This window comes from Paenibacillus eucommiae, from assembly GCF_017874215.1.
GTDB classification, from domain to species: Bacteria; Bacillota; Bacilli; order Paenibacillales; family NBRC-103111; genus Paenibacillus_AI; species Paenibacillus_AI eucommiae.
Window position 1 is genome coordinate 1 of the sequence record NZ_JAGGLB010000002.1, and the last position, 56,960, is coordinate 56,960.

Sequence of the window (56,960 nt, forward strand, 5' to 3'; positions counted from 1 at the left end):
TTCTTAATATGCTTGGGATTAGCCAGGGTTAATTTGCAGCTAGTCTCCAGCACATTCCAGACCGGCTTCCAGAAAACACCTGTACTTTCCATGGCCACTTCTTTACATTCGTTTTCCGTGAGCCAGTCCTGCACCTGCAACAGTTCTTTTGTTGTGGTACCGAACGTTCGAATTTGTGGGCGTGGTTTTATATCCAGAGGACCTCTCAAGATACAAACGACAACCGTTTCCTGATGGATATCCATGCCCGCACAACATGCGCGTACAGCGTCCATTTCCGTTCCTTCTTTCCTAGAATATAACAAATCATGCGCCCGGGAGGTGAAAGTTTATACACGTTCTTAGGTTACAATTGGCGGTGCTCGAGGGTCGCAATAGGACGGGTTTTTCAACAGGATCAGTCCCAGTACATCGTCCGTCCTTTGATTTGTTATCTTTTATTCTTGACGGTTCTTTCTTTTAAAAAACCTTTGCTAGAACCCCTATTTTCATTCTTGGTGGTGACGTCGGCTACGAACGTCATGGATGGTTTTTCATCGCTAAAAGCACTAGGTCCTCTCCGCAAACTTGATTTAGCGATGTTTTTCATCGTTAAATCCCTGTTATCCACCCTGAGGGGGCCATCCGACCTCTTTTTGCGATGAAAATCATCGTTAACGCGACGGATTGATCTGGATTCACTTGTTTAACGATGAAAAACATCGTTAAGTAAAGCAACTCGCTCCATATGAGTGAGGGGGGGCTACTACTGAGGTGCTACAGGGGTGCTTCATCGGTGCTTCATCGGTGCTTCATCGGTGCTTCATCGGTGCTACTGGGGTGCTACAGTAATACTACAGTGGTACTTGAATTTAGGCTAGATAAAACAAAAACCCCTTTCGCAGCTCCAGAGCGTGCAAAGGGGTTTTGTCTATTATTCAGCTTGAGGAAGTGGCTGATCCGCACTCCATGTATAAGCAAATGATCTAGCTGGTACAAAGAAAGAATTCGTTACCAGCAGCTCCCGCAAATCCTGATCAGGTTTCAGGGAATTCTGCAGCGATTGAGCTTCTATCAGCTTGGCGATATCAAGTCCATAATCAAGAGCTACGACTCCAGTGGATTCTTGAATGATATAGTTAAAATTGGTTTGACGGTTGAAAGTTGATTTTACATTAGGATCCTTCATACCGGTCTTGCTAAAATCCACATAATAGAAATCAGGTGCAATCTGGATGCTCACAGGAAGCTCGCCAGCATGCTTTTTCTGGAAATCAACAACCTGCTTATGAACCTCTTCGCTAGCTTGGTAAGCTGATAAATCCAGCAGCTTAACCTCCGGCTTGGTTTCCACATTGACAAGCACATACCTGAACACCCCGCCGTTTTCAAAGGCGTTAGCAGGGATGCTGCTCAAATAGTTGCTTTGCTGAAGCTGGCCGAAATTGATTGGATATTTCTCGTATAAGGGAGTAAGAATATCACTGTTTTTAATCGGCAGCACTCCAGTTTTCGTATGAAACTGATCGACGGCCTGCTGCACAACAGTAATAAATTCGGCTGGATTCACTTGGTTTTCCTTACGTTGATCCCCTGGATACGCGCAGCCGCTAAGCCACACAAGCATCAGGGCAGCAACCCCCAGCTTCCAGCCTGCTCGCCGGAGCATGCGTGGAATAAACACCTTCATCTGAAACCCCCTCTGTAAATGTAAATTAAGTATAGATTCTAGATCCCGTCTTCCGCTTGTCTCGCCAGTTGGGCGCGCACAGCAGCCTTCAGGGGATCTTCCGGGATAATAACCGTAACATCGCCACGGACACGAGCCTGGCAGGCCAGCCTGTAACCTTCAGCCCCCTGCTCACCAAGCTTCAGCTGTTCAGGCTGATTCATCGGTGTCAGACCGCTTTGCTCCTCCACCTTGACCTTGCACATCAGACACGCTGCTTTACCGCCGCAGCGCGTACGAATCGTTACCCTTGCATGTCTGCCCGCATCAAGCAGTGTTGTTCCCGGGCGGACGCGAATTTTTTTGCCGTCAGGTAAAAATGTCACTTCTGGTAACGTCATGTATATCCCCTACTTTAATGAATCATGTAATACGACTCCTGTTCATACCAATATGCTTATCTAATAATTGATTCAAGTGGTCCAGGAACCCTGGGCTCCAATGATTCCTCGCCAGCAGCGCCCTGAGCACCGGCATATGAAGCTCTTCCTTCTGGGCCATCGCAAGCGCGATAGCATCATACCGATCAGGCCGTTCCCGCAGCAAATTAAAGAGCAGCTCATGGGCAAGCGGCATCAGTGCAATCACTATTCCATTTACCTGAACGTTGGCTGCATGATACCGCTGTAGATATGACACCTCTACCTTATAACTGGATGCCATAGCCTGAACACTAAAAGCTCCAACCGCTTCCACTTGGATGCCAATTATTTCGTAATGGCTGAGAAACGAGCGATAAATCTCAGTTTGGCTTAACTGCATTTGATCGGTCGCATAAGAAAGAAGAGCATCATGGGTCGTCTGTACATCCTCTTCATCCATGTATACATCAACATCCCGCGGGCTTTCACTAAGCTCTACTCCTTGCAGCAAAAGTCCGCAGCTTCCTCCTACCAGCCATTTTACTTCGGTCCCCAATAGGGATCTATGAAGTGTTCCTATCACATCAAGTTGCGCGGCGGGTAGTAACAACAGCATTTACACCTTCCCCCAAATATGTTAAAAATACGGTCTATGTGTCACAGAAATCGCACCTGCTTGTTTAATTACGCATTGGCAGGCCAAGCGGTAGCCGCTCTCCAGCTCATCAGGCTCCAATCGTGCGTCCTCAGCTTCCGTCGGTTCTTCCAGAAACTCCTGCCCTTCCAGGATCAAGCAACGGCATCTGGCGCAAGTTCCCCGCGTACAGGAAAAGCCCCATTCCACTTTTGACTTCAAAGCCAAATCCAGAATTGTAAATCCTGGTTCAGGCTCTACTACTGACTGTTTGTTTCGTGCCTTAAGCTGCAGCATCGCCTAACCTCCTAGAACATGGATAACAGCATATAGATAAGAATCGGAACAAATAAAATAAAAGCAATAAAGGATAAGATTACTCTGACAACGCCCTTAGTACGGGTTCTGGCATAAGAAATTAATAAAGAAGCAACAACCATAAGTCCAATAGCTACAAATGAAGCCCACATTTTATCCATACTTGACATAATAACAATTACTCCCATTCCTGAATGTCACTAGCTTATGCCTGATTATATCATATGGGCAAAGAAAAAACATAAGCGCTGCACCCCCGCTTATGCCTAAAAAGTTAATATTTTGTGTCATTCAGCTTACTTCTTACCGAGCATAGCGCCCATCAGCTGCTGCAGATTGCCTGAATCGAGTTTACTGCTTTTAACAGCTTGAATGATTTCATTTACTGTATGTTCAGGCACCTTAACATTAACAAGATCGGATACTCTCTTGATCAGTTGTCTGAGCTCCGCTTCACTTTTCATCGTAGAAGGCTTTACTCCGCTGGCCAGCTTTTGAATATCCTTCTCAGAAACGGCTTTCCCCGTTTTCTTCTTCACAACGTTCAGAACGTCTTTGGAAACGTCTTTATTCGCCACTTTCCCGCCTCCTAATCCCTAGGTGAAATGATCCAACTAGAGTATAGTATGAAGGCCAGTAAAGAGTGGTGTAGGCTAATAGGCCCGCATTGTTAAAGAGATATTCAAATTTCCTCCATTTCGTGCTTTCTCAGGCGCCCCATTAAATCTTCCACTGCTATCTTGGGTGACTTCCCTTCAAACAGTACACTATAGAGCTCATCTGTTATAGGCATACTAACCTTAAAAAAACGAGAGAGCTCATAAGCTGCCTTCGTAGTTTTAACGCCCTCTACAACCATTCCCATCTCTTTGAGCACTTGCTCCAGAGGTTCTCCCTGAGCGAGCATGTAACCAGCCCGCCAATTACGGCTATGCTTGCTAGTGCAGGTTACGATCAAGTCACCCAAGCCTGCCAAGCCTGCAAAGGTTTGCGCGTTGGCCCCCATAGCTTGACCCAGTCTGGCGATTTCAGCCAGGCCGCGGGTCAGCAATGCTGCTTTGGCATTATCTCCAAAGCCAAGGCCGTCGGTGAGCCCTGCTCCAAGTGCAATAATATTTTTGAGCGACCCGCCAATTTCTACGCCTGCAATATCAGGGTTCGTATACACACGGAAATATGGATTGATGAACAAGTCCTGCGCTGCTTCCGCAGCATCCAGGTCATGAGCGGCAACCACAACAGTGGTTGGGCATTGCCGGATAACCTCTTCAGCATGACTAGGCCCGGACAGCACCACAATCCGTTCTGCCGCGATCTCTGGGAGCTCGTCGCTGATAACGGCTGACATCCGCTTAAGCGTACCCGTCTCAAACCCCTTCGTCGCATGAATAAGCAGCATTTCTTTCGTCAAGAAGGGGCGAATTTGTGCAGCAACCTCACGCATGCCAGACGATGGAACAACCAGCACGGCTGCCTGGGCATTGAACAGAGCCTCTTGTAAAGAGCTTGTTGCCTTAATCTGTGGTGAAAGCTCCGTCTCTCCAAGAAACCTGCTGTTTCGATGTTTATCGTTTATTTCTTTTACCTGCTCTTCGTTCCTGGACCACAGCCATACTTCCTTGCCATTGTCCGCCAAAACCGCAGCAAGAGCCGTCCCCCAGCTTCCTGCTACCAGCACTGCAACCTTGTTTGACAAAGTAGTTCCTCCTAAGAGTTTTGCTAGAGCAAAACTTACTTCGTAATCAATGGCTTCCTAGCCTTTTATCAACAGGCCAAGTCCTTCAAGCTTTCTTTGTGCCTATCTTGTTTTCTTTACCCTGCAGCAGTTTGGCAATATTAGCCCGGTGTCTGGCAAATGCAAATATGGCTACGATGACGCTGAACCACAGGATCTCAACCGGACGGCCCATTCCCCAAAGAAAAAAAGGTAAGATTGCAGTTAGCAGAAGGGAACCGAGCGACACATAGCGGGTGAGTGCAATAATAGCTATAGCAAGCAGTCCGGCAAAAAGTGTTGGAAGAAAAGCTAGAGTAGCCATGACCCCGATGGTCGTGGCAATACCTTTCCCCCCTCTGAAGCCAAAATACACAGGCCAGTTATGACCGATAATTGCGGCCAAACCACATAATACAGGTATCCAAAGGTTATCGCCACCAGCCCATTGTCCAAGCAGCACAGCAATGATTCCTTTTAGACCATCTAGTAAAAGTACAGTAATTGCCGGTCCTTTACCCAGCACACGAAGTGTATTGGTGGCCCCTGCATTCCCGCTTCCATGCTTGCGGATATCAATTCCCTTGAACCACTTACCGAATAAATAACTAAAACTGATTGAACCTAATAAATAGCCGACTGCTATAGCTACAATTGAGAGCAATCGCTTCTCCCCCTAATCATCTGATGATTTCCTCCGGGTAAACAGCCGGATAGGTGTGCCCTCGAAACCAAAAGCAGCCCGTATTTTATTTTCCAGATATCGCTCGTAAGAGAAATGCATCAGCTCAGGCTCATTGACAAATAGCACGATGCTTGGAGGCTTCACCGCAACCTGGGTCACATAATTAAGGCGAAGACGCTTCCCTTTGTCCGTAGGAGGCGGATTATAAGCAACTGCGTCCGAGACAACATCATTGAGCATATGGGTTTGCACTCTGAGTGAGTGCTGCTCAGCTACCTGCATAACTACGGGAAGCAGCTTCTGCAGTCTTTGCTTAGTCTTGGCAGATACAAAGACGACTGGCGCATAAGACATAAATAAGAAGTGATCGCGGATTTTTTGTGTGAACTGCTGCATCGTCTTATCATCTTTGTCTACAATATCCCATTTATTCACAACGAAAATAGCGGCTTTCCCCGCATCATGGGCATACCCGGCAATATGCTTATCCTGCTCGATGATGCCTTCATCCCCGTCAATTACAATAAGGGCAACGTCTGCTCTCTCAATCGCCTTCATCGCACGCATGACGCTGTACTTCTCTGTGTTCTCATATACACGGCCGCGCTTACGCATACCTGCCGTGTCAATAATGACAAATTTCTGCCCATCACGTTCAAACGGGGTATCGATAGCATCTCTTGTAGTTCCGGCTTCCGAACTTACAATAACCCGCTCTTCACCAAGAATCGCATTAGTCAGCGAGGATTTACCGACATTGGGTCGTCCTATCAGAGCGAAGCGGATTACTTCTTCACCGTACTGCTCGTCTTGATCATCGGGAAAATGCGAAGAGGCTGCTTCCAATAAATCACCGATACCAATGCCGTGTGAACCGGAAATACCGATAGGCTCACCAATGCCCAAGCTGTAAAACTCATAGATTTCGTCCTGACGCTGTAGATTATCCACCTTATTGACAGCTAAAACAATCGGTTTTTTCGAGCGAAACAGCAATTGAGCCACTTCCTCGTCCGATGCGGTAACACCTGCTTTGGCATCAACCATAAAGATAATGACATCCGCTTCTTCAATCGCAAGCTCAGCTTGCGCCCGCACGGATTTAAGCAGTGTGTCATCCCCGTCAATTTCTATTCCGCCGGTATCAATAACGCTGAACTCCCTGTTCAGCCATTCACCGCTTCCATAAAGGCGATCACGGGTTACTCCCGGTTTATCCTCCACAATCGCAAGCCGATCACCGACGATTCGATTAAAAATGGTCGATTTGCCGACATTAGGTCGGCCTACTATAGCAATAATGGGTCTGGCCAATTTCCTTTCAACTCCTTAGAATTCCATTCTTAAATGGAAAAATTCGCAATCTTCATCATAACAAAAAAGCATCTGCTTGGCTATCCCAGAAATGCATCCTTCCCATATTTCTTCAGGCATGCTTCACGATTACCATCGTTCCATTCTTCAAATCATGCACATTAGCATCAAGTATCTTCTCCAAAATCAAAGCTGTAAGCTGCTGCTCTTCCTCATCCTTCGTAATAAAAATCGGTGCCCCGCCACCGACTTTATCCACATCCATGGTTACGATAGCCATAATTTTCGACATCTTCTTCATGCCTTTCTCTTTTGGTTTACTTTGGCTTCCGAGGGCATTCGGACTGCACTTTCCAGCACCGGAATTCGTTCTAGAGCCACTTTAGCTTTATGAGCATCCCGATCTTGTGGCAATATAAACAAAGCCAAAGCGCCTGTCTTCAAATTCAGCTTAGCCATAGGCATCAAGGCCGGTTCTCCTTCATCCCTGTACACGCCAAGAATTGTTGAAATATCATGCAAAATAGCCTGCCTTTGACCCAGGTTGGAGAGCGTAACCCGGCTGTTCATATTTTTCGGAGTTACCAGAAAGCCAAGCGAATGCTCACGAATAAGCTGCCTGTTTTGCTCTAGGCCTACATTCATGATGTAGACTTCGCCCACATACAAATCGGGTCCTTCTATACGAACTTCTACGGGCACAATGTCGGCGATTTTTTTAATATTTTTCCCTGTCTTGTAGTAATTTGCCAACAAAATCGATAACAGACCCGCAGCTATCCCCCAATACCAAGCAAACACAATACTGAAAAGTGTCGCCACAAAAGAAGAGAAAATAACCAAATAATTTCTCCCTTCAAACACCATGGCAATCCCCTCTATGTAAGCAGCGCCTCTGGGAACCAGCTCCAGGTTGTCAATTTGGGTAAGGCTTTGGCGTTCCATATTGCGCACTTCTCTGAACTGCTGAGCGGCAAGAGCTAAGAAAGTTATTGCCGTATAATCCTTATCCAGCAATGCAGGAACAACTACCGCACCCAGACCGGCAGCAATGACGCTCAGCGAAAGATGGACAATTTTACCGTGAGGGTATGTTGGATACTGTCTATAATCCGTCCGCAGCATATTCAGTCTGGATAAAATACCAAAAACCACGCCTACGATAATTCCGAGTGTATAGCGATGCGTTAACCAATCCATTACTTGCGCCAGCCTCCCTTCCATGCTATCAAAGCTTTACATACAGCCTTAAATCCTTTGACTAACGATTCCAACAATAGTGTAAAGGTCCTTGCAGCGAAAACAGAAAGCCACCAGCCATCCTGGAAGGAAGCACCGCCGAAATAAAGGGGTTGATGCATAGAATGAGCAAGCACGGAATATATTTCGCCTATAATTATCCCTAAGGAAAGACTGGCGATTTGCTCCCACAATCTACGCTCCAGAAGAAGTACAACACATACAAGAAATAACACTGCATCCAACTGGGGGCTAACTACAGCCATCATCGGATCCATAGCGAGAATTTCCATCGCCAGAACATGAAAAGAACCCAACAACAACCCGATTGAAAGCAGATGAAGCTTGCGAAATAAGCCTTTGGTTTGAATAATAATACCTAAACTTAAGACGGAAATACCTGCAAATACCCAATTAATTTGAACTGCGGGAAGTTTAATTTCAAACGAAAACAAGAGTATCCAGCCAATAAAAAAAAGAAGTATTCTGTTTTGCGATATACTCCTTACGTAGATCTCCTTCCAGCCGCTAGCAAATAAAATCAGCGTAATGCTCAGGAGAACAAGTGAGAGATAACCTGGATTCATAACTTTTTATCACCTAGGATCTTTAGGCTTACGCACGCAATCCGTACATAAGCTCTTTGTATCCTTAGTATGGCAAAAAATAAATTATTTACTCCAGCTGCCTCTACCTGCATATTCAGTTATGTCAATTCCGCGGGTTGTACACCATGCTGCCGTTTCACCTGAAATTACAACAGGGCGCTGCCAAAGCTGGTCCACACTCCGGACTCCCAAAGCTGTCATAATGAGGATTAGTCCTTCATGAAGCTCATCAATGAAACCCATTAAAGCATCAATGCCCTCTGATTGAATGACTTTCAAGAACGCACCTGCCATTCCTACGCCAGAAGCTCCAAGAGTAAGTGCTTTGATGGCTTCGAGCGCATTGGTTATCCCTCCGGAAGCTATAATTGAGCCTCTTGGATAAATGCTTAGCGCCTCCAGCAAAGCAACACTGGTTGTACATCCCCAATCGTTTAACCAATCCAAGGGGGCCTGCCGTCTTGCGTTTTCTATAGCAGCAAAATTCGTCCCACCCGTACCGCCAACATCCAATATATGTACGCCAATTTCTGACAGCTGTCTTGCATTTTCGCGCATAATCCCAAAGCCTACTTCTTTTACAATTACGGGTACTGACACTTGTTGAACAATGGTCTCTATACGCTTAAGCATTCCTGTAAAGCTGCGGTCACCTTCCGGCATAATGAGTTCCTGCATGACATTCAGATGAATCTGCAGAGCATTAGCTTCGATCATATCTACAGCGCGTTTTGCTTGATCCGGTAGAGCTTCACTGCCCAAATTGGCAATAATAATACCGTTCGGATTAACCTGGCGAACAACCTGGTAGCTGGAAACAACCTCTTTATTTTTAATGGCTGACATTTGCGAACCCACCGCCATGGCCAGCTTCTTCTCGCGGGCCACTGTGGCGAGCGACCTATTAATCGTCTCTGTCTCCTCAGCCCCGCCGGTCATTGCATTAATAAAAATCGGCGAACTCATGGTGAGATCGCCGATTCGGGTCGTTAAAGCAATGGTATCCGTTGAGGCTTCTGGAAGACAGTTGTGCACAAGCTTGATATCTGACAGCCCTTGCCGTCCAGATTGACCAAGCTTCAGCGCATGATGGACGTGCTCCATTTTGCGTGAAATGCGCATCCTGTGAACCTCCCTCTTGAATCACAAAACTTTATTCAATGCCTGTTTTTACTTTTTGAATTTGGACAATTTATCGCCAAAGCGCTCAGCAAGTGTGAAGGAAAGACCTTGGTTAGTGAGGGAAACATTCTCATTACCGGCAATTTCCTTCTGGTGGTTAGCACTGGAGCCGCCGCCGCCGCCGCTACCACGAGCTGGTCTTTCTCTTTCTTGCTTAACTGGAGCTTCAGGAGCCTCTTCAGTTTCCTTGATGCTCAAGCTTACGCGTTTCTCAGCAGTGTTAATTTCAAGAATTTTCGCTTGTACTTCCTGACCTTCTTGTAACGCCTCATGAGGAGTTGCAATATGACGGTGTGCAATTTGGGAAATATGCACAAGGCCTTCAACACCAGGGGCAATTTCAACGAAAGCTCCGAAAGCAGCAAGACGCTTAACGGTTCCAGTTACGATAGATCCTGCAGCAAACTCACGGTCCACTTTATCCCATGGGCCTTCCAAAGTTGCTTTGATGCTTAGGCTGATTTTATCATTAGCCGGATCTACTTTAAGTACTTGTACTTTCACTTGGTCGCCTTCTTTAACAACCTCAGACGGTTGTTCAACATGGTGCCAAGCCATTTCCGAAATATGGACCAAACCGTCAATACCGCCGATGTCTACGAAAGCCCCGAATTGTGTTAAGCGTTGAACGGTTCCGTCCAGCACTTGACCTACTTGAAGACCTTCGATAATTTTTTTCTTGCCTGCTTCAAATTCTTCGTCCAGTACATCTTTCTGGGAAAGAATCACTTTGTTCTTCTCGCGGTCAATTTCTTTCACACGCAGACGAAGCGTGCGGCCTTTGTAATCGCTGAAATCTTCAACGAAATGACGCTCTACCATTGAAGCAGGAACGAAACCACGTACCCCTACATCAACAACAAGTCCGCCTTTAACCACTTCAGCTACAACGGCTTCTAAGATTTCACTGCTTTCCAGTTGAGCTTGCAGGGAATCCCATGCCTTCTCGCTATCTACGATACGCTTGGAAAGTACCAGCTTTTCTTTTCCATCATCGATAGTAACAACCTTAAGCTCTACTTCTTGGCCCACTTCAACAGCCTGAGCCGCATTGTCAAGCTGAACGGATGAAAGCTCACGAACAGGAATGACGCCATCATATTTATAGCCAATATCAACGAAGACTTGATCCTCATCGACCTTCACAATTTTTCCCTTAACGGAATCACCCTTTTTCAGCTTAGCTACATTGGACATAGCTTGTTCTGCTTCGGATTGGGAAACTTCCACTTCTGGAGCCTCTTCGGCAGCAGGAGCTTCTGTAGCTTCAGATGCTTGAGTTTCATTAGCTTCGACTTCCGGAGTTTCACCGTTAGCTTTCACTTCTTCTTCATTATTCTGTACGTTAACTTCTTCTGACATTGCATTAGCCTCCTCAATTAACAAACCCATCAATATTATTTTATAAAGTCACAAAGTATAAGCACTAGGCAGTATACGATGCACAAAACAAACAACTGAACTATCATACTCTACTTGACTGCTACTTGCTATAATCAGCGTAAATACTGCGTATAACGACCATAATAGCATCAGTCGCTTTCTCCAGATCCTCAGAGGTTCCAGCTGCAAATTCGCTTAAATCTACAGGCTTGCCATACACAATGGTCATTCTCCGAAATAAAGAATAAGTACCTATGATTGCTACAGGAATTACAACAGCATCTGATTTCAAAGCAAGGCTAGCTGCGCCCTTCTTGCCCATTCCTCCGGCATTGCTTCGTGTACCTTCAGGAAAAATGCCCATCACGCTTCCTTCCTTTAATAAGGAAATAGCCAGACGGATCGATTCTTTGCTTACTCCTCCACGTTTGACCGGGAAAGCACCTACTCTGGAAATTAAAAATCCTAATACTGGCACCTGAAACAATTCAGCCTTGGCCATAAAATGCACCTTACGTTCTAAAGGCGTACCAAGAATCGGTGGATCCAATAAGCTTGTATGATTTCCACAAAGTATAACCGGCCCTTCTGCAGGAACGTTTTCTTTACCGATCACCTTAAGGCGAAATAGTGTATAGAAAAAAAGGCGAAATAAAAATCGGCCTAACCGGTAAAGCATGCCTACTCCCCTCCTCTGACTTTGTCTCTGCAAAGCCCGAGAATGGTGTCCACGACTTCCGGGACAGTCATTAACGTGCTATCAAGGAGCAGCGCATCATGAGCGCGGACAAGAGGAGAAATCTCTCTTTCTTGATCCATTTGGTCACGGCGCTTTATATCCTGCTGTAATTGTTCTAGCGTCACAGAGTCATCCCCGCTGCTTTGCATCTCTTTAAAGCGACGCTCGGCTCTTTGGCTGACGCTGGCTGTTAGGTATATCTTGACTTCCGCATCGGGTATCACTTTCGTCCCAATATCCCGGCCATCCATGACGACTCCTTTACCGGCAGCCATTTGCTTCTGTCTGGCAACAAGAATGCTTCTGACTTCACCCATAGCTGCTATTTCGGAAACATGATTCGTAATGGTGGTTGAGCGAATCAGCTTGGTAACATCAACTCCGTCAACCAGCACATGCTGACCTTCCGCGTGCGGTATGAGTTCAATATTCATACCCCTTGCGACGTCTGCAACTACAGATTCTTGAATCGGGAGCCGGTCTTCCTGCAGAACCTTCCAGGTTACCGCTCGATACATGGCCCCTGTATCTACGTAGATGAAGCCTAACGCTCGCGCCACCAAACGGGCAATCGTACTCTTCCCTGCTCCGGCGGGACCATCTATGGCAATGTTATACGTCTCCAAACAGCCGTTCCTCCTAACAATACCTTACGAACAAAAAAGCAGGCAGTGCCTGCTGACTCAAAAAATTATACCACAGCATAGCCTGAGATGCAAAACTTGTTCAGCTCTTAAGGGGTTGTCCCGTCTCATTAGACATCTTGTCCGGTACGAACTAACGCCGCCCCGGGAATGCCTGTTCCTTTTCCATATACGGTATGCCTTCTAAAGGCGCAACCTTGGTAAAATGCATGCTCACATAAGGAATTTGCAGCAAGGCTTGACAGCATAAAAGAAGGACAAATAAAACAAATAAAAACCGGAAAAGTACCCGCTCCACCTGCTTCGAAAACTGAATGAACAGTTCCTCGTAATCAGCCCTGTCTTCTTCTTTCATACCGCATTACCACCCGAAGTCCATATTTTGCTTCGTAGTATAACCAAAAGTTGGCAGCGGCATGCATTAATTTTTCCGAAGGTCCATTTGCCTTTCGAAACAGTAGCGAATCAGCTTCTGACGATCGCGATCCGTAATTTCAACAAACCTCACCATCGCTAATTGTCTTCCTGTTTCAAGTAATTTAACACGCACAATTTCACCCTTCAGAGGAACGTGCTCGATGGTGCCTGATTTAAATGGGACAAGAACCCAGCAGGAAATCACATAGTTAACATTTAGAGGTATGTATCCATCGCAAATGAAAGAAACTCCTCCACCCCCTACATCCTCAGTCACCGCAACGAATTGCAGCTGTTCCGAGAATTTAACGGCAATTTCAAGCTCAGCAGGCACCCGCAAAAAGCTGCGGCGTTGGATCTGAGTGATCGCCTCAGGCTCCGGTTTTTTGAGCATGATCAAACGTATTACATCTTCTCTGAAGCCGATTACGGATGTATTGAAATAATTCTTTATTCCACCTTGGCTAATATAATAAGCGCTCAGCTCATCGCCCAAATAAAGCTTCTTCAAACGCCCCGTATTTTCATTCAGCGGAATTTCCATCACGATCGCTTCGTCGGACATATCGGCAATCCTGGACTTATATTCAATCTTGGATTCTTCTTCATCAATCGAATTGATTTGCATATGCAATATTTGATTAATATTAGGAAGCAATCTTCCACCCCCATGCTCTATATCTCAGGCTAAAGTCTAAAGAACAACCTTTTAGATTATACCATGACAATTGATTTTAGAAAGCAAAAAAAAGAGAAGCTTTTTTTAATGTTGCATTAAGCTTCTCTTTCTATGATTTATTTAGCTGCTGCCTGTGTATCCTGAGGCCTTATCGTTTCAATTTTCTCCTCATTACCAGTCTCGCCATTTATATAAATCCGGTATAAATTGCTGTTCATTTTACCGGTGTATTCATGGCACAGCACCTCTTGCTCAAGATCATTTGTAATAACTGCGAGCTTCTGCTCCGATATTTCCATTTGCGGACTCAGCATTTTCCGTCCCTCTTCCGCGCTAATCTTCGGCGCTGCAAGCTTTCTTTCTTTTTGGGAGAAAACATATTCCGCTGCCTGAACACCTAGTATTTCCCCATCGTCCAAAGCGACCTTTACACTGACCTGCTGCGGGTAAATGAGGATATCCTTGTCACGTTTAACAAAAACAATATTAGCTGTGCTATCATCCTGATCGTAGCTTACCGCGCTCATTTCCTTGTAACCATGCTGATCAAGAAACTCATCTGCGGCATCCCTGGCCCTTCTGATATCCAGATTAGCTCCAGAAACCTCACGTGATTTCACGAAATAAATCAGCTGGCCGCCCTTTTTGGAATAGTCCATTTGAATGTCAGCTTCATTTTTTCCTCCTGAGGAAGCTGTCACACTGTAAGACTGATACTCCGTTCCCCCGTTGCCGTTCTCAGTTACCTGAAAATTAGCTACATCAGAGCGATTCAAAAATGCAGCGGCCTTTTGTTTGATCTCTTCAGTAGTCATCTCATTGCCTGATAACATCTGTACGTTATTTTTTTGAAAAACGGTTAAGTTTCCAGGGCCCCATTCGATTTCGGAATAACCCTCAACCTTTTTATCCACTGTTGTGAAGCCATCAATGATGACATTATCAACGGGCTCATCCTTCGAGGCTAGAGCAAGCTCTACATCCATCCACCTAAGATTGTTAGTAATAACCTTATTCTGAACGCCCCTAATTTCACCAGTAAGTTCCTTCGAATGTTCATAAAGCGTGCCTAATGTCTTTAATTCCTCTTGGCTTAATGGTGACTTATTTAAGTCACGAACTGATGTTCTGTAAGATAGATTTGCCAGGTTGGCCAAAAATTCTTCCGTTTTGTTGAAAGGCAGCATAGCAAGCGGAAGCTGGCTAATATCGCTTTGCGCCTGACTGGTTAGCCGCCATACGTTGACCAGACCTTTGCGGTAAGAATCATTGGAGGTCGAGTTCACTGCAAGTGTGTTTCCAAGCTCATTATGCAGTCTGTCCATCCGATACGAAAGATCATGAAATGCTCGCTGGTATTGATTTTCTGCCTTAATTAGAATTTTATTTTTATCCTGATGCTCCAAATAGCCCCATACAGAAGCTCCAATCAACGCCAGTGTTACAAGTGGAAACATGACAATGCTTAATCTTTTGTACATATTGTTTCTATTTCTCCTTTCATTTCCGCCTAGTTTACTGTTAGCTTCTGTTAGCGAATGAAGGTTTATACATCCAGCACAAAAAAAAGAAGCCCACTATATATTTAGCGGCTTCTTTATGCTTGTTTGCTTTCCATATCAAAATCATGCTCATTATTGCAAATACATCTGCGGAAACCAGTATCGATCTTGCCATTATACTGTCTCCCTTTAAGAATAAACCTTTCGCCGCATTGCCTGCAGCGGATCGTCACTTTGACTTTAAGCTCAGACATACTTCCTATCCTCCGTTATTTACTGCTATGAATGATGAAACGCTACACAGTTTCAACGCTTATTTGACTATACTGCCCATTTTTAGCTAATTTTAAACTTCTCATCCCGCTGGATCACACGTAAAGAAGAATGCGCATTTGCCTTTTCAACTTTCCACAGTGTGCGAGTCCACAAATATACCATAAAGGGAATCATAAACCAGAGCCAATAAGATTTAGCTTCAAGTAAAATATAATCAAACGAGCCATGCCAAAAGATGGGCAGCAGCAGCGCCAACCATTTATATTTTAAAGAATGGATGCTGGTGAACTTGGCTTTTCCTAAATAATATCCCATCATAACCCCGAATAAAGCATGTCCCGAAACTGGCAGAAGAGCACGCACCAACAGTGCACCGAAGGAAGAAGTACTCAAAAAGGCATAAAAAACGTTCTCCAATGTCGCATATCCCATACTTACAGCTACCCCATAAACAATACCGTCGTAGGGCTCATCAAAAGAAGGATGCCGATAAATTAATTGATAGAGCAGAAACCATTTCAGAAACTCCTCCAACCCTCCTGACAAAATGAAGGCAAGAAAAAAGCTTCCTTCTCCGAATTGCATTTTGAGCAGATGCTGCAAAACTATGGCAGGAAACACAATCAGGAGGCCAAACAGAAACATTTTCATAACCAGGTGGATAGGTTCCGTTTCGTACCGATCCTTTAAATAAAAATAAGCTAACAAAGAGAGACCGGGAGCGATGGCCGCCACCAGAACCGGCAATATATGCATAGTCGCCTCCCTTACAGGTTGAAATCAGGCACAAGCAGCCTTCTCGCTGTTAAGCCCGGTTTAAACTTTGGCAAAAAAAAGCATCTCACAAAAACAATCGTTTTTGAAGATGCCATGAAAATTTCCTATCTGCCACTATACTTACTTATGCATGAAAATGATGACATAGTACCTTAACCGCATCGTCTGCGATGATTACCTTGCCGTATTCCTCAAGCACTGCTCTTGTAACCGATGCCGCCTCGCCGTACTCCGAAAGAACAGCGATCAGAGCCTGGTACTTGCTATCCTCCAGGTCGATAGGCTCCAGCTGCAAATAATATTTCCCTTTATAGGAGAACAAAGTGCCGCCTTCCATTAACAACGGATTAATCACTCTTGCTCCCTGAATAAGATCCTCAAAGTCTTTGAATGCGTAAGAAACCAGGTCGCTTTGTTCAAGCGTAACCTCCATTTCATATACTTCTTCCGCTCCATGGTCATCGTAAGAATCCGAATTAGCATACAAATCAAGCTTGCCTCTAGTCACGATCACAACCATGCCTTGAGCAGGAAGAGCAAATACTTCCACAGCAAGCGGACCAGAAGGATCGAATCCAAGCTCTGAATAAGCTTGATCCATCATCTCGCTGAACAACTCATGTACTTTGGGGATTTCCCGCCACATGTCGTCTTTTTGAATCCCGCGCTCCGTTAAGTCGTCAAATGTAAGGAAAATCCGTATCTTATCCTGACTTAAACGCTCTATTTTCATGATAGGATCCTCCTTAGAGTTTTCCGCCAGGAAAACTTCTATCTTATGAAATGTGTGTTTTTCGTGCACGAAAGCTTGCCTGTTCCGCTTTCTTTTTGCTTTTTATAACAGATTATGAAGCAGGGCTTCAAAAGGTGTGCAGACAAAGCCTATCAGGATAAACGTCTGCATGATGCTTACTATAGTGATTTTCACCTATCATGTTATCATTATTTGCAAAGAAATGCACGCGTAAGTTCAGAGAAATAAAAAGCACAGCCACACCTGGGCAGGTTTGGCTGTGCTTTTTATTTCATCCTACTGGACTCTTGCTTGACTTTCCTGACTCTCAGCAAGGATTTCATTGACTACATGCTGCAAATCAGGTTCTTCCTTAACGCTTTTCTCCTTAGTCATGGACTGTTTATTTGCGGAGAAGCCGGGCGCAGACGAAGAAGAAGCAGCCTTGCCGGAAACCGATTCTTTATTGCTGTTCATCATTTTCCCCAAAGAATTGCTTGAAGAATTAAATTCGGAAAACATGAATGTTTTCATTTTGCGGTTCAAATAAAAGACAGCAGCCACTCCTGCGATTCCGCCAAGTAAAAAACTGCCTACACGCATAATAATCCCTCCAAGAAATTTTTTTATTTCCCGTATAGGGTTTACTACTTGCTGCTTCCTCATGCATCTAATTTAACAGGCGAACCGTGAAGATGAATTTACCAAGTACATTGTGTTAACATAATAGGCAAACCAACCTGGGCAACCAACCTAAGCTAAAAGGAGACTACGATATATGAAAAAAACAGGAATAACACTGCTTGCCCTAACCATGCTGCTGGCCGCATGCGAGTCGGGAAATTCCAAAGGAACCCAAGAAACACCTGACATCAGCCCGTCACCGACCGTATCCGCGGTCTCAACGCCTACTGCAGCTCCCACACCAACCATAGCGCCTACACCAGCGCCAACCCAGGAGCCCGATCCAACGCCGACCGCAGACACCAAGCAGTATCATATGAACAGCAATTATGATATTGTACCCAATCAGCCTGATGGAAATAAGAAAGTAGTCTTATTGACCTTCGATGACGGACCTAAAGAAAAAGAGATGAATGATGCCTTAATTGCAACCTTGAAAAAGCACAATGCTAAAGCAATCTTTTTCCTGAATGGTTATCGGATCAAGCAAAAGCCCGAGCTTGTAAACCTGCTGCATGACAACGGGATGTATATAGGGAATCATTCCTGGGATCATATTGTGCTTAAAAACGAATCGAACGCAAAAATCGACCAGCAGGTCGAGGACGTCCAACAAATAGTCAAAGAGCTTATCGGACAAGCCCCTCATTTTTTCAGACCGCCGAATGGCGCAGGCAATGATTACTTAAAGCAAAAGGTGAAAGCCGAAAACATGCTGTATATGACTTGGTCAAACGGTTCCTTGGATTGGGAGAAAAAGGAAACCCATAATGACCCCAAAAAGGTAATTGAAAAGGTTCTCGACCAGTTGCACAATGGCAGTAATATTCTAATGCATGAACTGCCTTGGACCGTAGAAGCACTTGATGACCTACTTACCCAATTAGAGGAAAAAGGCTTCTCTTTTGTTGATCCGGGTTCGATTGAGCTTGGCATTAAGGGAGAATGACTCCTCGCGGCGCAGTCGATCAAGATTTAAGCGGACCTGCTACTTTAGCGATGTTTTTCATCGTTAAAAGCACCAGGTCCGCTCCACAATCTTACTTTAACATTGAAAAACATCGTTAAAATCCTTTTTCTCCACACAAAGAGGCCATTTGTCCTCTTTTAACGATGAAAAACATCATTAACGTGACAGTTGGCCGGGAAACACTGCCTTTAACGATCAAAAAACATCGTTAACTCAAGCACATGCCCAATTCACAGGAGGGGTCTGCTACGAAGCTCTTACCAATGGTCTTTCCGAAGCTCCTATTGATGCCTTTACCTTAGCAAAGTTGCTGAAGCTGTTACGTCTGATCTTCCCCAAAACACTTAAACTTACTTATTTTCAAAGAAAAGAGTCGTTGAAATGAACATCATTTCAACGACTCTTTTCTTTGTCTGCAATCCCAGCTCAAGCTAATCGAGTTCCCCAGATCGTCAGACCAACAACTAACAAAATGAATAACCACAGCAAAGTCTGATAAAAAATTTTTGTCCATTTACTATTCTCAGAAGGGTGAATTACTTTTCTCGGAGGTAAATAATAACTGTCTTCATCTTCATCCTGCATATTAGGCATCATGTCGTCAGGAATTTCCCTGTGTTCTGTGGAACGCATTACTGCTCTTCTTCCCCTTTACTGTATCTTAGTATACACCCCATGGTGAAATCGATAATAAAATGTGCAACGATAGGAGTCCATAATGTTCCCGTCTGTTGATATATCCATCCAAGTCCATAGCTTATAGCGAAAACCATTCCTGTCATAAGCCAATGCTGCAAATAACGAATATGAATTGCGGCAAATAATATACTGGTCCAATAAGGTCCCCACGCATGCTGAATGGCTCCACGAAACAGCAGCTCCTCACAAATGGAGACGACAAGTGAAATGACTGCAATATGCCATAAGGCTCTTTTACCAAAAATCATTTCATTGATACCGCCGTCATCCGCTACCTCCTTAGGAACCCAGCGCGAAATCAGCAAATCCCCTGCCAGTACTGCCAACGCAAATAATCCTCCCCAGATCAAAATCGACCAGCCTGACTGTACATGAAAAAGCGGAATCAGAGGATTCTTCTGAAAAAAGATAATGATAAGCCCCACAATCAGCGTCAAAACCTGAGTGATATACAAATTTAGAAGCAGCGTTCTGTCGTCCAGGGTTTCTACATTCACTTTTCCAATGCGTATATTTTTAAAATCAAATTTTTTCATTGCAATTCCCTTTCCAAGCTACATATTCCCTTTTCCAATATTTTCACCTATACTAAAGATAGAAAAAGAGAGAGTAAGGAGTTAGATTATGGATAAGCGTTTAACCCGAACCGACTATTTATTTGCTCTGATGTTCATCTTTATGCTTGTGTGTATTCTTGGCGCCTTTTTCTATGGCTTACAAATCGGCCAGCAGAAATCGGAGCAGAAATACGAGAAGCTCTTACACGCTGGAAAAGAAGTCGCTGCAGAACCGGGTGCTTATGATCAGCAAATTCTGGTCTCCTACTACCATACCATTTATTTGCCCTTTAGGGAATTTCAGAGTAAATGGTTCGAACAAACAAGCCAAATTGAGTCGCAAAACTCAACTGTCGAGGCGTCTGCCGTTCTGAAGGAGCTCTCCAAGCTAGCTGATAAGCAGTACAAAGCATTGCAAGCAAAATCCATGCCTGCTTCATCGCCACTCCTTCAAGAAGCTCATCAAAGCTATGTCAAAAGCCTGAAACTGTTCACAGACGCGCTGAAAAGCTACGGATCGAAGGCGAATTCCTTACCGGGCAGCCAACTGCTTGCGGAAATGAATAAAAACGAATTCATAATTGAAGCCAAGCGCCAAGCCTTATTATCTCAGAAAAATTATTATGCCTCAGTCGTGAAATGGAATGAATCGATGGATTTTTCACTTAAGACCATTGATACTAACAAACAAGTGACATTAGAAGAATGGAAACAATTGAACCTTAATGTGAAAAATCTCTACATTACTGCCCAGTTATTGAATGGCAAAACGTTTACCCCTTATTACCCGCAGGATGTCACGATTAGAATTGATGATTTTATTGCATCTGGACAAGGTAGTAAATTAGGCACAACCAATGTGAGTCAAATGCTGGATTTGCTGCTTAGCACGGATGCCATCCGTTCTGGAGATTTTGCCAAGGGTAAAGCGAAATGGTACAGCAACGAGCTGCTGCCGCAGCTGCCTTTCTTTTTGGACGCTAATTAATTAAAAGCTAAGGGGATTGAACTGATGAGTAAGAGCGTATATGATTTCACGGCCACGACGATCCGTGGCTCACAAATAAATTTGGACCAATACCGTGGACAAGTACTCCTGATTGTCAATACAGCAAGTAAGTGCGGCCTCACGCCCCAATATTCTGACCTGCAGAAGCTTTATGAGAAATACAAAGAGCAAGGTCTGATTGTTCTTGGATTTCCGTGCAACCAGTTTGGAGAGCAGAAGCCAGCTGCGAATGAAGAAGTGAATACATTTTGTCAGATTAATTATGGAGTTACTTTCCCGCTTTTCGAGAAAATCGAGGTACTTGGTGCCAACCAGCATCCTTTGTATGCCCACTTAACAGCTCAAGCGCCTTTTGAGGGCTTTGATCAAAGCACATCATCTGGTAACATGCTGCATGCTTTTTTTGAAGAAAAAATGCCCGAAAAGCTGCTTGGCAATGATATTAAATGGAATTTCACCAAATTTTTAGTGGATCGTCAAGGAAATGTAGTCAATCGTATTGAGCCTCCTGTTGATCCTTTTGATATTGAACCTTCAATTGAGGCCCTGATTTAATACGTACAGCCATAACAAAAAAAGCAGCTGATGACTTGATCATCGGCTTTTTTTGTTATGGCTTTTTGTTTTGGCCAAGCATCTTACTGATCAATCATAGGCAAACCCGCGTAAGTAGGCAATTGCAGCCATGCCGCCATCAACATTGATTACTTTCTCAAATCCCCGATCTCTTAAGTAGCTGCATACTCTTTCACTTCTTACTCCATGTGCACAAATAATATATACATCCTGATCCATTGAAATTTCATCCAGTCGTTCCGGCACTGTGTTCATAGGCATTAGCAAAGAATCCTCCAAATGATAATAATCCCATTCCTGCTGCTCCCGAACATCAACGATAATCAATTCCTTGCTGGTGTCTTGAACCAACAAATCAGCGAACTGCTTAGGATCAATATTAGTCATTATGGCTCTCCCCCTTTTATTGAAACAATACTTAATTTAAACTGCAAGCGCAAGTAAAATCAATTATGACATTCGTGTGAAATTACGTCCCCTATCTTGACACCCGATTAAAGCCATGTTACATTTATGAAAATTCTATATGACAGTAAAGCATTGACGGAGCCAAGTAAAAGAATGAGCTTTCAGAGAGCCGATGACAGGTGCGAATCGGCAGCTAAGCTTTTGCGGAGCACTCCAGAGTTATTGCATTGAATTCAAGTAGATGCAATCGGTATAGGAACCCGTTATCGTTCTTGGTCGCAAGACCATGGAGGTTATCCGTGCGAATGGATAACGAATTAGGGTGGTACCACGATAGCAAGCTCTCGTCCCTTTGGTTACAGATAGTTATATCTGTACCAAGGGCGGGAGTTTTTTTGATTCAAGAAACCAACGTGCGGATTTCAGCTAACGCAAAACTAGGGAGGAAACAATTATGTACAAAGTATTAGTATCAGATCCAATTAGTGATATGGGGATTCAACTGCTCTATGATGCAGAAGATGTAGAAGTTGATAAAAAAACAGGACTCTCAGAAGATGAGCTTGTCGCCATTATCGGAGATTACGATGCGCTGCTGGTTCGCAGTCAGACAAGAGTTACCGAACGGATTATGGGTGCCGGAACTAAATTAAAAGTGATCGGCCGCGCAGGTGTTGGTGTCGATAATATCGATCTGGAAGCAGCAACAGGCCGGGGTATTGTGGTCATCAATGCACCAGATGGCAATACGATTGCTACTTGTGAGCATACGTTCGCCATGATGATGTCCGTTGCCCGCTCCATCCCGCAAGCCTACAAGAAAACGGTAAGCGGCGAATGGGACCGTAAAACGTTCGTCGGTGTTGAGCTTCGCAATAAGGTTCTGGGCATATTGGGCATGGGACGTATTGGCAGCGAGGTTGCCAAAAGAGCTAAAGTGTTTGGCATGGAAGTCATCGGCTACGATCCTTTCCTTACCGAAGAACGCGCTGAGAAAATCGGCGTAAAGCTCGGCAGTGTCAACGATATCGCGGCCAAAGCTGATTTCATTACCGTTCATACGCCGCTGACAAGCGAAACCCGCCATCTGATCGGCAAAGCACAATTTGATTTAATGCGTAAAGGCATCCGTATTATTAACTGTGCCCGCGGCGGCATTATTGATGAGCTTGCCTTGGTCGATGCAGTTAATCAAGGTATTGTGGCAGGCGCTGCATTCGATGTATTTGAAGTGGAGCCCCCTCAAGCGGATCATCCTTTCTTGAACAATCCGAACATTATCGTTACTCCGCATTTAGGTGCTTCTACCATTGAAGCTCAGGAGAACGTGGCCATTGACGTTTCAGAGGAAGTCTTGCATATTCTAAGAGATCAGCCGTTCAAGAATGCTGTAAACATGCCGCCAGTACCAGCAAACGTTTTGAGCAAGCTGCAGCCTTATTTTAACCTTGGTGAAAAAATTGGTGTTATTCTCGGCCAGATCGCTCAAGGCGCCGTACACGAGATCGTGGTCAGCTATGCGGGAGATCTTATTGATGTCGACACCAGCCCGCTTACCCGTCATATTGTAAAGGGCATCTTTACGAACCGGCTTGAGTCCATTAACATTGTCAATGCGATGCATCTGGCCAAAACGCGCGATGTTAATATCGTCGTTCAGAAATCAAGCACTTCCAGCAGCTTCACCAACCTGGTAACTGTAACCGTAAAAACCAAGCAGGAAGAAAAGACCTTGGCAGGAACCCTGCTGGCTGGTATCGGCGAGCGAATCGTCCTTATCGATCAATATCCTGTAGATTTCCCTCCGGCAGGCCATCTGCTGCTTGTTTCACATAATGATAAACCGGGAATTATCGGCAGAGTGGGTACCTTATTAGGCAACAATGATGTCAATATTGCAACAATGCAGGTAGGCCGGAAAGTTATTGGCGGATCCGCTATCATGGTTCTGACCATTGATAAGGAAGCTCCAAAAGAAGTCTTATCGGCTCTTGAAAGCCAATCGGAAATTGTCAACGTCCGCGGGCTCAAAATCTAGCATTGTTTCACGAGCAACAAGATTATGGTATAGCATTCACCAAAAAAAGGCATATGCTGCTTACTTCCGCAGCATATGCCTTTTTATTTTGTCGATTTAAGCCAATTATTTGGCATCATATGGCAGCAATATCGTAAAGGTTGTTCCTTGACCCAGAGCACTCTGGGCGCTGATAACCCCCTGATGGGATTCAACGATGTTCTTCACAATAGCGAGACCGAGTCCAGTCCCTCCGGATGGTCCTCGTGTGCGCGCCTTATCAGCCTTGTAGAAGCGTTCAAAAATAAAAGGCAGGTCAGCCGCAGGAATGCCTTGTCCTTCGTCCGTGACCTCTATACGCAGCGCTGACTGGTCTTTGTACACAGCCCGCTCTGCCTTCACTTCGATACGCGCACCGCTTGCCGTATGCCTGAAGGCATTGTCAAGCAGGTTCGTCAGCACCTGCTCCAATCGATCCTCATCTGCCCTTGGCAGGATGATGTCCTGCTCAGGCAGCTTGGCGCTAAGCACAATGCCGCGCTCCTTCGCCAGCACCGCGAATTTGCGGTGCACACGCTTGAGCAGGGAGACGACCTCCATCTCCCTGAAGTTCAGTTCGAGATGGCCTGCCTCCATTCTCGCCAGGTCGAGCAGGTCGCCAACGAGTCGTCCCATGCGAAGCGATTCGTCATAGATGACCTGCACAAGCTCTCCTTGCTCCTCTGGAGTAGCTGCAATGCCATCTAGCAAAGCTTCACTGTAGCCCTGAAGCATCGAGATCGGCGTCCGCAGCTCATGAGATACATTGGCTACAAAATCCTTGCGCAGCTTATCCAGGCGGAACTCCTCGGTTACATCCCTCAAAACCGCAACAGCGCCCCGTACCTGATCATGAGAATAAAGCGGGGTCATGGCGACTGACCAGACACCGTTAAGCACATGTACCTTGGCTGCAGCTTCCATCGACTCTGCTACAACGGACTCAAACAGCGGCTGTAGCGGCTCGGGGATCCGCTGCTGCGGGTATGCACCGCTTACCAGACCAGCCTGCTCAACCAGACTATCCGTCTGACGCGCACCTGTGGGATCATCCTTCCAGTGAATAATACTCCATTCCTGAATAATTCGCTGTCCTTGGGGATTCGTCAAAATGACCTCGCCCTCGGCATTCAGAGTAATTACAGCATCGGTCATGCTGCGCAGCACACTGGAGAGATGCTCCTTCTCCTGACTTAAGGCTTTGATGCTGTCCTGCAGTTCATCACCCATATGGTTGAAGGTTTTGGCCAGTTCACCGATCTCATCTTTGGAAAGAATCGGGACACGCGTTCCGTATTCGCCTTCTGTAATGTGATCAGCCGCCTTTTTAAGCTGTTGGAGTGGTCTAGTAATTCTCGAGAATAAGAAAAATGCGAAAAAGGTCGTCATCAAAAATCCCATAATAGAGACATAAATGAAAAGCCGCAGCACATTGGACTGAGTTGCTTCCAATGATTGCAGGGATTGATAAATCACTGTCGCTCCAACAATCTCTCCGGCATCGGTTCGGAGTGGAACGGCAACTGCCAAATACTCAGTTCCATCCTGATATCCGTTTTTCTGTTTCGTTATGACTTGATTCTTAATCGTTTGACCGCTGAAAACCTGCTTAAGCTGGCTTGGCGAAAAGAAGTCTTCGGCATGCAGCACAGCGATTTCTACGTTTGGTGTTACATCTGATGTAATTTCCTTCATATCCTGAGTCACAACAAGCATCCTGGCCTCCTGATTAGCCAGCAGCTCATTACTTAAGGAAAAAAAACGGTTATCATTAAAATGACGAGCAGCCTCTTCCGAGAAGCGGTTTGCCAGCTTCTCCAAAGAGGCCTTCTGATCTTCAGCTTGAGAGAAATAATTTCCCATGTAATTAACAAGAAAAAACCCCAGTATCAGAAGCACGACCGCTACCAAACCTATGATCGTGAGCCACAGCTTACCGACAACACTACGAAAAATAAACACCTTACTTTGGAACCTCTAATTTATAGCCTACACCCCATACAGTTGTAATCATGGCTGCAGCTTCTGGGGAAACCTTGTTCAATTTCTCACGGAGACGTTTAACATGCGTATCTACCGTACGCAAATCACCGAAAAATTCATAATTCCATACGTCCTTAAGCAGCTCTTCACGTGAAAATACCTTATCAGGAGAAACGGCCAAATAGTGCAGCAGTTCGTACTCCTTAGGTGTTAGAGCCACTTCCTGCCCACCAGCCGAAACCCGGTGCGCATCATGCTCAATAACCAAATTCGGAAATACGATATTATTACTTGAGCTTGCATCCTTGGATAAGAACGCTGTAGCGGACGAGCGGCGAAGAATCGCTTTAACCCGGTAAATAACCTCACGCGGACTGAATGGCTTCACCACATAATCATCAGCCCCGGCCTCAAAACCATGCACCCGGTTCGTCTCCTCACCTTTGGCGGTAAGCATAATGACTGGCGTTGACTTCACTTGACGCAATCTGGCGCACACTTCAATCCCGTCAATACCTGGAAGCATTACATCTAATAAAATCAGGTCATAATCCGTGTCACTGGCCATACGCAGAGCTGTCTCACCATCCTCTGCTTCCTCAATCAAATAACCTTCCTTCTCTAGATACATCCTTAATAGACGGCGAATCCGTTCTTCATCATCAACGATCAGAATACTTGATTTTATTTCCATACCCGCCACAGTCCTTTCCTGTCTATTCTAATAGAGACTAGCTGCATGCATAAGCACCTGCAATTGGTATGCGCCTAGTAACCAGGACTAGGTCCTGGACTAAGCGCCTTTGTACTAGACACCTGCATAAGAATGCAAACCTGAAATGATTAGATTTACACCTACTAAAGTAAACATAACAACTAAAAATCCAATAACAGCGAGCCAAGCCGACTTCTTGCCCTGCCAGCCTTTAGATAACCGTAAATGCAGGAATACTGCATAAAATAACCAAGTAATTAAAGCCCATACTTCCTTAGGATCCCAGCCCCAGAACCGGCCCCATGCCTCCTGAGCCCAAATCATCGCGAAGATCAGAGCACCCAGCGTAAATACCGGATAACCGATCGCAATAGCCCTGTAGCTGATTTCATCTAAATCCTCTGAATCCATATCTTTCAAAAGAGGGCTCATTGCCGCTCCAAGCGGTTTACGTGCAATTAACCGGATCAGACCGTAAAGGATAATCCCCAGCAATATGGACCATATCATCGTATTCAGTTGTCTGCCAGCATTGCCTCCCTTCATCCAGGAAGGAGCTTCGAACAACGGCTTGGTCATGCCAAGAAACGGCTGCAGCTTGACGATTTCAGTCCCGTGCGGCTTCACGATCGGAGGAAGCACATACATTTCTTCCTCTGTTTCAACCGTTTGAACACCATCCCGAACTATCGTTACTTCCTTGCTAAATGTAGATTCATAACCGAAGCCATGGAACGTGAATACCGAGCCTATAAAACAGACAAGAACCAGAACAACAAAAATTGTAAATTCAATGCCTCGTTGTTCCCTTTTATTTTGCTTTGTTGTTCCCTTAAAATCAATGGCCCGCAGCAGATACATCAGCCCGCCGGCGAATCCGATTGCAAAGAATGCTTCTCCTGCCGCTGCAGTGGTTACATGGATTTTCAGCCAATAGCTTTGCAGTGCCGGAATTAAGGGCTGAATTTCACTTGGAAATACAGAAGCGTAAGCAATAATGATAAATCCAACCGGAAGCGCGAATATACCTAGCGCAGGAGTTCGATATATCAGGTATACAATGATAAAAGCAAGCATAATCATCATACCGAGAAAAGTCATAAATTCATACATATTGGCCGTAGGAATACGGCCTCCGTCATACCAGCGGGTAAAGAAATAAGTGAGCTGGCAGAGAAAACCGATAACCGATACGATGAAAGCGAATTTCCCCCAGCTTTTGGTATGTTCCTCCGGATTGCGATTGCTCCATCTTCTTCCTATTATGGAGAGCACAAAAAACAGGAAAGCGGCAATGTATACAAAAAAAGCAATCAATAAAAATGTACTGCTTAGCGAGTTCAAATTCACTCTGGCTTTCCTCCTGTTTCCAAAGATTTCGGCGTTACGGTGATACCATTCTTCGTTAAGGCAACCGCTACTTCATTACGGATCCCAAACCAATTCTTATTCGTATGTGCGCCAAGCGTTAGCTTACGCCCGTCTATTCTCAGCCAAATTCTGCGGTGCTGCCAATAAAAGCCCATAATCAAGCCAAGCATAGAAATTGCCGCGCCTACCCAAATATAGGGCATAGCTTTATCAACACGTATATTCAAATAAGAAGTGTACTGGGCGAACTTCACGCCTTCCATGGAGCCAACGGATAGATCGAACTTCTTGCTGATTTCTCCATTAATATCATCCTGGCGGAACGTCTGCTTGTCAACCTGTCTCGGAAAGTACAGATAAGGTTCTCCGGCATCCGCAAGCCCTGGCCCTGTAATGCTGAAAATAAAGGCAGGCACCTTGGGTTCATTCGATTTCGTCATCGGTTGTCCATTCTCATCGAGCCCGAACTCCGGGAAAAAGCCCTTGAGCTTTAAGGTATAGTCCCCTGCTTGATAAGAATCCTTCGGATGGCTCATCGGAAGTTCGAAGCTCCCATACACTTCTCCAGTTTGCTTATTTGTTAAGCTCGGGGTTACAGAAATTAAGAGTGGTGTCACCTTGTAATCAAACTGAAAGGCCATCAATCCTTTATAGTTCAACGGCTTATTTACTATAATATCAGATTTATGAACCTCTTCAAGCACAGGTTCCTGGGCAGGATCATCACAATTAGCTGTGCAATGGTAAAGAACTGCTTTGGTCTCATAAATCTTTGGCACCATTTGCCCTTTTTGCTTGAATTCCTCAGACATCTCTTCCTCAGTGTAAAGGTCTAACGTAAACTCTTCATTTTTCAAATAATAAGAAGTGTGCGGAATTTGCTTCGTTTCGCCTTCCAGAAAGCCGATATACTGGTCCATATGCCAGCCTGGTATGCTGCGCATTAACACACCCAACAGAAAAATAATCAAGCCGATATGATTAATATACGGACCCCAGCGGCTAAAGCGATGTTTCTCCGCTAACAGGGCCGTTCCATCGCTCTCGACATGCACCTTATAGCTGCGCTTCTTCAAGGCAGCCCCCATCTCACTTGTCCAAGCGCGCGGATCGCTTTGCTCAGGCAACTCACCAGAATAAGCAACCTTCTGGCGCATCAGGAAGTTATGATGCTTGCGCAGCTGCTGCTTGGATAGTGCCCGGTAAAGCGGCAGTACCCGGTCGAGGCTGCAAACGACTAATGACGTTCCGATCATGAATAGCAGCGTAATGAACCACCAGGAGTTAAACGTGTGCGACAGACCAAGTAAATAATAGATATGGCCTGGCGTTCCGTAATTTTGCTGATAGAACTGGTCCGGAACCATGTCGAGAAAAGTGTTTTCCTGTGGATAAATCGTTCCTACGGCAGAAGCGACCAATGTGATAAAAATCAAATAAACGGCGATTTTAACCGAGGAGAAGAAATTCCACACACGATCAAGCCATGAAGGATTGGCTTTTTGCGAACGTCTGGCTATACCGTCATACCGCATTTCCAGCGGCAAATTCGGATCTTCATCCAGTTGGGGCTTTCCACATGACTCGCATAGTACCGTTCCCACCGGATTCTGATGGCCGCATTCACATTTTGTATTTTGAAACATGCTGCGCCCCCTTGCTTGGTAAGCTTATTTAGAGACTAAAGCCTGGATGGTCTCTTGAATATAAGTCTCTTTCATTTCACCGATTTTCTTAATCACGATCTTACCATCTTTCCCGATAAAAAAGGTCGAGGGGTAATCCATGACACCATAGTTTTTCCGGACCTGCTCCTTGCTGTCAAGCAGCACAGGCAAGTTTAGATTATATTGATCCATAAAGCTCTGCACTGTAATTTCGCTAGTATCCATATTCACGGCAAGGAAAACAACCCCCTGCTCATTCCATTTCTCATACTGGCGCTGGAGAGCGGGCATTTCATCCTTGCATGGTTTGCAAAAGGTGCCCCAGAAATTGATCAATATGTTCTTCCCTTTAAAATCAGACAGATTATGAGGTTGTCCATTCAAATCCAGCAGCGTAAAATCAGGAGCTTTGTCACCTACCTGCGGATACTTCTTATCACTTGTAGCCGACAAATTACTGATAATCGTGAGTACACCAATTACGAGCACTACTGAAAAAATGGCAAGCTGAATCCATTTTTTGTTTTTTTTCATTGCTCATCACCTTCAAGTTCAAGACTGTACTTCGTGAAGACGCTACCCTTTTATTATAACGCAAAAGAAGGTCAATACCTTATTGACCTTTTTGAATTTTATGTGTCTGGAGCGCGGCTTCCTTCAATTCTTTGACCTCGTTAACTGTGAGGTGTCTGTATTTGCCACGGGGGACACCAGTCAGGAAAATCGGGCCGAATTGGATACGCCGTAAACGTATTACCGGAAAGGAGACAGCTTCGAACATACGTCTTACTTGTCTGTTTCTACCCTCATAGATTGTAATTTGCACAATCGATTCTTTCTTATCCGGATTCACATCCGCATATTCAACTTCTGCCGGTGATGTCATTCCATCTTCAAGCTCTATCCCGTTTCTCAGCTTGTCCAGAATCGTTCCGTGTGGAACTCCCTTAACTGTAGCTTGATACGTCTTGGGCACATGATGCTTGGGATGTGTGAGCAAATGTGCAAACTCCCCATCATTAGTAAGCAGAAGCAGTCCTTCTGTGTCATAGTCAAGCCGGCCAACCGGATATATCCGTTCCTTGATTCCAGGAAGAAAGTCGGTAACTAATCTGCGTCCTTCCGGATCCGCGCTGCTCGTAATTACACCCTTAGGCTTATTCAGCAGTACATAAATTTTCTTTTGTTGATTAATCAAGCGCCCATCTACTTCAATTTCATCCAGTTCCGGATCTACCTTAACCCCGAGGGTCGTTACGACTTCGCCGTTCACTTGCACTCTTCCTGCCGTAATAATTTCCTCGCTTTTTCTGCGCGAAGCGATACCCGCTTCAGCCAATACTTTTTGCAATCGTTCCATTATTCTCTTTCACCTCAACCCTATGATACCTATCCTGAGAGGAAATCACAAGCGTCAAGATTAACCGAATACAAGAAAACAAATAATTATGGAAGCAATGAACCCAACAAGGTCAGAAATAAGACCTACTTTTAAAGCATAACTCGCCTTGCGGATCCCGATAGCTCCAAAATAAACAGTGATCACATACAGAGTTGTGTCCGTACTTCCTTGAACCGTAGAGGCAATTCGTCCGATCATTGAATCCGGTCCAAACTGCTCGATAAGATCAGCTGTAAAAGCCAGCGAGCCCGCTCCGGTGATTGGCCGGAGAATAGCTAATGGCAGCACCTCTACGGGTATGCCTAACCGGTCAAAGAGCGGCCTAATTCCCCCTACCAGTAAATCCATAGCTCCCGATGCCCGAAAAACACTGATTGCCACCATCATACCGACAAGTGGCGGAATAATACGAATTGCCGTATCGAAACCATCCTTGGCTCCGTCTACAAATGACTCATAAACTGGCACTTTGCGATAGGCGGCATATAAAGGGATGAATACGATCATGACCGGAATCGCCCAGGCTGATATCATCGAAACGAAGGCATACATGGAACACTCATCCTTTCAAGGGAGGAATTATCGAAGCCGATCTGCGGTACCACCTGTCCACAATGATCGCCGCGGCGGTAGAAATAATCGTAGCTATCAGCGTTGTTCCTACAATTTCTCCAGGATCAAGTGAATGAAAGTTCATCCGGATGGCTATTAATGTAGTAGGTATCAAAGTAATGCTCGAAGTATTCAAAGCAAGCAGCGTACACATAGCTGCACTAGCTTTCTCTTTGTCAGGATTCAGCTTCTGCAGCTCTTGCATTGCCTTAATCCCCATAGGAGTCGCAGCATTGCCCAGACCGAGAATGTTAGCGCTCATATTGGACATGATGTAGCCTAGAGCGGGATGATTTTTTGGAACACTAGGAAATAAAAAGCGAATGACGGGTCTTAGCAGAACAGCGATCTTATTAAGCAAACCAGCATCCTCCGCGATACGCATCATACCAAGCCAGAACACTAATATACTAATCAGCCCGAAGCATACGCTCACACCGCTTTTCGCTCCATCAAACGCTGCCTGCGTTACAACATCAATATTCCCATTTAAGGCTGCGACAACAAAACCCATTACTAAAAAGAACAGCCAAATTATGTTTACCATATGTCCTCCTCCTCAGGCTTCTTAGACTTCTTAGGCGCCTTAGGCTCCTTAGGCTTCTTAGCAAAAAACTGACTCGCTAGAATGTAAACAGGATTCGGGTAACCAGCTTGATCATCCGCCAGTAATGCTTTTGAAACGATTCCTTATACATCTCACCGGCCTGGAAGCTGAATGTCGACTTTTCTTTCACAGGCTGGTTTTGTTGCCCTCTACCCTCTGAATTCGCCAACTCAAGAGACACAGCTCCGATCTGTTTTCCATCCAGTAAGATTTGCAGGCTTCCTCTCTGTCCAAGCCGGTAATCCATCGTATCTTCTTGAATGGGAACAACACCGGTTTGAAGCAGCTTCTGCTCCTCCTCCAGGAGCGGATAGTAGAATGAGCGGGAAGCAGTTCCTGTACTGCCTTGAACCGCCTCACCTTTGCTGACAATTTGCTTAAGCGGATAGTTTGCAAATCCATACTGCAAAAGACGCGCGTGATCGGACCAGTCATTCGAATCGTTTAAGGTCACGACAGCAAGCTGCTGTCCCCCTCTGGTTGCAGAGGATACCAGGCAGCGCTTGGCGAGCTTTGTATAGCCGGTTTTTACACCATCCGCACCCTCAAACAATCCCAGCATTTTATTTTTATTTAACCAGTTGTAATCCCACTCTTCATTTGGGTTCGGTACTTTCTTCGCCTTGGTTTTCACTATTTCTTGAAAAACAGGATTATTAAGCGCATAAGCGGTAAGCTTGGCCATATCATTAGCGCTCGAATAGTGGCCCTCCCCATCATCAAGACCAGAGGGATTTATGAAATGGGAATTTTTCATGCCGAGTTCCTTGGCCTTTTCATTCATCAGATAGACGAACCCCTCCAAGCTTCCTCCTACATGCTCAGCAATTGCTGTTGCAGCATCATTGCCGGAACGAAGCATAAGACCGTAGAGCATATTATTCAAGCTCATTTCCTCGCCCAGCTTTAAATATAGCGATGAGCCTTCTTTGGCATAGGCGTTCTTGCTAACTTTTACGGTATCGGATAATTTCCCATACTCTATAGCTACAATAGCGGTCATTATTTTGGTTAAGCTGGCAATCCTCATAGGCTCATCGCCCTTCTCACTATACAGAATACGCCCTGACTCAACATCAATGAGTGCTGCTCCAACGGCATACGTATCGATTTGCGGCGGACCTGCACTAACACTGTTGACGAATGTGCTTGTGAACAGTAAGATTCCAGCTGCCATAATAACCAAACTTCTCCGAATGAATGTCTTGAACGTCCTGAACGCCCTGAATGCCCTGACCATGATTTACCCCCTAAGAAATCTGGATTGACTGGACTGCACCGTTGTCCACATAACACTTGTACATGTATATGCTTGTTCGAATTGGTTATGTCCGCTGTTTACAAAGTGCCCATCACTCTGTATAATGAGGAAGAATTTTCATGTGCAGCACAGCCCAGAGCCTATCACAAGGGCTTTTTTTGCTTATTTCCAGATTCAAACACTTGATTACGCGGGAGGAGAATACTTATATGCTTCAAACTTGGTTGGCTTTAATTATTTTTCTTGTCGTCTATGCCATTATTATTTCTGAAAAAATCAATCGCACACTAATCGCCCTGATCGGAGCTGCATTACTTATCATCCTGGGTATAACGGATCTGCAGCTGGCATTCACCCAATATATCGAATGGAGAACCATTACCTTACTGGCCGGCATGATGATACTTGGAGGCTTCATCCAACAAACTGGGCTATTTCAATATGCTGCCGTCCGCACAGCGAAAGCCGCAAAAGGACACCCTTTGCGTATTCTTATATTTTTGTCAATTCTTGCGGCAGTTGCTTCGACAGTTTTGGACAATATTACGACCATACTACTGGTGGTTCCTATTACGCTTTCCATAACTAGAATCATCCAAGTCAATCCGGTGCCTTTTCTACTTGCTGAAATCATAGCTTCCAATATTGGAGGAACAGCCAGCTTAATCGGAAACCCTCTCAATATGATGATAGGCACGGCGAATCCGCATTTGACCTTTAACGCATTTATCCTTAACCTGGCTCCCATTGTGGTCATTATTTTGGCAGCAGCACTTATTTTCTTATATTTGGTTTATAAAAAGCAGCTCAAGCCCGACCCTAAGATCCAAGCCAAATTATTAACTATAAAAGAACGGGAATTCATTCAGGACCCTTCTCTTATCAAAAAATCGGTGATTGTGCTTGCTTTGACCCTTCTTGCATTCATCTTTCATACCTTTATTCAAGTAGAGCCGGCAGCAATTGCAATTGCAGGGGCCATACTCCTTATGTTGATTGGCACAAAACGGCAGTCTGCACATAAAGCTTTTGAACACGTGGATTGGGCTGCCCTGCTTTTCTTTGTCGGATTGTTTGCCTTGGTAGGTGGTCTTCAAGAGGTCGGGATCATTCGGAACCTGGCTCAAAAAGCGCTGGAAATTACACAGGGGGATATGGAATACGCATCTATCTTGATGCTTTGGGGATCTGCATTTGCTTCGGCAACTGTGGACAATATTCCTTTTGTCGTTACGATGATTCCTTTTATTAAGGAAATGGCCGACGGACTCGGGCTTGCAGTTGACTCCTCACAAATTACTACTTTGTGGTGGTCACTCGCATTAGGATCCTGCCTTGGAGGCAATGCGACGATGATTGGCGCTTCGGCCAACTTAATAGCGGCAGGCATGGCAGCCAAAGAGGGAAAAAGCTTCAGTTACTGGGAGTTCCTTAAGGTAGGAGCACCTATTACGCTTATTTCATTAGTGATTGCTCAGGTGTATGTATACTTAAGATACTTCATTTGAATTGAAAAGGACGCCTTCGTGGCGTCCTTTGATGAGTGTGCTCGTAATGTTAGTGCTAGGGGGAGGGAAGGGCTGTGGGCTCCAGCCGCTGTTAAAGATTTGTTCCCTTGAATGATATGGATATAGGGGTAGGAACAAATCTTTAAAGGCGGACGCTAACGCTCTTCCACCCACAGCCCTTCCCTCTTTTTAGCTTCAATCGTACGAACACCCAGCTCAAACGGATAGCCAGCAAGGTTTTTTTCTCTTGGTTGGAGGAGATTTTCCCGCGGGCAATGGCGCTGGGAATGAAGAGGGCGCGCAGCCGAGAAGGATCTGCTACTTTACCAATGTTTAACGATGTTTTTCATCATTAAAAGCACCAAGCCGTCTCCACAACCTTACTTTAACAATGAAAAACATCGTTAAAACCCCTTTTATCCACCCAGAGAAGCCATCCGGCCTCTTTTAGCGATGAAAATGAAAAAGAACCAGGGGAGACATCCATAAAAGGACAGCACCCTTGGCTCCTTGCTAGCTTACAGATTATTCCCCCGATGATGCAGCACTGATTCCACTTTGAGAAGATGCTGCATCATCGTATCATATGCCTTGCCCTCATTTCGATCAAAGATAGCTTCGTAAATTTTCCGGTGTTCTTGGAGCAGTCTCTGCGAGCTTGCTTTTTCGGCATAAAACCACAGCCTTCGAGATTCCATCATGCTTTCCTGCAGTCTTTGTGACAATAGCTCCATCATATGTAGAATAAGACCATTATGTGTGGCTTTAGCAAGCTGCAGATGAAATTTGGCATCCGCTTCTTCGCCGCGAACTTCATCATCGATCGAATCTTCCATTTCTTCTAAAATGTCACGAAGCACCTGCAGGTCTTCATCGGTTCTATTCTGCGCAGCAAGCCGCACACCACCGGTTTCCATGATTTTTCTAATCTCCAAAATTTCCTTCAGTGACTCCGCTCTGTCAAACAGATCCGGCGTCTCTCCGTCCTTGGGCAGCTGCTCAGCGACATAAGTACCTCCGCCCTGCAAAATATCTACCCATCCCATAGCCTTAAGGGCGCTTAAAGCTTCTCTGATCGTCGATCTCCCTACCCCAAAGCTGGTCGCCAGATCAACTACGGAAGAAAGCTTGTCTCCTGGCTTAAGCTCTCCAGATTCTATGGAGTCACGTATCCGGTTCATAACCATTTCATAACCCTTTAACGGTTTAACCTGATTAAAATTCATTGCATCCACCTCATCTTTCATCTTTCCATGATAGAGGATTTTGCCCAAAAAGTCATACAAAAAAAGCTGCCCGCTAGAGCAGCCCAATTGAAAATCTTTTTAAACGATAAAATTTGGATTATCTTGGTTGTTTGGGGCAGCTTGAGCGGCGTTCAAAGGATCCATAGTATGCGCTGTGCTTGTACCCTGCATCCCTTTGATCATACTTTGAATTTTCTCTGCTACTTGAGGGGCTGAATCAATTAAGCGCTCCAGGATATGGGTTTGGTTATCCAATGGAACAACTTTGACTCCAGCCTTGCCTACCACCAGGAAAGCAATTGGTGTAATGGAAACCCCGCCGCCGCTACCTCCTCCAAAGGGAAGCTCAACCTTGGCTGCACTTGCGTCCTGTCTGCCAGCTATAGCACCATCGTGCTTCACATGGGTAACAAATTCACTTCCCCCGGCTGCAAAGCCGAAACCAACCTTGGATATCGGCATGATGACACTGCCATCCGGTGTTTCTACCGGGTCACCAACAATCGTATTGACATCGACCATTTCTTTTATATTTTCCATGGCGACTTTCATTAATCCTTCGATTGGATGCTGTGTTAATGACATTTTTTATTCTCCTCCATTCTCGGATACCTAGTTGATCAAGGTTTTTGTTCGTTTATTAGGATATCCCAAAGTTATATAGGGTATGTGTCAAGAAAATAATTTCACTTTGCGGTTCATCATGATCCGATACCAGGTACGAAGACCGCCTTTCACCTTCAATATTCGGTACAATAACTGCACAGCAGCCAACATTGCATAGAAAAATCTTACACGAACCGCACAGGAAAACACAGTTGTAAACTGCATGCGGTTATATTCTGGAACCACTTCGATAAGCGGCCTGCACTTTATTTGGACATAAGGCATGATGAACCCGAGCAGAGACGATTTCATTGCCCACACGGCTCCTGTTGTTATTGCTGTTTCAGGTGCGTCCTCAAGGCCTACATGGGTACTCCAGGTCAGCTTCATGCATTGTACATGCGAAAGCGAACGCTTTAACCATTCATAGAGGTGAACTGCATTTTGCAGCAAAATCTTGGCTGTATGATAAAAACGGATGATTTTGTCTTGGGTAATACGTTCCTTGGTCTCACTCAGCGGGGCTGAAGTATTCTCGTTTACTAACTTGGATTTAACTTGAATTCCTTCGGCGAAGCCTTTAAATTTGATCATCGGCACGACATACCGGTAATGCAGTAAGCCAAATAAAGCCTGGATTTCGACAACAATCTCATCGTTATCCTTTTCTCTGGAAAAAAAGATGTTACCACTAATATAGCTGAAGCATAAAATCACAATAACAGCGAACAATACGATACCAACCACCCATAACCAGATCACGTTCATTCCTCCCCAAAACTCCCTAACAGCAAAAATGGTTAAAGCAAAAGTAGATATGCAAAAGTCAATTCAACAAAAAAACTCCGTTACAAAGAGCAGCCTTGCTCCCTTATAACGAAGTTTAGTATGACCATGAAATGGAAAACCATGCATAGTTGGTATATAAAGTATAAAAATATGTAGTAGAGCCTTTGTAAAGCTTTGTAGAGCCATGTAACGCTTTATTCGACTTCATCCGTTTGTACTTCATCAAATGTAATTTGCTTCGTATCAAGCTTGTCAAAAAGCATTTTTGTTTCTTCTTCTAAATCAAATTCATTTTGAAAGGAGGTTGGTTCAGGTAATTCCTGCAATGAGCTTAAGCCAAAATAATCAAGAAATGATTTGGTGGTGCGATAAAGAATCGGTCTTCCCACAGCTTCGGCACGGCCTTGTTCTTCAATTAAATCTTTGGCCGACAGCGTATGGAGGGCTCTATCGCTTTTTACGCCGCGTATTTCCTCGATTTCCACCCGTGTAATGGGCTGCTTGTAGGCAACAATAGATAATGTCTCCAATGCCGCTTGAGATAAGGAGGAGCGCGACGGACTGTAAGCAAGCCGTTCAAAAAAAGGTGCGTGCTCCACTAAAGTCGTTAACTGAAAAGCTCCGGCAATTTCAACAATTTGGATGCCCCGTTTATCGCGCTTCATATCGCCTTTTAATTCCACGACCAGATCAGTAATAAGCTTCACATCCTGCTCCATGACCTCCGCAATCTGCTTCGCATCCAACCCTTCGTCACCCGCGGCGAAAAGAAGCCCTTCAATAACTGATTTCATCTGCCGGTAGTTCAACGTTAAGCTCCTCCCCTTTAGCTTGAATGACAATATCCTCAAATAAGCTGTGCTGATAGCAAACCAGCTTCTTCATCTTCATTAATTCCAGTAAGGCCAAAAAAGTAACAACGACTTCCTCACGCGTCATTTGATAATCGAACAGCTTGGAAAAAAGAAACTTCCCGCTTCTCACTTTAAGCAGTTGGAGAACTTCCTTCATGCGGTCCTTAACGGATATTTCATCCCTACGGATCTTGGAAATCGTGTTACGGCTGACCATCTTGCGCAATGTTCGCTGAAAGGCAATAAGAAGATCCATGGCAACCAGTCCGAGTACAGGATTCTCTTGCACAACAGGTAAGAAGGTAGACAAATCTTCCGGCTCACGGGTGTACACCAAGCTCCGCTCGACCTCTTTATCGCGCAGCAAATCAGCTATTGATTTATATTTGCGATATTCAATCAGCTTCTGAACCAGCTCCGCACGAGGGTCGAAGTCATCCTCCATATCAAACAGAGCATCATCGTACTCGATGACAGGCGGCTTGGGCAACAGCATCTTGCTCTTGATCGAAAGCAAAGTAGCCGCCATCACCAGAAATTCGCTCGTAACATCGAGCTCCAGCTCGTGCATAGCCTGCACATATTCCAAATACTGATCCGTTATCTCCTTGACTGGTATGTTGTAAATATCCAGCTCATTCTTGTCGATCAAATGCAGCAAGAGATCAAGGGGGCCTTCAAACGCTTCTAGTTTATATGTTACTTTCATCGGGTTGTTGTATCCCCCTTGCTGCCTTGTTTAAGATTAAAGATATATGAAATCCAAAATTAAGCTTGTAATTGTTTGGATAGATTAGCCATTTCAATAGCTGATGCAGCGGCTTCCCAGCCTTTGTTGCCAGCTTTTGTACCAGCCCGCTCTACAGCTTGTTCAATTGAATCCGTTGTAAGCACCCCGAATATCGTAGGGACTCCTGTTTTCAATGAAATCGCAGAAACGCCTTTGGCAACCTCGCTGCATACATAATCAAAATGCGGAGTAGAGCCGCGGATAACTGTACCCAGTGTAATAACAGCGTCATACTTGCCGCTTTCGGCCATCTTCTGAGCAATTAACGAAATTTCAAAAGCTCCAGGTACCCAAGCAATTTCAATCTCATCATCAAGTACCCCATGTCGCTTAAGACCATCCAGCGCACCTGATAATAACTTGGAAGTTATAAATTCATTGAAACGTCCAACGACGATTCCATATTTTAAATTTTGTGAAACTAAATGACCTTCGTATACTTTTGGCATGATAATTTCTCCTTTTCTCTATCTAAAATTTAATTTTTTAAGCCCAGCTATTCCATTAAATGCCGCTGCCAGAATCATGAAATTCCAGCATATGACCCAACTTTTCCTGTTTCGTATGCAAATAGGCCGAATTATCTTCGTTAGTTTCCATTTGAATAGGAACCCGTTCGACAATTTCGAGGCCGTAGCCTTCTAGTCCTTTAATTTTGCGGGGATTATTGGTCAGCAGGCGAATTTTTCGAACTCCGAGATCCTTCAGAATTTGTGCGCCAATCCCATAGTCTCGAAGATCAGGAGCGAACCCAAGCTTAATATTCGCCTCAACAGTGTCAAATCCCTGCTCCTGCAAGGCATAAGCTTTTAATTTATTGATTAAGCCAATCCCTCTGCCCTCTTGCCGCATATACAGAAGCACGCCTGAGCCTGCAAGCTCGATTTGTTTCAAAGCTGCATCAAGCTGCGGTCCGCAGTCACAACGGTGGGAATGAAAGACATCTCCCGTCAAGCATTCGGAGTGAACCCTGACCAGAATTGGCTGGTCGGAATCAATAGTTCCTTTAACGAGCGCAACATGCTCCTTGTTGTCCAACTGATTTGTGTAAGCAACAGCTTTGAAGCTGCCTAGGTCTGTAGGTAGTTTAACCTCTACTTCCCGCTGAATCAAATTTTCCATTTGATTGCGGTAGTGGATCAGATCCTGAATCGTAATAATCCGCATACTATGCTTGTCGGCAATTTCCATTAAATCCGGAACACGGGCCATTGAACCGTCTTCCTTAATCACTTCACAAATTACCGCGGCAGGGTAGGAACCGCACATCTTGGCCAAATCCACAGCTGCCTCCGTATGGCCAGTCCTGCGCAGCACACCGCCCGCCTTCGCTACTAATGGAAATACATGACCGGGTCTGCGAAATTCCTGAGCGCGCGTGGCAGGGTTAATCAGAGCCTGAATTGTAGCCGAACGCTCATAAGCGGAAATACCCGTAGTTGTGCTGGCATGATCGACAGAAATCGTAAAGGCTGTTCCGTGATAATCCGTGTTACGGGCCACCATCTGCGGCAGATCCAGCTCCTGGGCACGCTGCTCCGTAATCGGTACACAAACGAGCCCGCGGCCTTCTTTAATCATAAAGTTGATGACCTCAGGTGTCGCCTTTTCGGCCAGGGCAATAAAATCCCCTTCATTTTCCCGATCTTCGTCATCGACAACAATAATCACTTTCCCCAAAATCAAATCATATATCGCATCTTCAATTTTGCTGAAATTGACATTATTTCTATCCACACTCGTATTTGTCTGTTCTCCCATGGTATATCCCTCCTATACATAACAAGCTTTCTTCAAAAGTGTGGAGCAAATTATTCATTGATGATGCACGGGTGGTAATACATAAAAACATGCTCGATTACATAAAACCATGCTCGGCTAGATAACTGGCGCTCATAGCATTTTGTTTGTTCTCTTGTGCAGTACCCTTGCTTGATTGAAATCCGAGTAGTCTTTCCATATATTTAGCCAAAACGTCACATTCGATATTCACAGTATCTCCTGGTTTTTTATCCTGAAGCACCGTTTGTGCTAGTGTGTGCGGTATGATCGATACAGATACTGAACGGTCATTTACATTTACAACTGTAAGACTAATTCCATCTATTGTAATAGAGCCGCTATTGATAATATATCTTAGAATCTCTGTTTTCTCTGGCTCAAAACGAAAAACAATCGAGTTTTCTTCAGGAGTACGGGAGACAATAACAGCCGTTGTGTCCACATGTCCTTGTACGATATGACCTCCGAAACGGCCATTCGCCGCCATCGCCCGCTCCAGGTTGACCTTAGAGCCGCTTTGCAGCTTGCAGAGATTAGTCTTCCGGAAGGTCTCAGGTATGACGTCGACGGAAAATGAGTCGCTGTCGTAGGTAATGACCGTTAAGCATACACCGTTAACAGATATGCTGTCCCCCAGATGCACGTCCTCAAGAACCCGATTAGCGCCTATAGTCAGTACCATCGATTGACCTTGCCGGTGAATACGGCGCATAATGCCGATTTCTTCTATGATTCCAGTGAACATAACTAGCCGTTCTCCTCCTCTCGTTCATACTGCGGGTAGCCTGTCAGGCATATATCTGCACCGAACTGCTCTACCTTCAGCCGTTCGAGCGTTATGGCCTCACTCATCTTCTCGAAGCCTTCAAAAGCGAAATTCGCTGGTGCTCCAGCTCCACCGATTATCTTAGGTGCGTAGAACAGCACCATCTTGTCGATGAGCCGCTGCTCCAGCATCGCGCCGTTCAGGCGCCCTCCACCCTCGAGGAGGATGGAGCCGATCTCCCGCTCGCCAAGCTGCCGCATGGCGAGGGCAAGATCCACCTGCGGGCCTTCGCCGCAGGTGAGGATCTCGATGCCACGCGCTTCCAGCGCGGCACGGCGTTCAGCGGGCGCCTGCCCGCCTGCGAGCAGGATCGTCGGCTGACGATCCTGCTCCTGCAGCACGCGGGCGCCTAGCGGGATTCGCAGCTGCGAATCCGCGACGAGCCGGACCGGCTGCAAAGCCGGTACCGGGAGCCGCGCGTCCAGCTGCGGGTCGTCGGCGAGGACCGTGCCGACGCCAACGAGGATGCCCTGGTGCCGATGGCGCAGGGTATGCACTGCGGCGCGCGAGGCCTCGCCGGTGATCCACCTGCTGTGACCGGTCTTGGAGGCGATCCGCCCATCCAGCGTACTCGCTGTCTTCAGCGTCACAAAAGGCATCTTAGTAACGATGTACTTATTAAAAGCCTCATTCAGCACCGAAGACACTCCCGCCAGCAGCCCGACCTCAACCTCAAGACCATGACTCCTTAGCTTCGCAATGCCAGTACCCGCAACCTGAGGATTCGGATCAACATCGGCTACAACAACTCGCTTTACACCAGCTTCTATTAGACGATCGCTGCAGGGCGCCGTTTTTCCATAATGACTACACGGTTCAAGCGTGACATAAGCTGTACAGCCCATGGCTTCCTCACCAGCAAGCAGCAATGCATTTACCTCGGCATGACCTTCGCCACGCTTCAAATGCGCGCCCATCCCAATGATGCGCCCATTCTTCACAAGCACACAGCCTACAACCGGGTTGATACCTGTCTGCCCCATTGCACTCTCTGCCATTTGCAGCGCAAGTCTCATATAAGTCTCATCATTGAGCAGTTGGATAATAGCACACCCCCTCGACAATTAAATGAAATGGACGTTCTCCGTACGGGTTTATTGAACTAAAAAAGCCCCATTCCTCCGAAGGATAGGGGCTCTGATCGGAAAATTTTCCAACACGAATAAATCTCCTGCGTTGTAAGCTTTGACTTTAGCTCCATCGTTCCTCAAAATCATCTCGAAACAAACGCAGACAGCTTGATAAAAAAGCTGAAGACCACGCAGCATCAAAAAAGAGTACATGTGAAAAAAAGTACAAAGTTCCGCATTCAAAAAAGTATTCGCGTTCTCCTTCTCCCATCCAGACTATACTGTCGGTCTCGGACTTGCACCGAGTCAACCGGAATGAGGCCTCGGCATATACCGTTCAGCTTCATTACGGGTCACGGACTGAACATCTTGCCAGACTGGCTGCCAGATGTAACACCGCCGGTGGGGAATTGCACCCCGCCCCGAAGGATATTCGTTTTTTCATTTTTATAAAATCTTATAGCAACCAAACCGCCGCTATATCAAGGTTTTCAAAGGCATCAGGATAATAATTATCCATAACTTCTAACTCCAGTTGGAATTGATAAATCACACATAAAAAACTACCCAAGCTTGGCCTTTGTTCAGAACATATCCTTAAGAATTTTGTTCGGAAAATCTACCTTAATTAATTTTAAACTTTACCACTAGATAGCAAAAAAAGCAAGCGACTAACTCGGATATATTTCTATATATTGTGAAAAATGCTCCTAAAAAGAGCAGTACTGGCTGTATGTATTGTATATTTGGGTAACTTAACAATGAATTTGTGGCCGTCCTTATATTGAGGTTCAGAGAAAAGGCCTAATTACTTTTTTGAAAACAGTCGTTACGAGTTTAAATTTTTAAGTATAGTTTTTTAAATATAATTTCATATATTACCAATAAAAGTCACATACCTTCTCTCCCTCTTCAAAATGATTCTCAGGATAGTTGAACAAAAATATTTGAAATTCTTTTTAAGTAGCTATAGCTATATTTGATGGAGCCGCCAAGTGCAAAAACAAAAAAAGCCACGAATACATTCGTGGCTCATCATGTTTAATTTACACTTCTACGATTTCAACTTTCTCAATAACATCTTTTCCTTTAAGGGCATCGACGAATTCCATGCCTTTGCTTACTTTACCGAACACAGTGTGGACACCGTCAAGGTGCGGCTGCGGCTGATAGCAAATATAGAACTGGCTGCCTCCGGTATTGCGTCCTGCATGCGCCATAGCCAGCGTGCCGCGCTCATGCTTGTTAGGGTTGATTTCACAATCGATAGAATATCCGGGACCACCAGATCCTGAACCATTCGGACATCCACCTTGGGCTACAAAGCCTGGGATAACACGATGAAAAGTCAGTCCATTATAAAAACCCGAATTTGCGAGCTTTTCAAAATTAGCCACTGTGTTCGGAGCTTCCTTGTCAAATAAATCGATCACAACGTCCCCGCCATTAGCGAGTTTTACATTTGCTTGCTTAGCCATGTGTGGTCTCCTCCAAAAATCAATATAGTTATATTGTACTATGAATGTATCATTTTCTCAAATCAAGAGATCTTGGGCTGAGCGTATGTCTTTCATATGCCTTTCATCCACAAGATATCCTCTGCTGCTCTATTGATTTGCTTGCTTCATTCTTTCAGGAATAACATCATTTCCGATGATATCTTTATACGATTCACGCTTCACGATAAGATCTGCATGTCCATCCTTTACGAATACAACAGCCGGACGGCGAATCCGGTTATAATTGCTTGCCATCGCGTAGTTATAAGCACCTGTACAGGATACGGCAAGAATATCACCGTTCTCTACTTTAGGAAGCGACAAATCCCAAATAAGCATATCGCCACTCTCACAGCATTTGCCGGCTATTGATACCACTTCTTCTGCTGGCTCCGTAGCACGATTTGCCAAAACCGCTTCGTACTCCGAATCATAAAGCGCAGGACGTGGATTATCAGTCATACCGCCATCTACTGCAACGTATTTGCGTACGCCTGGGATATCTTTGGTTGTTCCGACTGTGTAGAGTGTAGTTCCAGCATCTCCAACGATGCTGCGTCCAGGCTCAACCCAGATTGCAGGCAATGGATAATCATTGCTGCTGAAATTCTCTCTTACCGCATCCGTGATTGCTTTCACATACACAGCAACAGGAAGTGGTGTATGTCCTTCTACATAACGGATACCAAAACCTCCGCCCAAGTTAATGACCTTGAAAGTCACCTGCAGCTCACTGCGCACTTGAACAGCGAAATCAGCAACTCTCTCAGCAGCCATTCTGAAGCCTTCAACTTCAAAAATTTGCGAGCCAATATGGGAATGCACACCAAGAATAGTCAAGCTGCTAAGCTTAGAAGCTTCTTCAACCGCTTTGTAAGCTGAACCATTGCCCAGATCGAAGCCGAATTTGGAATCGGTCTGTCCGGTCGAAATAAATTCGTGGGTATGTGCTTCTACACCTGGTGTAATACGAAGCAGAACATTCACATTTTGTCGCTTCTCAGCAGCAATACTATTGAGCACAGGAAGCTCAGAGAAATTATCGACTACAAAACAACCGATCTTGGCGTCAATCGCCATTTCAATTTCTTCAGGTGTTTTGTTATTTCCGTGAAAATGAATACGTTCTGCTGGAAAACCAGCCTCTAAAGCTGTATAAAGTTCACCGTCAGATACAACATCAAGAGACATGCCCTCTTCTGCTACTATTCTGCACATTGCTTTCACACAGAAAGCTTTGCTGGCGTAAGCTACTTGAAATTGGAAACCCGAAGCGCGGAAAGCATCCACATATTCGCGGCAGCGCTGACGAATTAATGCTTCATCATATACAAATAGTGGCGTGCCAAACTCTTCTGTCAGCTTCTTGGTGTCGACTCCTCCGATTTCAAGGCGCCCCTGGTCATTTATTTGACTGGTACCGTGTAAATAATACATAGCTCTGGTTTCCCCTTTTCCTTCTCATTGCGCGGGTTACATCATTTTTAGTGAATTTCACACGCTCTACTATTAAAATTACCATAAGGAAAGTATATTTGACAACAGAAGTTTCGACAGAAAGGTCAGACAAGGCTCTTATTGTTAATTCATTTCTTAATAAATAAACCATTCAAACAAGGCGCCAATAACTTTACCGAGGATCATCGCCATCAGCAGCCATATCATATAGTCACCCAAACCTATGCGCTTAGCCAGTATCGGAAGTACATTGATGACTTCTGTCAAGGCAGCAGCCAGTGTTCCTACAAAGCAGCCCGCGAACAATCCAATTAATGCAGCTCCAAGTGGAAATAAATACAGCTTTATATTCATGAAATCCAGCCCGGTGAAAACCAGAGAGCCAGCCACTACAGCCGTTTCAAAGGCATGCATTCGATGCCAAGAGCGTGTGATTTGAACCAATCTAGGAATGATATCCAGCACGAGCAGAAAGGCTACAAACCCGCTTCCCACGGCAATTCCGCCTGCTAAGCCAACGAATATAGACACTCCTGCATGCAGCAGCCCGGTCATGATGGAGGATCCTTATGATCATGAATCTTAACATATTCCTCAGTTATAACGAAGTGGTTAAGATTTTCTTGGTAAAGAAACATTTCCATTTCCAAAGGACTAGGCTCTTCATTAAATTTTTTCTTAAACAAATGATTGAAAAAAATAACCATACCTACACCAATTCCAATTGAGTAGGGAACTTGCAGCAAATACGGATGCTCAGTTTTATTCCCCGTGATCAACTCATATAGACGAATATGAACCTCAAGCATGCTTACATCAGCATGAAAATTCATAATGGCTAGTCCAGAGCCAACAAATAAAAGCAGCCAGACAAATACAACTCCAACCAGATTAGGCCGTCTTTTAACTGTATTAATCTCGAGCAAAACATGAGGCTCACCGAAATGTTCAATTTGTAATTGTGGAAAACGCTCTTTGATTTTGCGAACGATCAGCATCATATCTATAAGAACACGGTTGCCATCTTCCTGTCGCGGCTGATAAATCGTGAGCTGTGCCAGCTTTTGTTCATACTCAGGCTCTGCAAGCATTTGGGCGATATCTCCGAGTTTAACAGCTTGCCCTTTTTGAACTAGTGCTCTTCGCCGTAAACGAATATAGAGGCATTGTGCAGTCGCTTGTCCCATATTCCCACTCCCTGCAGCTTGCTTTTTCCTTAGTATGGGTTTTGTCAGATACTTATATCATTATAACTTGCTGGTAATTCCTGTCCTTTGAGCTGAATGCATAAAACACATATTCCTTTGGAGATAGTAAGGATGAGCTTGAAATCAATACACTCTGTAAAAAGAAACGGGTGAATAAAATGGCGAAGTTGGCTTTAACGTTAGTTATTATCGGAGCGCTGAATTGGCTTCTTGTGGGCTTTTTCGAATGGGATTTAGTCGCAGCCATATTAGGAGGGGATTCTCATAGAGAATCTTCTGGCATCAGCCGTGTTATCTACGCGCTTGTGGGGATCGCTGGATTATATTGCATTCGGTTTTACTTTGAGGAAAATGCAGCTTCCAGATAATGTGCAGGTTCTTAGAATCAGCCTAAAAAGCCCGTGTTCCCTCTTCTTGAGGAAACCCGGGTTTTTTGGAGCCTCAGCGTTATTTCACAGTTTTTACTACGGTTTTTACTAAGCTTTTTACTAAGCTATTCTTTACAATGCTATTTGATCTTTTATAAGCTGCAGAATCTTTTTTTCAAGCCTGGACACCTGAACCTGTGAAATGCCCAGCCTTCGGGCTACCTCGGATTGAGTCTGATCCCGGAAATACCGCAGGTACACAATTAATCGTTCACGCTCGGAAAGTGTTCCAATCGCTTCATTAAGCGCCAGCTTCTCAAACCATTTCTCCTGCGATTCATCGGCGATTTGATCCATCAAGGTTATAGGGTCGCCGTCGTTTTCAAATACCGTTTCATGAATCGAAGATAGCGGTTTATTTGCCTCTTGCGCAAATACGACTTCCTCGGGACTGACCATAAGCTCCTCGGCCACTTCTTTGATCGTAGGAAGCCTTCCAAGGCGCTTAGCCAGCTCGTCCTTCGCTTTCCTGATCTTGTTAGCCAGTTCCTTTAAGGAACGGCTCACCTTTAGAGTGCCATCATCACGCAGAAACCGCTGAATCTCTCCGATTATCATCGGAACTGCATAGGTTGAAAATTTCACATCATAAGAGAGATCGAATTTATCTACTGATTTCAGCAGCCCAATACAACCAATTTGAAATAAATCCTCTGCCTCGTATCCCCGATTTAGAAATCGTTGAACGACCGACCAAACCAGGCGGATGTTGCAATTGACCAGTGTTTCTCTGGCAAGCTGATCCCCTGATTGGCTGAGAGCGATTAATCTCTTGACTTCATTATCATCCAGGTATCTGTGAGAAGCATGTTTCACATCTACGTCCATAGATCAAACCCCTAATTGGTTAAAGCTTTTTTAGATTCGATTCGCTTCATCATGGTAATTCTTGTTCCGATGCCGACAGCCGATACAATTTCAACTTCATCCATGAAATTTTCCATAATCGTAAAGCCCATACCTGAGCGCTCCAGTTCCGGCTTGGAAGTATAGAGCGGCTGCTTAGCTTGCTCCAAATCTTCAATACCGGCCCCGCTATCTTCAACCGTCAGACGTACACAATCATTTTCCAGATGCGTAGTGATCGTAATCATCCCATCCCTTCGATTGTTGTAGCCATGAATAATCGCATTTGTAACTGCTTCGGAAACAACCGTTTTGATATCCGTCAGCTCGTTCAGATTAGGATCCAGCTGCGTCACAAAGGCCGCAACGGTCACTCTGGCAAAAGCTTCATTCTCGGAAAGGCTGACGAACTGCAGCGTCATAAAGTTCTTATCACTCATAGCGCAACCTCCAGACTGGAAATTGCGGACCGCTCATTATCTTGAATGGAAACAATTTTGAACATTCCTGATAATTCAAACAGTCTGTACACTGGCGGTGTAACATCGCATACGACCATCTTGCCGCCCTTACTCGTGATTTGCTTGTACCGTCCAAGCACTACTCCAAGACCAGAGCTATCCATGAAGGTAAGATCCCTCAAGCTAAGAATGACATGGCGCGTTTGCTCCTTGGAAATCGCTTCTTCCATGCGTGCTTTTACCGCATCAGCTGTATGGTGGTCAAGCTCACCTTTAAGCCTTACAATTAATGCTCTTCTGCCTTGTTCGAATTCAATTTGAAGACTCACTCTTTCCCTCACTCCTTCCCTTCATGAGAGTAGAGTTCTACAGAGAAAGAGCCAATTCCTGCCAGCCGACAAAACTAGAAGCAATGCGACAAAAGCACTTAAAATACCTGTTTATTCGCATTGCTTCTGACCTTTGTATTCCTCTTCTTTACCTTTTATTTTAGTAAGAACAGGTTTGAAGTGGTGCGTTTAAGCAGCTTCCACCAGCCGGCCTTACTTACAGCAACAGGTGATTCCAGCGGGAACTCAGATATGAGCGCATCGTCTTTGTAGACCATAATTTTTCCGATCGGTTGTCCAAGCGTTATCGGTGCTTTTAGTCCTGGCTCCAACTGAAGCTCATGACGCAGTCCCTTGGAGGCTTCACCTTTCTTCAGTAAAAGGCTATAATTTTGCTTCGCAACTAACGGCACCTGGGTTTGCGCACCCTTGCTCACATTAAAGCTTCCTAGGCTATCTCCTGCTTTAAAAAGCGGATAATTCGTATACTGGGCAAATGCATAGTCAAACAGCTTCGTGACTTCCGCATTTCTTGTTTTTGTATTCGGTTCCCCCATTACTACAGCAATAACACGCAAATTATCTCTCTTGGCCGTAGCGGATAAGCAAAACTTCGCCTCACTCGTGTAGCCGGTCTTTAATCCGTCCGCACCTGTGTAAAAACGAACGAGCTTATTCGTATTCACTAACCAGAAAGGAGTTTCAGCATCCTTGCGCAAATAGTCCTGGTACGCCCCAGTAAACTTCGTAATGATTGAATGCTTAAGCAGTTCTCTGGACATAATCGCGATGTCTTGAGCAGTCGTGTAATGATTCTCAGCAGGCAAACCGTTGCAGTTAACAAAATGGGTATTCTTCATGCCCAACTGCTCGGCCCGTTCGTTCATCATTTGCACGAAATTCTCTTCGGAGCCAGCGAGCTTCTCAGCCATGGCTACTGACGCGTCATTTCCCGAAGCCATTGCGATACCCTTAAGCATCTCTTCGACGCTCATTTCTTCACCAGGCTCCAGGAATATTTGCGAGCCTCCCATTGAAGCCGCGTATTCACTCGTGCTAACCTTTTCGGTCATTTTTATTTTTCCTTGATCCAAAGCTTCCATAATCAGCAGCATCGTCATTATCTTCGTAATACTGGCTGGCGGCAGCTTCGTATCCATATTTTTATTCATAATAATCGTTCCCGTATCTGCGTCCATCAGAACAGCGGATAATGCATTAGGTGTCATGTCGATCGGCTGAACTGTTTGCTCAGCAGCGTAAATTCCCGGCAATAGCAGCATGAACACCAGCTGCAGCCCCATCAAACTAATCAATCCTTTTTTTAGCAAAGCCATTTCTACCCCTCCTGAGCATATGACAAATTAATTGCAACACAGAACATGGAAATCCTGCTACCTAGTCTTAACCATTTATAGATAAAATATTCCAAAAGTCTGCAAAAGAAAAAGCACTCCCTTATTCAGAGAATGCTTACCTATGAACTTGCCTTCTATTCAAAATGATTTCCCGCTTTGCCAGCGATTCTACACCGAATTCAGATGATGACCTCATAGATCAAGCGCACAGCTTCCGGCTTATGATCCGTTATTCGGAAAGCTTGCAGTACGAGCTCAATAACAGATTGGACATCCTCCCGGTTGGCATGAAGTGTACAGAGAGATTCGCCTATAGCAGCAGTATCACCAATTTTTTTGTTCAAAGTAATACCTACACCATAGTCAATCGGATCTTCCTTTCTTGCTCTGCCAGCACCAAGCAGCATAGCAGCAATACCCATTTGCTCGGCATCAATTTCAGTTAAATAGCCTTCGACCTGCGAAACTACATCGATATGAAAAGCTGCTGAGGGAAGCAGTTCCGGATGATCAACAACCATAGGATCGCCCCCTTGACTTGCAATGAAGCTTTTGAAGGTCTCTATCGCGTCTCCGCTTCTGACAACCTTCTCAACAGCAGCTCGCGCTTCCTCAATATGGGTGAATTTCCCTCCAAGCATTACCATATATGCCGCCACAGAAATCGCTACCTCTGTCAGATCTGCATCACCCTGGCCGCGGAGTACATCGATGGACTCTCGAATTTCACCAGCATTTCCAATTTCACGACCCAGCGGCTGTTCCATCCCTGTGATTAAAGCGATCGTATTCAACTGCACGTTTTTTCCTATATTAACCATTGTTGCAGCCAAGGCTCTCGCGTCTTCTTGTGATTTCATAAAAGCGCCCGACCCGATTTTCACATCAAGGACTATGGCATCTGCACCTGAAGCAATTTTTTTGCTCATAATCGAGCTTGCTATTAAAGGAATGGAGTCCACGGTAGCTGTCACGTCGCGTAGAGCATACATCTTCTTATCGGCCGGGGCCAGATTCCCGCTTTGCCCTACTATCGCTATTTTATGCAGGTTAACTGCTGAAATAAATTCCTCTTTGCTAAGCTCAACACGGAACCCTGGGATCGACTCCAACTTATCAATGGTTCCCCCGGTATGACCTAGTCCGCGTCCTGACATTTTAGCAATGGGTACACCGAAATAGGCGGCTATAGGAGCCACAATAAGGCTGATTTTATCGCCAACGCCACCCGTAGAATGCTTGTCGACTTTAATCCCCTCAATAGCAGACAAATCGATGACATCACCAGAATGAGCCATTGATAAAGTCAGATAGGAGGTTTCTTCGTCAGTCATGCCTTTCCAATGAATAGCCATAAGAAAAGCAGACATCTGATAATCGGGAATGTCTCCTGCCGTATAGCCGTTCACGATAAATTCAATTTCTTCCTTGTTTAGGGAAGATCCTGATTTCTTCTTTTGTATCAAGTCAACCATCCTCATGGGGAATCCTCCTAATTGAGCGAATATAAAAAAAGGAGCCTGCGTGAGCTCCCTTCTTGGTGGCAAATCTTATTGTACAATCAGTGTTGACTTCATATCGGCATGTCCTTCTCCGCAAGGCAGAACACAGATCACTTCATAATTTCCTGCTGCATCAAAGCTTATTTCCTGCGACGGATTGTTCTTGTCCAGGGTTACATCCAATCCCTCACCGGTAATATGAACGGCATGTATGCCTTCCTTTTGTACCAGGGATACTTTAAGCTTGTCTCCTTTTGTAACCTTATATTCAGGTTCATCAAAGTGCCAATTAGAAGCAACAATTTTAAGTGATTTTCCTGCGTCCTCTGATTCGGCTGCGATTTCAGCGCGATGTGCAGAAATATTTTGAAAGAGGACACCTACCCCAAGCACGGATGCACTGATAAATAACACAAAGTAAACCCACTTATACATGCTTATCCCCCCATATTATATTCACTCCGTTTATTTTACAAAACATTACGCCTGAAGCCACACATCTGTGGTGGCAAATCCTTGAAATTTTTGTGACGAAAATGTGAACAAACCACAGGCTCCAGGCAAAAATAAAAAAATCACCGAAATCACTCTGTTAGATTATCCTATTTATGTTCGATTTAGACGTCCAATTCGTTCGCGAATTTGAAAACCGCTTTCAGCAGCAGCCAAAGGTCCACGGTACCTTCTTAACTCTTCCTTTTCATTAAGCTGTTGTATTTCTTTATTTAAGCGCAATGAGCAGTCCACACACATCTTATGCTTACGAATCGGAGCGCCGCAGGAGCAGCACGGATAATTTAAATTGGGGTAGTCTGTTATGAGCAGTCTGCCTTCCTTGATCCATCCTTGAATATATTTGGCAGAAACCCCTGTTGCTTCCGTCAACTGCTCTTCAGTAGACTTATGATTCCGGCGTAAGTAATCGAAGCATTTGTTCAAGGCAGCATCAATTTCACGACTACACTCTATACATTGATTTCGATGATTTTTTTGAAATACTTTGCCACAGCAAGGGCAATTGGCTACTTGCAGCTGGGGACTCGGCATATTCTATCACATCCTTAAACCAAGCTAAGTAAGAGAACCTACGCTCACTCCGATTTCGAATAGTACTAATTCACTATATTGTAGCATGGTTATCTCCAGTTTCATAGTTCCCTAGACACATTTCCCGGAATAATTGCATGAGAAAAACGCCTTGTGGTGTCTTTTGATGAGCTTGTACTTGACGTGGGACGTTGCGGAGGGAAAGGATGTGGGCAGGGATGTGGGCTCCAGCCGCTGTTAAAGATTTGTTCCCTTGAATGTTATAGACGAGGGGGTTGGAACAAATCTTTAAAATCGGACGCTACCGCTCTTCCGCCCCCCCCCCCTTTTCGCTCTCTCTAGCTACAATCGCACGAATAGCACGAATAGCACGAACACCAAGTTCAAACGGACAGCCAGTAAGGGTTTTCCTCTTGGTTAGAGGAGATTTACTAACGCGAACGCTTAAGATCAAGATCTGAGAAGGAGTCTGCTACTTTAACGATGTTTTTCATCGCTAAAAGCAACTGGTCGTCTCCACACCCTACTTTAACGATGAAAAACATCGTTAAGTCAAGCACAATCTCAATTCTGGGGAGGCGGTGGCTGCTTAATATCACTCTTATCCACCAGGCAACTCCAAAAACATATACTTTCTTTCACGAAAAAAAGACTGCTATAATAAACAGTCTTCCTGAACCATCAGCAATTTTTATTTAGTTCTGTTAGCTCGATTTAGTTCAAGTAAGTCAAGTAAGTCAAATTCTGTTCTAGGTCTAAGTTCTACTTCACTTCACGCACAAAAGCTCTCACAAGGGAAATAAACTTAGGCTTCGTCCGATTCGCCACAGCTACAACCTGTTCATGGCTGAGAGGCTCCAGTTCCTCGCCTATGGCCATGTCCGTGATGCAGGAAATGCCCAGCACCTTAAGGCCAGCATGACTGGCAGCGATTGTCTCCCCGACCGTGGACATGCCAACCGCATCACCACCAAGTCTGGCCAGCATCGTCAGCTCTCCAGGTGTCATGTAGGTCGGTCCGGCAATGCCGGAATAGACGCCTTCCTGAAGGACTAAAGGATTCCCTGCAGCGTCGTAGACTTCTCTGGCGAGCTTATGAGCAAGCTGCCGATATTCGTAGTCATAGGCTTTGGACATGTCAGGAAACCGTGCTCCTAGCTCGGCATCATGAGGTCCAATCAATGGATTGTCCCCAGTCATATTCAGATGATCGCTAATTAGCATTAAATCTCCAGCCTTAAAAGTCCGGTTCATACCGCCAGCTGCGTTCGTCATCACGACGCTGTCTACTCCAAGCTGCTTCATCACGTATATTGGAAAGACGACTTGCTTCATGGAATAGCCTTCATAATAATGAAAACGGCCCTGCATGACAAATACCCGTTTTCCTTCCAGCGTGCCGATAACAAATCGCCCCGCGTGCCCTTCAACGGTTGAGACTGGAAAGTGAGGGATCTCCGAATAGTTGATCGTCACAGCCTGTTCTACCAGTTCGGCCATATCTCCAAGCCCAGAACCAAGAACAAGACCCATAACTGGTTTGGTCTTGGTTGTATTTGAAAGCCCGGATTCATTCAAACGAGAGGTGATATAGGCTGATGCTTCTTTAATTTGCTTCATATAAGATTGGGTACTATGCATAGGGCTCATCCCTCCCTCCTATAACGCTTTAATAATGCCAAGAACAAGCTTAAGAAACTTCGGCTTAACCTTCTCTGTCGTTTCCATTACTTCCGCATGGGATAATGGCTGATCTAGGATCCCTGCCGCCATATTGGCAATACAAGAGAAGCCCAAAACCTCAATGCCTGCATGTCTGGCAACGATCACTTCCGGTACCGTCGACATGCCAACAGCAGCTGCTCCAAGAACTCTCAGCATGCGGATCTCAGCAGGTGTCTCATAGGAAGGACCCAGCAAACCAGCATATACGCCTTCACGCAGGCTCAACCCCTGCTCCGCCGCTGTGTCGTGGGCAAGCTGTCTCAGACGACGGCTGTACGCCTCGGACATATCAGGAAAACGTGCCCCCAGATTATTGTCATTCGGGCCAATTAGCGGATTGCGGTAGGTCAAATTCAAGTGATCGGAGATGACCATCAAATCACCGACCTCATACGAGGTATCGATGCCTCCAGCCGCATTGGTCACAATTAAAGTACGAACTCCTAGCTCCTTCATGACCCGGACAGGAAAGGATACCGTTTCCACGCCGTACCCTTCATAAGTATGAAAGCGTCCCTTCATCATCACTACATTTTTCCCTTGAATACTGCCTACTACAAGTTCTCCTGCATGTCCTTCCACTGTAGAAACTGGAAAATGGGGGATGGAGGAATACTCAATAGCAACAGGGTTTTCTATCAAATCAGCAACAATGCCAAGCCCTGAGCCTAGAATCAAACCGATTTCTGGTTGAATACCTGTTTCTTTGCGGATAAAAGCTGCCGCCTCAAGAATTTGTGCTGAATAGGATGATGTAGACATTAATATTTCCTCCCAAAATCATTTTTACTGTAAATTTGCCAAAAAACTAATTCCGTTTCCGTTAGTAGAAACCTTAAAATTATCTGCTATCGTAGCTCCAAGGTCAGAGAAAGTGGCACGGGTCCCAATAGAGCGAGAAGCAGTGAAGCTGGGGTTATAGAGCAGAATCGGCACATATTCCCTCGTATGATCGGTCCCGGGATGTATAGGATCATTGCCATGATCAGCCGTTATCACCAGCAGATCATCAGCACCAATGTGTTCCATAATAGCAGGCAGCCACTCATCAAAATGTTGCAAAGCTTTCCCGTAACCAACAGGGTCTCGACGATGGCCATACAAAGAATCGAAATCAACCAGATTCGTAAATACGAGCCCTTTAAATGAGCCCTTTAACGCCTCAATCGTTTGCTGGATGCCATCAAGATTACTTTTGGTCGTTATGGCTTGCGTAACCCCTTCACCGGAATATATATCGTTAATTTTACCGATTGCTATCACGTCCAGACTAGCGTCCTTCAGCTCGTTCATAACCGTTCGTGCAGGAGGCTTGACCGCATAATCATGACGATTTGGCGTTCTGGTAAAACTTCCAGGTTTCCCTGTGTAAGGACGGGCGATTACTCTTCCTACTGCGAATTCATCCTGCAAGGTTAATTTCCTGGCAATCTCACAAGCCCTATATAGCTCCTCCAGCGGAATGATTTCCTCATGTGCAGCTAGCTGAAAAACACTATCTGCTGAAGTATACACGATCCATGCTCCTGTGCGCATCTGCTCTTCGCCCAGCTCGACCAGTATTTCTGTACCGGAAGCAGGCTTATTGCCAATCACAGGACGGCCAGTCGCTTGTTCGAATTGCTCGATAAGCTTGACTGGAAAACCATCGGGATATACGGCAAAAGGAATTTCGACCTTCAGCCCCATAAGCTCCCAATGTCCAGTCATCGTATCCTTGCCTAAGGAAGCCTCCGCCATTTTACCATAATAAGCGCCAGGGTCTGATGCAGCAGGAATATGCTGCAGCTCAGCAATATTCCCTAGCCCCATTTTCTGCAGATTAGGCAGAGAAAACCCGGGAGTGCGCTCAGCAATATGACCCAGCGTGTGGGAGCCAGTGTCACCAAAGCGCTCCGCATCCGGCAATTCACCTATGCCAACGCTATCCAGCACAATTACACATATCCTCTTGAATGGCATAGTTCCTCCTTAAAATCCTTAATAGGTTAACCAGACTCGCAGCAGAGAGAACAGCTGATCAATTTGCAGCGGCTTGCTAATATAATCCGAAGCTCCCGCTTCAAGACACTTCTCGCGGTCGTTTTTCATTGCTTTAGCTGTTAAAGCGATAATCGGGAGCTCTTTATACTGCAA

At 45.1% G+C, this 56,960-nt stretch carries 65 protein-coding genes, 1 riboswitch and 1 other annotated feature (1 of these 67 running past the window's edge); of the genes, 6 read left to right on the top strand and 59 right to left on the bottom strand.

The genetic code is table 11. The features are described 5' to 3' along the window. The 24 genes from J2Z66_RS02355 to J2Z66_RS02470 form a co-directional block, all read right to left on the bottom strand. Positions 1–275, bottom strand: a 275-nt coding sequence (locus J2Z66_RS02355) for an IS110 family transposase (RefSeq protein ID WP_312894352.1), incomplete at its 3' end; no start/stop codon positions are given. A 638-nt stretch (positions 276–913) separates the two neighbouring features. Continuing rightward, positions 914–1,669 carry a YphF family lipoprotein gene (locus tag J2Z66_RS02360; protein ID WP_209969575.1) on the bottom strand — a complete coding sequence of 252 codons (756 nt, stop codon included), beginning with the start codon at positions 1,667–1,669 and terminating at the stop codon, positions 914–916. Between the two features lie 38 nt (positions 1,670–1,707). Continuing rightward, positions 1,708–2,049, bottom strand: a complete 342-nt coding sequence (locus tag J2Z66_RS02365; RefSeq protein WP_209969578.1) for a 2Fe-2S iron-sulfur cluster-binding protein — start codon at positions 2,047–2,049, stop codon at positions 1,708–1,710. A gap of 22 nt (positions 2,050–2,071) precedes the next feature. Further along, complete coding sequence (locus tag J2Z66_RS02370) at positions 2,072–2,686, bottom strand: nucleotidyltransferase family protein (RefSeq protein ID WP_209969580.1); 615 nt, start codon at positions 2,684–2,686, stop codon at positions 2,072–2,074. 21 nt (positions 2,687–2,707) lie between these two features. After that, the gene (locus J2Z66_RS02375) at positions 2,708–3,001 is read right to left on the bottom strand and encodes a 2Fe-2S iron-sulfur cluster-binding protein (protein WP_209969584.1); all 294 of its coding nucleotides are present in this window, start codon (positions 2,999–3,001) and stop codon (positions 2,708–2,710) included. Between the two features lie 11 nt (positions 3,002–3,012). Further along, a complete protein-coding gene (locus tag J2Z66_RS02380) occupies positions 3,013–3,192 on the bottom strand; it encodes a DUF2768 family protein (protein ID WP_209969586.1) in 180 nt (59 codons plus the stop codon). A 126-nt stretch (positions 3,193–3,318) separates the two neighbouring features. Continuing rightward, positions 3,319–3,600, bottom strand: coding sequence for a stage VI sporulation protein F (locus J2Z66_RS02385; protein ID WP_209969589.1), 282 nt, complete (start codon positions 3,598–3,600; stop codon positions 3,319–3,321). 104 nt (positions 3,601–3,704) lie between these two features. After that, positions 3,705–4,718, bottom strand: a complete 1,014-nt coding sequence (locus J2Z66_RS02390) for an NAD(P)H-dependent glycerol-3-phosphate dehydrogenase (RefSeq protein ID WP_209969593.1) — start codon at positions 4,716–4,718, stop codon at positions 3,705–3,707. 85 nt (positions 4,719–4,803) lie between these two features. Next, positions 4,804–5,400 (bottom strand): glycerol-3-phosphate 1-O-acyltransferase PlsY, encoded by a 597-nt coding sequence (gene plsY, locus J2Z66_RS02395; protein WP_209969598.1) that lies wholly within the window; start codon positions 5,398–5,400, stop codon positions 4,804–4,806. Between the two features lie 12 nt (positions 5,401–5,412). Next, a complete protein-coding gene (gene der / locus J2Z66_RS02400; protein ID WP_209969601.1) occupies positions 5,413–6,735 on the bottom strand; it encodes a ribosome biogenesis GTPase Der in 1,323 nt (440 codons plus the stop codon). Positions 6,736–6,847: 112 nt separating this feature from the next. After that, entirely contained in the window at positions 6,848–7,036 is a 189-nt protein-coding gene (locus J2Z66_RS02405) for a capping complex subunit for YIEGIA (protein ID WP_376774355.1), read from the bottom strand. Then, on the bottom strand, positions 7,033–7,935 hold the full coding sequence (locus J2Z66_RS02410) for a YIEGIA family protein (protein WP_209969604.1): 903 nt from the start codon (positions 7,933–7,935) through the stop codon (positions 7,033–7,035). Before J2Z66_RS02410 ends, J2Z66_RS02405 begins: the two co-directional genes overlap by 4 nt. Then, positions 7,935–8,561 (bottom strand): YphA family membrane protein, encoded by a 627-nt coding sequence (locus tag J2Z66_RS02415; protein ID WP_209969607.1) that lies wholly within the window; start codon positions 8,559–8,561, stop codon positions 7,935–7,937. Before J2Z66_RS02415 ends, J2Z66_RS02410 begins: the two co-directional genes overlap by 1 nt. Before the next feature lie 84 nt (positions 8,562–8,645). Continuing rightward, positions 8,646–9,704, bottom strand: coding sequence for a type 2 isopentenyl-diphosphate Delta-isomerase (gene fni / locus J2Z66_RS02420; RefSeq protein ID WP_209969610.1), 1,059 nt, complete (start codon positions 9,702–9,704; stop codon positions 8,646–8,648). A 48-nt stretch (positions 9,705–9,752) separates the two neighbouring features. After that, positions 9,753–10,961, bottom strand: a complete 1,209-nt coding sequence (gene rpsA / locus J2Z66_RS02425) for a 30S ribosomal protein S1 (RefSeq protein WP_245375269.1) — start codon at positions 10,959–10,961, stop codon at positions 9,753–9,755. Between the two features lie 286 nt (positions 10,962–11,247). After that, the gene (locus tag J2Z66_RS02430; protein ID WP_209969615.1) at positions 11,248–11,826 is read right to left on the bottom strand and encodes a lysophospholipid acyltransferase family protein; all 579 of its coding nucleotides are present in this window, start codon (positions 11,824–11,826) and stop codon (positions 11,248–11,250) included. A 2-nt stretch (positions 11,827–11,828) separates the two neighbouring features. Next, positions 11,829–12,512 carry a (d)CMP kinase gene (gene cmk / locus J2Z66_RS02435; RefSeq protein WP_209969618.1) on the bottom strand — a complete coding sequence of 228 codons (684 nt, stop codon included), beginning with the start codon at positions 12,510–12,512 and terminating at the stop codon, positions 11,829–11,831. Positions 12,513–12,663: 151 nt separating this feature from the next. Further along, on the bottom strand, positions 12,664–12,885 hold the full coding sequence (locus J2Z66_RS02440) for a DUF5359 family protein (protein ID WP_209969622.1): 222 nt from the start codon (positions 12,883–12,885) through the stop codon (positions 12,664–12,666). Between the two features lie 66 nt (positions 12,886–12,951). Next, positions 12,952–13,605 (bottom strand): flagellar brake protein, encoded by a 654-nt coding sequence (locus tag J2Z66_RS02445; RefSeq protein ID WP_209969624.1) that lies wholly within the window; start codon positions 13,603–13,605, stop codon positions 12,952–12,954. Between the two features lie 137 nt (positions 13,606–13,742). Next, entirely contained in the window at positions 13,743–15,107 is a 1,365-nt protein-coding gene (ypeB, locus tag J2Z66_RS02450; RefSeq protein ID WP_209969627.1) for a germination protein YpeB, read from the bottom strand. 116 nt (positions 15,108–15,223) lie between these two features. Continuing rightward, positions 15,224–15,382, bottom strand: a complete 159-nt coding sequence (locus tag J2Z66_RS02455; RefSeq protein WP_209969631.1) for a hypothetical protein — start codon at positions 15,380–15,382, stop codon at positions 15,224–15,226. 82 nt (positions 15,383–15,464) lie between these two features. Next, entirely contained in the window at positions 15,465–16,160 is a 696-nt protein-coding gene (gene prsW / locus J2Z66_RS02460; RefSeq protein ID WP_209969633.1) for a glutamic-type intramembrane protease PrsW, read from the bottom strand. A gap of 145 nt (positions 16,161–16,305) precedes the next feature. Then, positions 16,306–16,914 (bottom strand): genetic competence negative regulator, encoded by a 609-nt coding sequence (locus J2Z66_RS02465; RefSeq protein ID WP_209969636.1) that lies wholly within the window; start codon positions 16,912–16,914, stop codon positions 16,306–16,308. Positions 16,915–17,211: 297 nt separating this feature from the next. After that, positions 17,212–17,517 carry a hypothetical protein gene (locus tag J2Z66_RS02470; protein WP_209969643.1) on the bottom strand — a complete coding sequence of 102 codons (306 nt, stop codon included), beginning with the start codon at positions 17,515–17,517 and terminating at the stop codon, positions 17,212–17,214. 175 nt (positions 17,518–17,692) lie between these two features. Between J2Z66_RS02470 and J2Z66_RS02475 the strand changes: the two genes are divergently transcribed. Continuing rightward, positions 17,693–18,547, top strand: coding sequence for a polysaccharide deacetylase family protein (locus J2Z66_RS02475; protein WP_209969646.1), 855 nt, complete (start codon positions 17,693–17,695; stop codon positions 18,545–18,547). A 653-nt stretch (positions 18,548–19,200) separates the two neighbouring features. Here the strand turns inward: J2Z66_RS02475 and J2Z66_RS02480 are convergent. Then, the gene (locus J2Z66_RS02480; RefSeq protein ID WP_209969649.1) at positions 19,201–19,803 is read right to left on the bottom strand and encodes a CPBP family intramembrane glutamic endopeptidase; all 603 of its coding nucleotides are present in this window, start codon (positions 19,801–19,803) and stop codon (positions 19,201–19,203) included. Between the two features lie 88 nt (positions 19,804–19,891). On the opposite strand from J2Z66_RS02480, the gene J2Z66_RS02485 reads away from it, so the two are divergent. Further along, complete coding sequence (locus J2Z66_RS02485) at positions 19,892–20,812, top strand: hypothetical protein (protein WP_209969651.1); 921 nt, start codon at positions 19,892–19,894, stop codon at positions 20,810–20,812. Between the two features lie 24 nt (positions 20,813–20,836). Further along, on the top strand, positions 20,837–21,388 hold the full coding sequence (locus J2Z66_RS02490; protein WP_209969654.1) for a glutathione peroxidase: 552 nt from the start codon (positions 20,837–20,839) through the stop codon (positions 21,386–21,388). Between the two features lie 90 nt (positions 21,389–21,478). On the opposite strand, the gene J2Z66_RS02495 is transcribed toward J2Z66_RS02490, so the two are convergent. Next, positions 21,479–21,796, bottom strand: coding sequence for a rhodanese-like domain-containing protein (locus tag J2Z66_RS02495; RefSeq protein ID WP_209969657.1), 318 nt, complete (start codon positions 21,794–21,796; stop codon positions 21,479–21,481). Between the two features lie 144 nt (positions 21,797–21,940). Beyond that, positions 21,941–22,172: a binding site (T-box leader), on the top strand. Between the two features lie 99 nt (positions 22,173–22,271). On the opposite strand from J2Z66_RS02495, the gene serA reads away from it, so the two are divergent. Then, positions 22,272–23,855, top strand: a complete 1,584-nt coding sequence (serA, locus tag J2Z66_RS02500; RefSeq protein WP_209969659.1) for a phosphoglycerate dehydrogenase — start codon at positions 22,272–22,274, stop codon at positions 23,853–23,855. A gap of 105 nt (positions 23,856–23,960) precedes the next feature. On the opposite strand, the gene J2Z66_RS02505 is transcribed toward serA, so the two are convergent. From J2Z66_RS02505 to J2Z66_RS02545, 9 genes are all read right to left on the bottom strand, one after another. Next, positions 23,961–25,835, bottom strand: a complete 1,875-nt coding sequence (locus tag J2Z66_RS02505) for an ATP-binding protein (protein ID WP_209969662.1) — start codon at positions 25,833–25,835, stop codon at positions 23,961–23,963. A 1-nt stretch (position 25,836) separates the two neighbouring features. Then, entirely contained in the window at positions 25,837–26,550 is a 714-nt protein-coding gene (locus J2Z66_RS02510; RefSeq protein WP_209969665.1) for a response regulator transcription factor, read from the bottom strand. Positions 26,551–26,664: 114 nt separating this feature from the next. Beyond that, complete coding sequence (ccsA, locus tag J2Z66_RS02515; protein ID WP_312894355.1) at positions 26,665–27,921, bottom strand: cytochrome c biogenesis protein CcsA; 1,257 nt, start codon at positions 27,919–27,921, stop codon at positions 26,665–26,667. Beyond that, positions 27,918–29,588 carry a cytochrome c biogenesis protein ResB gene (gene resB / locus J2Z66_RS02520; RefSeq protein WP_209969668.1) on the bottom strand — a complete coding sequence of 557 codons (1,671 nt, stop codon included), beginning with the start codon at positions 29,586–29,588 and terminating at the stop codon, positions 27,918–27,920. The genes ccsA and resB overlap by 4 nt, the downstream gene beginning before the upstream one ends. Positions 29,589–29,612: 24 nt before the next feature. Continuing rightward, positions 29,613–30,143: a thiol-disulfide oxidoreductase ResA gene (gene resA / locus J2Z66_RS02525; protein WP_209969671.1), complete on the bottom strand. Its 531-nt coding sequence runs from the start codon at positions 30,141–30,143 to the stop codon at positions 29,613–29,615. A gap of 79 nt (positions 30,144–30,222) precedes the next feature. Then, on the bottom strand, positions 30,223–30,969 hold the full coding sequence (locus tag J2Z66_RS02530) for a pseudouridine synthase (protein ID WP_209969674.1): 747 nt from the start codon (positions 30,967–30,969) through the stop codon (positions 30,223–30,225). Between the two features lie 60 nt (positions 30,970–31,029). Then, on the bottom strand, positions 31,030–31,563 hold the full coding sequence (locus J2Z66_RS02535; protein WP_209969679.1) for a spore maturation protein: 534 nt from the start codon (positions 31,561–31,563) through the stop codon (positions 31,030–31,032). Between the two features lie 7 nt (positions 31,564–31,570). Next, positions 31,571–32,170 (bottom strand): nucleoside recognition domain-containing protein, encoded by a 600-nt coding sequence (locus J2Z66_RS02540; RefSeq protein ID WP_209969680.1) that lies wholly within the window; start codon positions 32,168–32,170, stop codon positions 31,571–31,573. 76 nt (positions 32,171–32,246) lie between these two features. Then, the gene (locus J2Z66_RS02545; protein ID WP_376774356.1) at positions 32,247–33,470 is read right to left on the bottom strand and encodes a D-alanyl-D-alanine carboxypeptidase family protein; all 1,224 of its coding nucleotides are present in this window, start codon (positions 33,468–33,470) and stop codon (positions 32,247–32,249) included. A gap of 230 nt (positions 33,471–33,700) precedes the next feature. Between J2Z66_RS02545 and J2Z66_RS02550 the strand changes: the two genes are divergently transcribed. After that, on the top strand, positions 33,701–34,999 hold the full coding sequence (locus tag J2Z66_RS02550; protein ID WP_209969681.1) for an ArsB/NhaD family transporter: 1,299 nt from the start codon (positions 33,701–33,703) through the stop codon (positions 34,997–34,999). 518 nt (positions 35,000–35,517) lie between these two features. On the opposite strand, the gene J2Z66_RS02555 is transcribed toward J2Z66_RS02550, so the two are convergent. The 13 genes from J2Z66_RS02555 to J2Z66_RS02615 form a co-directional block, all read right to left on the bottom strand. Next, positions 35,518–36,225 carry a FadR/GntR family transcriptional regulator gene (locus tag J2Z66_RS02555; protein WP_209969683.1) on the bottom strand — a complete coding sequence of 236 codons (708 nt, stop codon included), beginning with the start codon at positions 36,223–36,225 and terminating at the stop codon, positions 35,518–35,520. A gap of 99 nt (positions 36,226–36,324) precedes the next feature. Continuing rightward, the gene (ytfJ, locus tag J2Z66_RS02560; protein ID WP_209969684.1) at positions 36,325–36,831 is read right to left on the bottom strand and encodes a GerW family sporulation protein; all 507 of its coding nucleotides are present in this window, start codon (positions 36,829–36,831) and stop codon (positions 36,325–36,327) included. A gap of 87 nt (positions 36,832–36,918) precedes the next feature. Beyond that, entirely contained in the window at positions 36,919–37,614 is a 696-nt protein-coding gene (locus tag J2Z66_RS43740) for a DUF2953 domain-containing protein (protein WP_209969686.1), read from the bottom strand. A gap of 221 nt (positions 37,615–37,835) precedes the next feature. Then, positions 37,836–38,450: an SMC-Scp complex subunit ScpB gene (gene scpB, locus J2Z66_RS02570; protein WP_209969688.1), complete on the bottom strand. Its 615-nt coding sequence runs from the start codon at positions 38,448–38,450 to the stop codon at positions 37,836–37,838. Beyond that, complete coding sequence (locus J2Z66_RS02575) at positions 38,419–39,204, bottom strand: segregation and condensation protein A (RefSeq protein WP_209969690.1); 786 nt, start codon at positions 39,202–39,204, stop codon at positions 38,419–38,421. Before J2Z66_RS02575 ends, scpB begins: the two co-directional genes overlap by 32 nt. Positions 39,205–39,263: 59 nt before the next feature. Next, positions 39,264–39,734: a 6,7-dimethyl-8-ribityllumazine synthase gene (ribH, locus tag J2Z66_RS02580; RefSeq protein ID WP_209969692.1), complete on the bottom strand. Its 471-nt coding sequence runs from the start codon at positions 39,732–39,734 to the stop codon at positions 39,264–39,266. A 55-nt stretch (positions 39,735–39,789) separates the two neighbouring features. Then, positions 39,790–41,046: a bifunctional 3,4-dihydroxy-2-butanone-4-phosphate synthase/GTP cyclohydrolase II gene (locus J2Z66_RS02585; protein ID WP_209969694.1), complete on the bottom strand. Its 1,257-nt coding sequence runs from the start codon at positions 41,044–41,046 to the stop codon at positions 39,790–39,792. 97 nt (positions 41,047–41,143) lie between these two features. Next, the gene (gene ribE / locus J2Z66_RS02590) at positions 41,144–41,812 is read right to left on the bottom strand and encodes a riboflavin synthase (RefSeq protein ID WP_209969695.1); all 669 of its coding nucleotides are present in this window, start codon (positions 41,810–41,812) and stop codon (positions 41,144–41,146) included. A 2-nt stretch (positions 41,813–41,814) separates the two neighbouring features. Next, entirely contained in the window at positions 41,815–42,936 is a 1,122-nt protein-coding gene (gene ribD / locus J2Z66_RS02595; RefSeq protein ID WP_312894390.1) for a bifunctional diaminohydroxyphosphoribosylaminopyrimidine deaminase/5-amino-6-(5-phosphoribosylamino)uracil reductase RibD, read from the bottom strand. A 282-nt stretch (positions 42,937–43,218) separates the two neighbouring features. Then, a riboswitch (FMN riboswitch) is annotated at positions 43,219–43,397 on the bottom strand. 612 nt (positions 43,398–44,009) lie between these two features. Continuing rightward, on the bottom strand, positions 44,010–44,441 hold the full coding sequence (locus J2Z66_RS02600) for a peptidylprolyl isomerase (protein WP_209969698.1): 432 nt from the start codon (positions 44,439–44,441) through the stop codon (positions 44,010–44,012). 129 nt (positions 44,442–44,570) lie between these two features. Continuing rightward, complete coding sequence (lysA, locus tag J2Z66_RS02605; protein WP_209969700.1) at positions 44,571–45,899, bottom strand: diaminopimelate decarboxylase; 1,329 nt, start codon at positions 45,897–45,899, stop codon at positions 44,571–44,573. Positions 45,900–46,055: 156 nt separating this feature from the next. Further along, positions 46,056–46,475 carry a stage V sporulation protein AB gene (locus tag J2Z66_RS02610; protein ID WP_209969702.1) on the bottom strand — a complete coding sequence of 140 codons (420 nt, stop codon included), beginning with the start codon at positions 46,473–46,475 and terminating at the stop codon, positions 46,056–46,058. After that, positions 46,472–47,107 carry a stage V sporulation protein AA gene (locus tag J2Z66_RS02615; protein ID WP_209969704.1) on the bottom strand — a complete coding sequence of 212 codons (636 nt, stop codon included), beginning with the start codon at positions 47,105–47,107 and terminating at the stop codon, positions 46,472–46,474. Before J2Z66_RS02615 ends, J2Z66_RS02610 begins: the two co-directional genes overlap by 4 nt. 179 nt (positions 47,108–47,286) lie before the next feature. Between J2Z66_RS02615 and J2Z66_RS02620 the strand changes: the two genes are divergently transcribed. Continuing rightward, entirely contained in the window at positions 47,287–47,496 is a 210-nt protein-coding gene (locus tag J2Z66_RS02620; RefSeq protein WP_209969705.1) for a DUF378 domain-containing protein, read from the top strand. 132 nt (positions 47,497–47,628) lie between these two features. Here the strand turns inward: J2Z66_RS02620 and sigF are convergent, their stop codons facing one another. The 11 genes from sigF to J2Z66_RS02675 form a co-directional block, all read right to left on the bottom strand. Next, positions 47,629–48,384 carry an RNA polymerase sporulation sigma factor SigF gene (gene sigF / locus J2Z66_RS02625; RefSeq protein ID WP_209969707.1) on the bottom strand — a complete coding sequence of 252 codons (756 nt, stop codon included), beginning with the start codon at positions 48,382–48,384 and terminating at the stop codon, positions 47,629–47,631. 11 nt (positions 48,385–48,395) lie between these two features. Further along, a complete protein-coding gene (gene spoIIAB, locus J2Z66_RS02630; RefSeq protein ID WP_209969708.1) occupies positions 48,396–48,842 on the bottom strand; it encodes an anti-sigma F factor in 447 nt (148 codons plus the stop codon). Next, a complete protein-coding gene (spoIIAA, locus tag J2Z66_RS02635; protein WP_209969710.1) occupies positions 48,839–49,192 on the bottom strand; it encodes an anti-sigma F factor antagonist in 354 nt (117 codons plus the stop codon). Before spoIIAA ends, spoIIAB begins: the two co-directional genes overlap by 4 nt. 155 nt (positions 49,193–49,347) lie before the next feature. Continuing rightward, positions 49,348–50,475 carry a D-alanyl-D-alanine carboxypeptidase family protein gene (locus J2Z66_RS02640; RefSeq protein WP_281068791.1) on the bottom strand — a complete coding sequence of 376 codons (1,128 nt, stop codon included), beginning with the start codon at positions 50,473–50,475 and terminating at the stop codon, positions 49,348–49,350. Between the two features lie 254 nt (positions 50,476–50,729). Beyond that, positions 50,730–52,031 carry a pyrimidine-nucleoside phosphorylase gene (locus J2Z66_RS02645; protein WP_209969712.1) on the bottom strand — a complete coding sequence of 434 codons (1,302 nt, stop codon included), beginning with the start codon at positions 52,029–52,031 and terminating at the stop codon, positions 50,730–50,732. A gap of 69 nt (positions 52,032–52,100) precedes the next feature. Beyond that, complete coding sequence (locus J2Z66_RS02650; RefSeq protein WP_209969714.1) at positions 52,101–52,487, bottom strand: cupredoxin domain-containing protein; 387 nt, start codon at positions 52,485–52,487, stop codon at positions 52,101–52,103. Between the two features lie 171 nt (positions 52,488–52,658). After that, on the bottom strand, positions 52,659–53,099 hold the full coding sequence (locus tag J2Z66_RS02655; RefSeq protein ID WP_209969715.1) for a flagellar protein: 441 nt from the start codon (positions 53,097–53,099) through the stop codon (positions 52,659–52,661). Positions 53,100–53,861: 762 nt separating this feature from the next. Next, positions 53,862–54,740: a purine-nucleoside phosphorylase gene (locus J2Z66_RS02660; RefSeq protein WP_209969717.1), complete on the bottom strand. Its 879-nt coding sequence runs from the start codon at positions 54,738–54,740 to the stop codon at positions 53,862–53,864. A gap of 18 nt (positions 54,741–54,758) precedes the next feature. Further along, complete coding sequence (locus J2Z66_RS02665; protein WP_209969719.1) at positions 54,759–55,586, bottom strand: purine-nucleoside phosphorylase; 828 nt, start codon at positions 55,584–55,586, stop codon at positions 54,759–54,761. 24 nt (positions 55,587–55,610) lie between these two features. Then, a complete protein-coding gene (gene deoB, locus J2Z66_RS02670) occupies positions 55,611–56,786 on the bottom strand; it encodes a phosphopentomutase (RefSeq protein ID WP_209969720.1) in 1,176 nt (391 codons plus the stop codon). Between the two features lie 18 nt (positions 56,787–56,804). Then, positions 56,805–56,960, bottom strand: the 3' portion of a protein-coding gene (locus J2Z66_RS02675) for a CHASE3 domain-containing protein (RefSeq protein WP_209969722.1). Its footprint extends 2,622 nt past the window's final position; the window shows 156 of its 2,778 coding nt (coding positions 2,623–2,778); the start codon falls outside the window, past its right edge — the gene reads right to left on this strand; it ends in the stop codon at positions 56,805–56,807.

Excerpts from the sequence above, each read along its gene's own strand:
- J2Z66_RS02360 (WP_209969575.1), bottom strand. The coding sequence starts at position 1,669 with ATGAAGGTGTTTATTCCACGCATGCTCCGGCGAGCAGGCTGGAAGCTG.
- J2Z66_RS02365 (WP_209969578.1), bottom strand. The coding sequence starts at position 2,049 with ATGACGTTACCAGAAGTGACATTTTTACCTGACGGCAAAAAAATTCGC.
- J2Z66_RS02370 (WP_209969580.1), bottom strand. The coding sequence starts at position 2,686 with ATGCTGTTGTTACTACCCGCCGCGCAACTTGATGTGATAGGAACACTT.
- J2Z66_RS02375 (WP_209969584.1), bottom strand. The coding sequence starts at position 3,001 with ATGCTGCAGCTTAAGGCACGAAACAAACAGTCAGTAGTAGAGCCTGAA.
- J2Z66_RS02380 (WP_209969586.1), bottom strand. The coding sequence starts at position 3,192 with ATGTCAAGTATGGATAAAATGTGGGCTTCATTTGTAGCTATTGGACTT.
- J2Z66_RS02405 (WP_376774355.1), bottom strand. The coding sequence starts at position 7,036 with ATGAAGAAGATGTCGAAAATTATGGCTATCGTAACCATGGATGTGGAT.
- J2Z66_RS02410 (WP_209969604.1), bottom strand. The coding sequence starts at position 7,935 with ATGGATTGGTTAACGCATCGCTATACACTCGGAATTATCGTAGGCGTG.
- J2Z66_RS02415 (WP_209969607.1), bottom strand. The coding sequence starts at position 8,561 with ATGAATCCAGGTTATCTCTCACTTGTTCTCCTGAGCATTACGCTGATT.
- fni (WP_209969610.1), bottom strand. The coding sequence starts at position 9,704 with ATGCGCATTTCACGCAAAATGGAGCACGTCCATCATGCGCTGAAGCTT.
- rpsA (WP_245375269.1), bottom strand. The coding sequence starts at position 10,961 with ATGTCCAATGTAGCTAAGCTGAAAAAGGGTGATTCCGTTAAGGGAAAA.
- J2Z66_RS02430 (WP_209969615.1), bottom strand. The coding sequence starts at position 11,826 with ATGCTTTACCGGTTAGGCCGATTTTTATTTCGCCTTTTTTTCTATACA.
- J2Z66_RS02440 (WP_209969622.1), bottom strand. The coding sequence starts at position 12,885 with ATGAAAGAAGAAGACAGGGCTGATTACGAGGAACTGTTCATTCAGTTT.
- ypeB (WP_209969627.1), bottom strand. The coding sequence starts at position 15,107 with ATGTACAAAAGATTAAGCATTGTCATGTTTCCACTTGTAACACTGGCG.
- J2Z66_RS02455 (WP_209969631.1), bottom strand. The coding sequence starts at position 15,382 with ATGTCTGAGCTTAAAGTCAAAGTGACGATCCGCTGCAGGCAATGCGGC.
- prsW (WP_209969633.1), bottom strand. The coding sequence starts at position 16,160 with ATGCATATATTGCCGGTTCTGGTGGCGGCCATCGCTCCCGGTCTCTCT.
- J2Z66_RS02465 (WP_209969636.1), bottom strand. The coding sequence starts at position 16,914 with ATGAAAATAGAGCGTTTAAGTCAGGATAAGATACGGATTTTCCTTACA.
- J2Z66_RS02470 (WP_209969643.1), bottom strand. The coding sequence starts at position 17,517 with ATGCGTGTAGGCAGTTTTTTACTTGGCGGAATCGCAGGAGTGGCTGCT.
- J2Z66_RS02475 (WP_209969646.1), top strand. The coding sequence starts at position 17,693 with ATGAAAAAAACAGGAATAACACTGCTTGCCCTAACCATGCTGCTGGCC.
- J2Z66_RS02480 (WP_209969649.1), bottom strand. The coding sequence starts at position 19,803 with ATGAAAAAATTTGATTTTAAAAATATACGCATTGGAAAAGTGAATGTA.
- J2Z66_RS02485 (WP_209969651.1), top strand. The coding sequence starts at position 19,892 with ATGGATAAGCGTTTAACCCGAACCGACTATTTATTTGCTCTGATGTTC.
- J2Z66_RS02490 (WP_209969654.1), top strand. The coding sequence starts at position 20,837 with ATGAGTAAGAGCGTATATGATTTCACGGCCACGACGATCCGTGGCTCA.
- J2Z66_RS02495 (WP_209969657.1), bottom strand. The coding sequence starts at position 21,796 with ATGACTAATATTGATCCTAAGCAGTTCGCTGATTTGTTGGTTCAAGAC.
- serA (WP_209969659.1), top strand. The coding sequence starts at position 22,272 with ATGTACAAAGTATTAGTATCAGATCCAATTAGTGATATGGGGATTCAA.
- J2Z66_RS02510 (WP_209969665.1), bottom strand. The coding sequence starts at position 26,550 with ATGGAAATAAAATCAAGTATTCTGATCGTTGATGATGAAGAACGGATT.
- resB (WP_209969668.1), bottom strand. The coding sequence starts at position 29,588 with ATGTTTCAAAATACAAAATGTGAATGCGGCCATCAGAATCCGGTGGGA.
- resA (WP_209969671.1), bottom strand. The coding sequence starts at position 30,143 with ATGAAAAAAAACAAAAAATGGATTCAGCTTGCCATTTTTTCAGTAGTG.
- J2Z66_RS02530 (WP_209969674.1), bottom strand. The coding sequence starts at position 30,969 with ATGGAACGATTGCAAAAAGTATTGGCTGAAGCGGGTATCGCTTCGCGC.
- J2Z66_RS02535 (WP_209969679.1), bottom strand. The coding sequence starts at position 31,563 with ATGTATGCCTTCGTTTCGATGATATCAGCCTGGGCGATTCCGGTCATG.
- J2Z66_RS02540 (WP_209969680.1), bottom strand. The coding sequence starts at position 32,170 with ATGGTAAACATAATTTGGCTGTTCTTTTTAGTAATGGGTTTTGTTGTC.
- J2Z66_RS02545 (WP_376774356.1), bottom strand. The coding sequence starts at position 33,470 with ATGGTCAGGGCATTCAGGGCGTTCAGGACGTTCAAGACATTCATTCGG.
- J2Z66_RS02550 (WP_209969681.1), top strand. The coding sequence starts at position 33,701 with ATGCTTCAAACTTGGTTGGCTTTAATTATTTTTCTTGTCGTCTATGCC.
- J2Z66_RS02555 (WP_209969683.1), bottom strand. The coding sequence starts at position 36,225 with ATGAATTTTAATCAGGTTAAACCGTTAAAGGGTTATGAAATGGTTATG.
- ytfJ (WP_209969684.1), bottom strand. The coding sequence starts at position 36,831 with ATGTCATTAACACAGCATCCAATCGAAGGATTAATGAAAGTCGCCATG.
- J2Z66_RS02575 (WP_209969690.1), bottom strand. The coding sequence starts at position 39,204 with ATGAAAGTAACATATAAACTAGAAGCGTTTGAAGGCCCCCTTGATCTC.
- ribH (WP_209969692.1), bottom strand. The coding sequence starts at position 39,734 with ATGCCAAAAGTATACGAAGGTCATTTAGTTTCACAAAATTTAAAATAT.
- J2Z66_RS02585 (WP_209969694.1), bottom strand. The coding sequence starts at position 41,046 with ATGGGAGAACAGACAAATACGAGTGTGGATAGAAATAATGTCAATTTC.
- ribE (WP_209969695.1), bottom strand. The coding sequence starts at position 41,812 with ATGTTCACTGGAATCATAGAAGAAATCGGCATTATGCGCCGTATTCAC.
- J2Z66_RS02600 (WP_209969698.1), bottom strand. The coding sequence starts at position 44,441 with ATGGCTAAGCAAGCAAATGTAAAACTCGCTAATGGCGGGGACGTTGTG.
- lysA (WP_209969700.1), bottom strand. The coding sequence starts at position 45,899 with ATGTATTATTTACACGGTACCAGTCAAATAAATGACCAGGGGCGCCTT.
- J2Z66_RS02610 (WP_209969702.1), bottom strand. The coding sequence starts at position 46,475 with ATGACCGGGCTGCTGCATGCAGGAGTGTCTATATTCGTTGGCTTAGCA.
- J2Z66_RS02615 (WP_209969704.1), bottom strand. The coding sequence starts at position 47,107 with ATGGGACAAGCGACTGCACAATGCCTCTATATTCGTTTACGGCGAAGA.
- J2Z66_RS02620 (WP_209969705.1), top strand. The coding sequence starts at position 47,287 with ATGGCGAAGTTGGCTTTAACGTTAGTTATTATCGGAGCGCTGAATTGG.
- sigF (WP_209969707.1), bottom strand. The coding sequence starts at position 48,384 with ATGGACGTAGATGTGAAACATGCTTCTCACAGATACCTGGATGATAAT.
- spoIIAB (WP_209969708.1), bottom strand. The coding sequence starts at position 48,842 with ATGAGTGATAAGAACTTTATGACGCTGCAGTTCGTCAGCCTTTCCGAG.
- J2Z66_RS02640 (WP_281068791.1), bottom strand. The coding sequence starts at position 50,475 with ATGCTGCTATTGCCGGGAATTTACGCTGCTGAGCAAACAGTTCAGCCG.
- J2Z66_RS02645 (WP_209969712.1), bottom strand. The coding sequence starts at position 52,031 with ATGAGGATGGTTGACTTGATACAAAAGAAGAAATCAGGATCTTCCCTA.
- J2Z66_RS02650 (WP_209969714.1), bottom strand. The coding sequence starts at position 52,487 with ATGTATAAGTGGGTTTACTTTGTGTTATTTATCAGTGCATCCGTGCTT.
- J2Z66_RS02655 (WP_209969715.1), bottom strand. The coding sequence starts at position 53,099 with ATGCCGAGTCCCCAGCTGCAAGTAGCCAATTGCCCTTGCTGTGGCAAA.
- J2Z66_RS02660 (WP_209969717.1), bottom strand. The coding sequence starts at position 54,740 with ATGCATAGTACCCAATCTTATATGAAGCAAATTAAAGAAGCATCAGCC.
- J2Z66_RS02665 (WP_209969719.1), bottom strand. The coding sequence starts at position 55,586 with ATGTCTACATCATCCTATTCAGCACAAATTCTTGAGGCGGCAGCTTTT.
- deoB (WP_209969720.1), bottom strand. The coding sequence starts at position 56,786 with ATGCCATTCAAGAGGATATGTGTAATTGTGCTGGATAGCGTTGGCATA.